Source organism: Actinoplanes sp. NPDC049316 (assembly GCF_040677315.1).
In the GTDB taxonomy this organism is placed as follows: domain Bacteria; phylum Actinomycetota; class Actinomycetes; order Mycobacteriales; family Micromonosporaceae; genus Actinoplanes.
Genome location: NZ_JBFAQM010000005.1, coordinates 230,552 through 288,222, shown reverse-complemented (window position 1 = coordinate 288,222; position 57,671 = coordinate 230,552). Strand labels below are relative to the sequence as shown.

Here is a 57,671-nt window from a genome sequence, read left to right as displayed (position 1 = left end):
TCCTGCCCGAACACCTCGTCGACGCCGGGAACCGTAGCGCGCAGCTCCCGCAGCGCCGCGGCCTCGCCGATGAGCACCGTGACCGGGTCGCCCATGCCGGCGCGCATCTGTTCGACCAGGGACTCGACGGCCTCGGTGCACCGGCCGCTGCCGTCGTCGGTGTGCTCGACGACCAGCACGCCGCCCTCGGCATCGCGCAGCGCCGCGCGGACCAGGCTGCGGGCCTGACCGGGCCAGTGCGGTGCGAGCTCGTGCCCGGTCGACACGCGGACCAGGTGCCCCACCGGCACGAGGTCCAGTTCGGACAGTCCGGCGGCGTACAGGCGGGCGAACTCGCTGCGGCCGCTGCCGGACGGGCCGCTGATCACCACGTTGCCGTTCTTGCCGTACCCACGACGGCGGTTGCGCAGCTCGCACAGCTGCAGCAGCGTCGAGCCGGCGGCGTCACGGACCGAGGCGGCGCCGACGAGCTCGCACATGCGGTGCCAGCTGCGCGCCGCGTTGATCGCCGCGGCGGGGTTCTTGGCGACGTCGGGCTGGGCGGACTGTTCGACCGGCAGGTCCTCGAGCAGCGCCAGTTCCGGGGCGAGGTCCTCCGCGGTGAGGCGGTTGAGCTCGGTGTCCTTGGCGGGCGGCGCGGTGGCCAGGCGGGAGGCCTGATTGTTGATCATCGCCTCGAACAGCTTGCGGGCGACGCGGCCGTTTCCGAAGGTCGAGTTCTTCGGGATTCGGGTGAAGTACGTGGCGAGCGCGTCCACCGCGTCGTCGGTCAGCTCGTAGTAGTGCTTGCTGCACAGGTTCGAGGTGATCGTGACCAGTTCCTCGACCGAGTAGTTCGGGAACTCGACCGTGCGCGTGAAGCGGGACGCGAGACCGGGGTTGGACTCGAGGAACTTCTCCATGAGCTCGGAGTAGCCGGCCACGATCACGACGAGCTCGTCGCGGTGGTCCTCCATCATCTTCATCAGCGCGTCGATGGCCTCCTGCCCGAAGTCCGGGCCGGAGCCGCCGGAGCCCGCCGACAGGGTGTACGCCTCGTCGATGAACAGCACGCCGCCGAGCGCCTTGGTGACCAGCTCGGTGGTCTTGATGGCGGTGGAGCCGATGTACTGCCCGACCAGGTCGGCGCGGGCCGCCTCGATCATGTGTCCCTTGGAGAGGATGCCCAGCTCGGCGAGGACCGAGCCGTAGAGGCGGGCGACCGTGGTCTTACCCGTACCGGGCGGGCCGGCGAAGACCAGGTGCCGGCTCATCGGCGGCATCGGCAGGCCCATCTGCTGGCGTACCTGGGACATCTTGATGAGGTTGATGAGCGCGGTGACCTCGTGCTTGACGCCGCGCAGGCCGATCAGCGAGTTGAGCTCGCGCAGCGGCGCGCTGAGCTCGGACTCCGCTTCCGGCGCCTCCTCCTCGGCGCGCTCCTCGTGGCGGGCGGGCGGCTCGGGCTCGTGCGCGACCGGCCGGCTGCCCGTGTCGAGCGCGTCGACGGTGACCTGGGCGTCGCCGCCGCGGCGGATGTCGTCGCCGCCGTTGTCCCGCACCGCACACCGGCTGATCGTGACCGGCTCCGCGGTGTCGACGCCGAAGCCGGCTGCGCCGCTGCCGAGCACCTCGCAGTCGGTGAAGGCGCCGCGGCCACCGCGGTCGAGGCGGATCCCGTCCTGGCGGGCGCCGCGGACCCGGACCTGCACCGCGGTGACCGAGCCGCCCGAACCGACGAGGACGCCGTCCGCCGACGCCTGGGCGATCTCGCTGTCGCGCAGCTGCACGGAGGCGTCCGCCACCCGCAGGCCCGCGCCGCGCAGCACGGCGGACCGCAGATCCAGGGTCGCGCCACCGGAGGCGGCCACGCAGGCGGAGCCCGTACCGTCGAACCGGGCTTCGCGGACCGTGGCCCGGGAGCCGCCCAGGACATCCAGGCCCGGCGCCCCGGCGGTGTCGAGCACCAGGTCCGAACCGTCCAGCGTGGCGCCGTCGCGCACGACGATCCCGTTCCCCTGGGTCGCTTCGGCGCGCAGCCGGCTGACGGTCAGTTCCGCCTTGGCCGCCGCGACCGCCAGCGATTCGGTGGTGCCGCGTACGGTCAGGCCCGCGAACCGTGGCGCCGCCTCGCTCTCGACGTTGATGCCGATCTTCGAATCGGTGATCGTGCAGTCGGTGAAGGCCGGCGCAGCCTTGGCGGAGATGTGCGCGGCGGTGTGCCCGGTGGACGCGAACGTGCAGCGTTCGAAGGTGGGCTTGGCACCGTCGGTGATGTGTACCGCCTGCAGCGCCGCGCCGGAGAAGGTGGAGTCGGTTACCACCGTGTCGACGTCGCCGCGCAGGAAGGCGTCGACGTTCGCGCTCCCGCGTACGGTCAATCGGTTGATGCGGGCCCAGCCCCGCTGCTCGACCACCAGGGCCGGTTTGCGGGAGTCGCTGATCTCGCAGTTCTCCGCGGTGAGCCGGGCGTCGGCGTTCACGCAGATGCTGTTCGCGACCGTGTCGCGGATCGTGCAGCGGCGCAGGGTCAGCGAGCCCTGGTCGGTGACGACCACGCCGGAGGTGCCGATGTCGCGCAGGACGGTGTCCTCGACCGTGCTCATGCCGGGCGCCGCCACGACGATGCCCGCCCCGCCCGGGTTGCGCACCTCGCAGCCGCGCAGCGCCACCGAACCCTGCAGACGCGCGAGCAGGGCGACCCAGGCCGCACCCACGACCGTGCAGTTGTCGAGCGCGACCTCACCGGAGTAGACGTCGACCGCCGCGAGCTTCGGGTCGGCGCTGGACAGCGTGATGCCGCGCAGTTGCGCCCCCTCGCCGTGGACGGAGAGCACACTGCCCTCCTCGACGTGCACCTCGACGGGGCCGCCGGCCTCCGCGCTGATGGTGATGGAGTTGCCGACGACGAGCTTCTCCGCGTACCGCCCGGGGTGCACGGTGATCGTCGCCCCCCGTTCGGCGCGCGCCAGCGCGGCGCCGATCGTCGGGAGGGCGCCGGGGGCGCCGCCGCCCACCACCAGGACCTGCCGGCTCATCATCGGCTCCTCTCCGCGGCCGCGGGCGGGACCAGGCCGGGCAGCACGCCGAACCGGCCGGTGGCACCGGTGCCGACCCGCCGGCGCGGCTCCGCGCCCGCCCAGCGTTCGATGCTGCGGCGCAGCGCGGCGACCGCCAGCTCGTCCAGCGAGACCCGGTTGGCGTCCACCCGGCCGCTGTCGTCGATCTCGTTCGTCCCGATCTCGCGCATCAGCACCGCGCCGCGCTGGTCGCCGGCGGGCTCGCGGAGCTCCAGGATCTTGAAGTTGGTGCCGGGCAGGAACAGCACCCGGTCCTCGGCCCGCTCGTCGCCCTCGGGCTCCAGCAGGCTGGTGCGCCGGGCCGTCATCGACCAGATCAGCACGTCGGTGTCCCCGTCCTGGGTGGAGCACGGCCCGGTCAGCGCGGTGACGAAGCCCCAGTCGGTGACGAGGCGGCGGTCGCGGTACAGCTCCCACTCGCGCGCCGACGGCGACGAGCGGAACACCGTCGTCCCCCGGTACGAGGGCAGCCGCGACAGACCGGAGGCCACACACCGGGCGAAGGGCACGTGCGGGCCGTTCGCGCCGGACCGCAGCCCCGCGTCCACGCCCGCGCCCCGCCGGGAGAGGTAGAACCGCACCGCGACGGAGTCGGCGAGCACGTCGTCGGCGGTCAGCGAGCCGCCGCCCTGCATGCCGGGGTGCTCGGACATGAGCCGCGACACCGAGCTCGCCATGGTGTCGAACTCGCGGCTGAGCGTGCGGCGCAGCCAGCCGCGCTCCTCGTCCAGCGGCCGCCGGGGCAGCAGGGCGGACGCCTCGGAGGCCGGGACCGCCTGCATCCGCGCGACGCCGTCGGCCGCGGCGGGTGGCACCGGGGCCGGCTGCGCCGCGGGGGCGGTCGGCGCCGGCGTGACGGGTGCGGGCGGGGTGGGGGCCGAGGGCTGGTCCGGGGCCAGGGTGTGCAGCTTGCTGGTGCCGATGTCGGCCGGATCCGGCAGGTCGACCTGCGGCACCTCCAACGCCGGCGACGGCGCTACCGGCGCCGGCGGGGCGACCGGCGGCGGGGCGACCGGCGGCGGGGCGACCGGCGGCGGGGCGACCGGCGGCGCAGGGGGCTCGATCGCCACCGGCGGCTCCGGTGCGGCGGGAGCCGGCCCGACGGGCCGGGCCCGTTCCGGCAGCGGCACGGCGACCTGCTGCGGCACCGCGACCTGCTGCGGCACGGCGATCTGTTGCGGCACCGCGACCTGCTGCGGCACCGCGACCTGCTGCGGCACCGCGACCTGCTGCGGCACCGGCACCGGGTCGGAGATCACGGGCGCGGCGACGGGCACGGGCTCGACGGGGGCCGGCGGCGCGATCTGCACCGGCTCCGCGACCGGCGCCGGCATGATCTCGGCGACCGGCTGCGGCGGCGGCGCGCTCTCCTGCACGGTCGCCGTGATGACCTGCACGGGGGCCTCGGTCTCCTCGCCGAGGACCGCGTGGGCCTGCCCGGCCCGGCGCATGCCGGGCACGAGAACGGACGCGGGGAACAGCGCGCTCGCGCCGGCCGCGTTGCTCTCCAGCCGGGCCGCCAGGTCCTCGGCGAGCTCGCGCATGCGGGCGGCCCGTTCCTCCACGGTGTCGTCGAAGATGAGGGTGCTGCCCGCGGGGTCGAGCGCCGCCGCCCGGACCCGCTCGGCGTTCGGCGGCTCCTCGGGCGAGCGGATCCAGAGGCCGGCCTGCACCACCTCGACCACCGCGTCGGGGGCGTACCAGTAGACCCGCTTGGCGATCTCCTCGGTCCACTTCAGCGGCGGCCGGTGGCTCACCACGAGCGGGCGGCGGGCCTTGGAGTTGGGGTGCGCCCGCGGCGCGTACCCGAGCTCCAGCGCGAACGGCGCCCAGCCCAGCACGCCGTCCGGGCGCACCGTGCGGATCTCGTACTTCTGCGGCGCGCCCACCGGCACCCCGGTGTAGCAGATGATGTTCGTGCCGAGCTGGTCCGCCAGGGTCTGGCCGAACGACTCGCCCTCCGGCAGGCGGACGTCGCCGTACTGCACGAAGCGGGTACGGGCGCGGCTGTCCTCGTCGAGCTCGCGCCAGAAGCGGACCACGTCGTCGAGGGAGAGCGGCGCGGTGCCGGGGCAGCCGAGCAGCACGGTCATGGTCTCCGGCTGGCAGGGCACGTCGGCCACCAGGCGGGCCCGGTGCTCGGCGACGGTCTCCGGGTCGCGGACGTCGTGGATCCACACGCCGCCGGGCAGCGGCTCGATCTCGCCGGTCGAGCTGGACGCCTTGCGGTCCACCACCGCCCGGTCCCAGGCCGGGGTCGGGTACCGCTTGGCGTCCCAGGTCGGCGGCTTGCCGGGGCGGAACCGGACCCAGCCGCTGCCCGGCGCCGAGTGCACGAAGAGCGCGCCGGCCGAGCCGCGGACGAGCTCACCGTCGGGGGCGATGACCGTACGGTTCAACCGCTCGGAAAGCCACTGCCCCGCCATCGCGGCCGCGTTGCGGTGCTGGCCGCAGGCCACCAGCCGGATCCCGCGCCGCCGCCGGGGCAGCACGCCGGCCATGGACTCCCAGGAGCTGATCGGCATGCCGGCGCCCAGGTCGAGCACGACCACGTCGTTCTCGGCGTCCTCCACGACGGACAGTGCGAGCGACTGCGCCTCGGAGCTGATCGCGTCCTCGGCGTGCAGCACGAGGGCGTTGCCCACGGTGTGCTGGACGACCCCGCCGGGGCCGCCCTTGCCACCGCGGAGCAGGCTGCGGATGCCGGTCGCCATGACGATCTACCTCCCTGCGCCGCCGGCGACGGCGGCTCGGCTCAGCAACGGTCCCTGCGGCAGTGCCGCCAGCAGGCTGCGGGGGAACGGGACGAGGCCCACCCTGTCCAGCTTCAGCGCCGAGACGGTCTGCTGGTCGGCGAGGGGGTACGTGACCCCCTCGTCGGAGATCAGCGAGGCCTCGACGCGGACCTGCGACGCCTGCGGCACGGGCGCCACCACCATGCCGGTGGCCGGCCGTACGTGCACGTAGGGCTTGCCCTGGTCGGTGACAGCGGCCTGGGCCCGGGTGGTCAGGACCGGGATGCTCGCGACGGCGTCCTTCGCGACGGGCAGCTGGCGCAGGCAGAGCACCCGGTCGCCGTGGTCCTGCCAGCGCAGGGCGGCGAGGTCGGGCAGCCGCTCGGTCAGCGACCGATCCGCCGACCGCGGGGCGTCCACGATGGCCGCCGCGTCCAGGTCGACCGGTTCGCCGCCGCGGTCGGCGTCGGCGAGGAGGAATTCCGTACGGCTCATCGGCGCGAGCCCGTCGCGGCGCAGCACGAACAACTGCTCGTCGCCCACGGCGGGACGCTGCCGGAACAGGGTGCCGACCGGGTAGCGCCGCCCGTCGACCTTCGGGCCGTCCGAGCCGGCACCCTCGATCTTCGCGGGGCCGAGAGCCGGGCCGTCGAGCAGCCAGTCGAGCCACATCTGCGGCGCGCGGGTGGGCCGTACGTTCGCCGCCCCCAGCGCCACCAGCACGGCGTCGTCGTTGACGAGGAACTTGCGGCCCAGCGCGATCAGGTACGTCTTGCCGCCACCGCGGACCACGCTGAACCGGTCGGCCGGCAGCGGCTCGGCGGCGGCGCCCGGGTCCAGGTTGACCCCGAGTCCGTCGACCGGCTCCTCGACCACCGACCCGGGCAGGCAGGTGAGCCAGGGGCCGGACACCACGTCCTTGGCCGTCGGCACGGTCTGCGGCGCGCCGGCGATGCCGATGGCCGGCCCGCGCGGGACGTCCTTCAGCGAGTTCTGCGAGATCAGCTTGACCTTGGCCGAGGCGCCCTGCACCAGCATCGCCGAGGTGAGGTTCGGGGTGGGGCGCAGCACGCCGTTGAGGTAGACGTACCGGTTGCCGCTCTCCTTCTCGACGAGGATCGCGCCGGCCTGCCGGAACGCCTTGCTGCCGCCCGGGACGATCCAGCCGTAGACGGCGAAGCCGCCCGACACCAGCACCACGACGAGGATGCCCAGCAGGACGCCGGTCAGCGCCCGGCGGCCCGGGATCTCGGCGCTGGTCGGGTCGCCCTCGACCAGGGCGGAGCTGAGCCGGCCCATCATGAAGGTGTGTGCGTGGACGTGGTCGCGCTGGGTCTGCATGCCGGCCTACCCGAACAGCCCGCGGGCCCACGCGTACGTGCCCATGACCTGAGCCAGCACCGGCAGGACCGCCACGCCCGTCGCGACGTCGAGGAACGTGGCCGAGTACTCCCAGAACGGCAGCAGCCGCCGCGGCCACGGGCGCAGCGCGGCCAGCACGAGCGGCACGATCGCCGCGAGCAGGCCGCTGAGCAGCGCGTATCGCCAGCCCGGCGTCCACAGATCGGAGAACTTCATGATGACCATGAGGTAGCCGACGGTACCGGCGACGACGAGCGCGATCCGTTGCCACAGACCGAAGAAGGTACGGGCGCGCAACAGGATTGCACTGGATACCACCAGCACCAGCGTCCAGCCCGACCACCCCGGCACCTGCATGGTGAAGAAGAACATGACGGGCAGCACGAACGCCGACGAGCACATCGCCACGGTCAGGTACGTGTCGGCGTGGTCGGCCCGTTCCCGGACCTGGTCGGAGGGGACCGGCTCGATGTCGTACGACATGTCCTCGCCGGTCTTGGGCAGTTGCGGGCCCCGCAGCCGGGACAGCTTCACCGCCACCCGTGGTGCGAGCACGATCACCGCGAAGATGAGCGCGACCGCGGTGGCGGCGGTGCGCTGCGTCGTCATCGCCGAGCCGGTACGCAGCAGCAGCACCCCGATGACCACGAGCCCGGTCACGCCCACCACCAGCAGCGGCGCGAAGGGCAGGCCGGGGATCACCGTCCGCTGCAGGAGCAGCAGCAGCGCCACCACCACGACGCAGGCCACCGCGCCGGCGAGCACGGCGGGTCCGGTCCAGGCGATGCCCTCGGGATCGCCGTCGACCGCGCTGGAGGCGGCGAGCGCCGCGAAGCCGCTCGCCGCCGAGCTGAACAGCAGCGCGAACGCACCGTCGGTCAGCTTGCGGCCCGCCACCAGCGCGGAGGTGAAGAAGACGGCGGCCAGCACCCCGGCGGCGACGACCTGCGGGAGCACCGGGCCGCGGTCGACCAGCACGGCCGCGATGGCGCCCATGGCCACGACCGAGAGGAGCAGGAACAGCACCCGGCGGTACTCGGGCTGCCACCGGTCGTCGCGCCGGTTCACCACCGTGGCGACGCCCTCGGCCAGGTCGTCGAAGTCGAGCTCCGGCAGCGGGTCCTCGGCCTGGCGCAGGTACAGTTCCTCGCCTTCCAGCCAGTCGAGGCTCTCCGGCGTACCGGTCAGTTCGAACGGCTGCTGCCCGAGCCGTTGCAGCACCCAGGCACCTTCCGGGGTGTCCGCGTCGGGCCGGCGGCCCGACGCGGTGTGGTGCAGCAGGACGGGTAGCAGCGCGGCGACCGTGGTGGTCGACGGGACCGCCAGGTCGACCTTGCGTTCCGGTCCGATGACGGTGATCCGGCAGAGCTCGCCGGTCGTTGCCGTGGTCACCCGCGGCCCCCTTCAGTGACGAAGCCCGTCTGCATCAGCTTGACGCCGCGACGGGTGACGAGCTGGGCGCGTCCCGCCGGCAGCCGGCGCGGGGGCGCCTCGCCGAGGAACTTGCCCTCTTCCTTCGGGTACGAGAACAGGGTCGCCGGGTTGCCCAGCTCCCAGACACGGCGCACGACCGGGTCCATCATGGCCCGCATCGCACTCGAGGTGCTGCGCGCGACGATCACGTGCAGTCCGATGGAGACACCCTGGGCCAGCAGCGGGAGCAGCGGTTCCAGGCTCGAGCCGACCCCGAGGCCCTTGGTCATCAGGTCGTAGTCGTCGACGACCACGAACAGCTCCGGGCCCTCCCACCAGTCGCGCCGGCGCATCCGCTCCGACGAGATCTCGGCGCCGGGCACCCGCCGGTTCATCGAGACGGAGGCCTGACCGGCGAGCTCGTACAGCGCATCGCCGGTGACACCGGATCCCACCTGGTACGCCGCCGGAATGGCGGTGTCGAGGTCGCGCCGGGAGTCACCGAGCACGACCTTCGCCTGCTCCGGCGAGTAGTGCCGCTGGATGGCGCGCAGCACCAGCCGCAGCATGTTCGTCTTGCCGGTCTCGCTGTCACCGAAGACGAGCATGTGCGGCGTGACCATGAAGTCGTGCCAGACCGGTTCGAGCCGCTGCTCGTCCTGGCCGATGCACACCTTGAACTCCGGCTGCGGGTCCGGGAGCTGGTCGGCGAGCAGGCGGGTCGGCAGCATCCGTACGGCCGGGGCCGGCGTTCCGGTCCAGAACGTGCCGATCTCCTCGACCACCGCCTTCGTGGCCTCGGCCAGGTCCCCGGTCTCCGAGCTGCCGTCGGTGCGCGGAAGCGCGCCGAGGAAGTGCAGCCCGTCGCCGGTGAGTCCGCGGCCCGCCTGGTTCGGCACGGTCGCGGCCTTGCGTGAGCCGACGTCGGACTCCATCGGGTCGCCGAGCCGCAGCTCCAGTTTGGTGCCCATGAGGTCGCGCAGCCAGGTCCGCATCTCCGACCAGCGGGTGGCGGTGACGATGACGTGGACGCCGAACGACAGGCCGCGCGAGGCGATCTCCTGGAACTTCGTGTCCAGGTCCATGAAGTCCTGCTTCATCGTGTACCAGCCGTCCACGACGAGGAACACGTGGCCGAACGGGTCGTCGATCTCGCCGCGGGCCCGCGCCGCCAGGTACGACGTCATGGAGTCCAGCCCGCGCCCGGCGAACTCGGCCTCCCGGCGCTCCATCACCTGGAGCACCTCCTCGAGGGTCCGCACCACCCGGTCGCGTTCCATGCGGGTGGCGATCGAGCCGACGTGCGGCAGGCCGGCGATCGAGGCCAGGCCGCCGCCGCCGAAGTCCAGCCCGTAGAACTGCACCTCCTGCGGGGTGTTCGTCAGCGCGAGCGACAGCACCAGGCTGCGCAGCAGGGTCGACTTGCCGCTCTGCGGGGCACCGGCGATGCCGACGTGGCCGTCCGCGCCGCCGAGGTCCACTGTGAGCAGTTCCCGGAGCTGCTCCTGCGGCCGGTCGACGATGCCGACGGGCACCCGCAGGCGGCCCTGGGAAGCCGGGTCCACGACGGTCATGCCGCGTACCGGGTCGGGGACCACGCTGGGCAGCAGCGAGTCGAGGCTCGGCGCGGACGACAGCGGCGGCAGCCACACCTGCCGGGCCGGCGGTCCGGACCCGGCGAGCCGGTTGAGCAGCACCTCGACGAGGCTGGGGCCGGACTGTGTCTCGGGCGCGGGCTCCTCCTCCGCCGGGGTCTCGGCGGGGCGCGCCCGGCCCGGGTCGTGCCGGACCGCGACCTGCCGGGTGGTGAAGGGGACGATCTCCTCGACCACGGCCGGCTCGTCGCCCTCCTCGGCGCCGCCGATGAGACCCTTGCCCGTGTACGGCCCGGAGACGTACGCCGACTTGAACCGGACCAGGTTCGTGGTGTCGACCTTGAGGTAGCCGTTGCCGGGCTCGGGCGGCAGCTCGTACGCCTTGCCCACGCCGATGACCGCCCGCGACTCCATGGAGGAGAACGTCCGCAGCGCCAGCCGGTACGACAGGTGCCCCTCGACCCGGTTGATCCGTCCCTCGTCCAGGCGCTGCGAGGCGAGCAGCAGGTGCACGCCGAGGCTGCGGCCCAGCCGGCCGATCGAGACGAACAGGTCCATGAACTCGCCCTTGCTGGACAGCAGCTCGCTGAACTCGTCGACGATGATCAGCAGCACCGGGAACGGCACCAGCTGCGCGCCGTTCGCGCGCGCCTTCTCGTAGTCGAACAGCGACGCGTACCCGCTGGCGCGCAGCATCTCCTGGCGGCGGGTCATCTCGCCGTTGAGCGCGTCCTGCATGCGGTCGACCAGCGGCAGCTCGTCGGCGAGGTTCGTGATGACCGCCGAGGTGTGCGGCAGCTTCTCCATGCCGATGAAGGTCGCGCCGCCCTTGAAGTCGACCAGGACCAGGTTGAGGATCTCGGAGCTGTGGGTGGCGGCGAGCGCGCAGACCAGCGTGCGCAGCAGCTCGCTCTTGCCGGAGCCGGTCGCGCCGATCAGCAGGCCGTGCGGTCCCATGCCGCCCTGCGCGGACTCCTTCAGGTCCAGCTCGATGACCTCGCCGTCCTCGGTGACGCCGATCGGCACCTGCAGCCGGTTGCGCTGCGGCAGCCGCGAGCGCCAGAGGTTCGCGACGTCGAAGGTGTTGGCGTCCCGGATCCCCAGCAGCGTGGTCAGGTCGAAGCTCGTCTCCAGCGGCTCCTCGACCACGTCGAGCGTGCCGCTGGTGCGCTTCGGCGCGATGAGCCGGGCCAGCGACTCGGCCGGCACCACGCCGAGGGCGTCGCGGACGGCGGAGCCCACCGTCTCGCCGGCCGGGAACTCGACGGCGTCGTCCTTCATGGTCAGACGCAGCACCTTGGGACCGCCGGGCATGGCACCGGTGAGGTCCAGCAGCACCACGTTGCGCAGGCCCGCGCCGAGCAGCCGCGAGCTGTCCGGCAGGTCGGCCAGGTGCGCGACGATCACCACGAACGGCTCCGTGGACGACGGCCGGGTGGACCGGTCGTGGTCACCGCGGTCGGTCACCTCCGGCCCGAGCAGGTCCATCAGCTCGTCGTGGGTGCCGGCGAAGAGGCGTACGGGTCCCGCGGCGTCGAAGGCGGTCGGATGGGCGTTGTGCGGCAGCCACTTGATCCAGTCCCAGTTGCCGCGGTGCACCTCGGGGGCGAGCACGGCCACCCGCAGGTCGTCGGGGGCGTGGAAGGTGACCAGCTGCGCCACCATCGCCCGGACCAGGTCCACCGCGGCGTCGGCGTCGCCCTCGAGCTCGATCGAGGTGAAGCTGCGTAGCCCCACCGAGACCGGGATGCCCGACACCGTCCGGTACGCCTCGGAGAACCGGCGCAGCGAGATGGAGGCCAGCGGCTCCAGGTCCTCGATCGGCTTGGTCTGCGGCGGCAGGAACCGCAGCATCGCGCTCTGCCGGCCCAGCCCGATGCGGACCCGGCCGAAGTCGTCGTGGCTGGGCCGCCGCTCCCACAGCCGGGAGCTCATCGCGACCGACCACAGCCACTCCGGCTGCGGGTTGTTCCAGAGCACGAACTGGCGCTGCTGGTCGGCGGCCGCCCGGGCCTGCTTGCGCAGCTGGGCGATGTACCGCAGGAAGTCCCGGCGCTCGCCGCGCATCTTGCGCTTGCGGTCGGAGGCCGCCTTGCCGATCTGCATGACACCCATGAGCAGCATGCCGACGGCCATCGCGCCGCCCATGACGTACATGATCGGGGCCCGGCTGTAGAGGCCGAACATCGCCATCATGGCGCCCATGCCGAGGCCCATCGGCACGATCATCGCGAACGAGCGGAAGTCGAGCGGCGCCTCCTCCGCCATCAGCGGCGGCTCCTGCAGCTCGATCTCGCCTTCGGGCGCCTCGGGTCCGGCCGCGCGGGGCGGTCGCTTGACGGTGACCGTACTCATCCGAGCATCCCGCTGTCCGCGCCGCCGCCACCCCAGACGGACTCGTCCTGGTGCAGCAGCTTCACCGAGTACCGGTCGTTGCGGTAACGCTCGGCGATCCGGTCCTCGTCCTCCTCCTCGCGCTCGTCGGACGCGCCCAGCGACGGGTGGCGTGCCGCGTGCCGCTCCTCGGTCTCCTCCCGTTCCCGGGCCTCGGCCTGCTCCTTCTCGCGCTTGTGCTGTTCCTCGCGCTCCTTGAGGTACGCCTCGGTCTCGGCCGTCGTCAGGTCCGGCCCGCCGCACTGCATCGGGAACTCGTTGTCGTCGACCAGCGGGGCGGTCGCGGAGCGGTTGCGCCGCCACACCGGCAGGCCCGGCGTCGCGCCGGGATCGTGGTCACGCATCGGTCAGCCTCTCGTCGCGCTCGTGTCCGTCGCCGTACAGCCACCAGGACCGGCCGGTGTCGTCCCACGCGGACCGGTCGCCGTCGCCGTCGTCGGCGCGCAGCACGGGCACCCGGTCGTCGGCGGCAGCTCCGTCGCCCGGTTCCGCCGGGCCCGCGGGCTCGCCGCCGGTCCACGTCGGCTCTTCCTCGGTCAGCAACTCGGCAGCGTCGGGGCGGTGCGTTTCCTCGCGCTCCTCGGCCCCGGGCACGCCGGGCATGCCGGGCAGCACCGCCGGGGTCTCCACCTCGGGCACCGTCACGCCCTCGTGCCAGCCGGTCGCCGGACCCACCGGTGGCGGCGGCAGCACGGCGCCGGCCAGACCGGCCCCGCCGGGTGCGGCGCCCTGCGGCGTACCGGGTTCGTCGCCGGTGCCGCCGGGCTCCCATTCCTGCGGGTCGCCGTCGACCAGCCCGGACGAGTCCGGACGCTCCGATTCCTTGTCCCGCGGGCCGGCACCGCCGGCCGCACCGGGAAAACCAGGCATGGGTACGCCCGGAGCAGGCGTCCCGGGAACGGCCGGGCTCTCCACCGGCGCGGACGGCCCACCGGCGAGGCCCATGCCACCGGGGGCGCTCCCGGCGGGCGCATCGGGCACGCCGCCTGCGTCGCCGGGCTGCCACTCCGCCGGATCGCCGTCGACCAGCCCGGACGAGTCCGGACGCTCCGGCAGCCCGGTCCCGGCGTTCGCGGGTCCACCGCCCGGCATCCCCGGCATCGGCGGAATCGCACCCAGCCCCGCACCGCCGGGTACGGCACCGCTCGGCGCATCCGGCACGCCGGCGGCCTGACCGGGCTGCCACTCCGCCGGGTCACCGTCGACGAGGCCGGAAGCGTCCGGGCGCTCCGGCAATCCACCGCCGGAACCACCCGCGGGACCGCCACCGGGCATGCCCGGTATCGGCGGAATACCCAGCCCCGCACCACCCGGCACCGCACCACCCGGCGCGTTCGGGACGTCCACACCGGACCCGGGCGACTCCCAATCGGACGGCTGGCCGTCGACCAGGCCGGAAGCATCCGGGCGCTCCGGCAGCCCACTGCCGGAACCACCCGCGGGACCGCCACCGGGCATGCCCGGCATCGGCGGAATACCCAGCCCCGCACCACCCGGCACCGCACCACCCGGCGCGTTCGGGACGTCCACACCGGACCCGGGCGACTCCCAGTCCGACGGCTCGCCGCCCACCAGGCCGGAGGCGTCCGGTCGCTCCGGGATGCCCGAGCCGCTGCCACCGCCGGCCGGACCGCCGCCCGGCATGCCCGGCATCGGCGGGATGCCGCCCAGCCCGGCACCACCCGGTACGGCGCCGCCCGGCGCGTCCGGTACGTCGACCGCGCCGGTGCCCGGGGTCCAGTCGGTGTCGTCACCACCGAGCAGGCCGGAGGCGTCCGGCCGCTCCGGGATCCCCGCACCGGAGCCGCCGCCCAGGCCGCCACCGCCCGGGCTGCCGCCACCGGGCATGAACGGCATGCCGCCGCCCGCACCCGGGGCGTTGACGCCGGGGCCGAACGCGTCGGACGCGCCCGGGGCGCTCGGGATCGTCGGCGGGTCCACGTCGCCGATCCCGCCGGCACCCGGTCCGCCCCCGCCGACGCCGCCGGCGCCCGGCAGGTTGTCCAGGCCCGGCGCCTTCGGCACCGAGGGCGCGTTGACGCCACCACCACCGCCGCCCGCACCGGGCGCCTTCGGCACGTCACCGAGGCCCGCTCCGGGACGGTCCCGGTCGTTGTTGCCCAGCGCGCCGGGGCCCGGCGGCACCACCGGCGGCACGAAGCCGGGGCCGTTGCCCGTACCGGGTGGGCCGTCCACCTGCGGAGCCTCGAAGTCGCCGAGTCCGTTGCCCGGGCCGCCGAGCCCGGGCGGGCCGTCCACTTCGGGCGCGGTGAGGTTCTCCGGGCCGCCGCCGAGGGCCGACATCTCCGGCGGGCCGTCGACCTCGGGCGGGTTCACCTTGTCCTGCGGGCCACCGTTCAGGTCCTCCAGGTCGGGCGGTCCCTGCACCGACGGCGGGTTGGGGTTGTCGCCCGGCGGCGTCAGGTTGTTCCCGGGCGGCGTCAGGTTGTTCCCCGGCGGGGTGGGCAGCGGCGGGGGCTGCAGCGTGGTCAGGTTCGGCGGCGTGATCGAGGTCAGGTTGAAGTTGTTCGTCGGCATCGGGCCGGTCGTGATCTTGGGATCGCCGTTGCCGGTCGGCGGCGTCACCGCGCTGTACGTCATCTGGTACTGCGTGGCGAGCTCGTCGACGACCTGGGCCATCTGCTCGGTCATCGGCTTGGCGAACCGGGTCTTGCTGATGGCGACCCCGTTGCTCCCGGTGGGCGCGCCGTCGGCGGACGCGATCTGCGCCCAGGCCACATCGATCTTGTTGATCGCATCCTGCGCCCAGGCGAGGTAGCGAGCGCTGTTCCACAGCTGGTTGGGCACCGACTGGGTGCCGTTGGTGCCGTCCGCGCCGGCGATGTGCTCGGCCTGGTTACCGAGGAACTCGGCGAAGTAGTCCATCTTGGCGAGGAAGGCGTCGGCCGCCGGCCCCTGCCACGCCTTGTCCTTGCCCGCGATGGCGTGGGAGTGGTCCCGGAGCATGTTCTCGAGCCAGCTCAGCGTCTGGTACGCCAGCTGGAACGCCCCGGACGCGTCGGCCAGCGACTGCGGATCCACCAGCGACTTGGCCAGCGCCCGGGCCTCGTCGTTGCCCAGCGCGGCGCCCCCGTACACCGACGCTTTGATCTTGCGCCAGCCGGGCGGGTCCTCGTGCACCCACTTCTTGTAGTCCTCGAGGTCGGTGACGTCGATCTGCGCCTGCATGAAGGTGGCGGCCGGGTCGACGTCCCGCTGCCAATTCTCCTTCTTCGGATCAGGAACATCGGCCATGGCGGGAGCTTTCTCCTCCAGATTGGACTACGTGCGTGGGGCGGGGACGGCGCCGGCCGTCAGGTGTTGAACTGGGGGTCCGGGGTGCCCTGAGGAAGGTCCGTGGAGCTGCCGGTGCCGTTGTTCTTCAGCTTCGCGATCTCGGCCCAGGCCGTCTCCATGGCCTCGGTCAGCTGGTCACCGGTCATCTTGTTGAGCTCTTCGCCGGTCTCGTATTCCTTGATCATGGCGGTGAGGTTCTTGCGCAGGTTGTAGATGGCCTGGTGCACCGTCATCAGCAGTTCCATCGTGTCGCCGCGCAGGCCGTCGTCGTTGCCGCCGGTGCCCTGGATCTTGCGGCGCAGCAGCTCCGCCTTCGCGAACCCGCCGGGCTTGAGGTTGACCTTCTCGATCTCGGCCCGGGCCTTCCAGGCGAGCCCGCCGGTGCCGTCCGGCTCGATCGCCTCGAGCTGCTTGACGAAGTGCTGCAGCGCCTGGGTGTTCACGGCCACGCCGTTGCCCTGCTTCTGCGAGTCGCTCCACTCGTGGACGACGGGCGGGGCGAAGCCGGAGTCGTTGTCGACGCCGTAGTTGTTGCCCTCGCCGGGCTTGTGCTCGTACTCGACGGAGTCCTTGTTCGCGGTGGTCTTCTGATAATCCGCGACGATCTTCTTCCAGTGCTCGGTCTCGATGACCTCGTTCTTGTAGTAGTTGTAGGCGTCCTTCTCCTCCTGCGTGTAGCCCTCGAAGTTGAACCGGTTGGGATAGTTCGGATTGCTGGGCTGGTTCCGTAGAATGTCGGCCTGGACCCGGTCGACGAGATTCTGGATCCAGTCGTCCGGCTTGTGGTGGTCCTTGTTCCACTTGTCGAGGATTCCGACGGCCTCGATCGACTCTTTGGTCGGGGTGTGGAAATCGATTGCCATGGCGCACGGCCTTTCTCGGGCGCTTACCGGGTGGACAGACGCCGACGGCCCGGGTCATGACTCCGGGCCGGCGGGACTGCCGGCCACCGCGCCGATCGGACACGGCAGCCGGCGGCGGAATCAGCCGCCGCGGACGTCGTTCCAGATGGCCGCGTGCCGCTGCTCGGTGGTCCCGTAGTTGTCCGAGATCTGCAGCAACGTCACCCGCGCCTGCTCCAGGTAGACGGTCATCTCGTTGGCGGCCTGGTTCCAGGCGGCCTTCGACACGGCGTACTGGGCCCGCGCGTCACCGGTCCAGTCCTGCAGCGACTTCTCGACGTAGCGCTCCATGTCGCCCAGCGCCGTCTTGATGTCGTTGTTGATCTTGTTCATGTCGAACAGCGTGGCGTCAGCCGTGCTGAAGTCGAAACGGTAGTTGGACACCGCGTTCCTTTCTGAGAGAGCGGGCGGGCAGCGGGATCGTCAGACGCCCGGCAGCGCCGAGGCGAAGGACTGAGCGGCCGACGCGGCGGTGTTCTCCGCCTCGCGGTAACCCTTGGTGGTCACGCCCATGACGTCGAGCATGGTGATGAGCTCGTTGATGACCTTCTGGAACGAGCGCTCCCAGCTGTCCATGGCGTTGTTGAAGCCCTTGGACGCGTCACCGGTCCAGGTGGCCTGCAGCGCCGCCATCTGCGAGTTGACGCTCTGCAGATTGCCGTTGAACTGGGTCACCCGGTTCGAGAATTCCTGGGCTGCCGCCTGCATGCCCTGTTCGGTTGTCTGCACCACTGGCATGGTCACAGCGACACTCCTTTCGTCGTGCTCGTCTTCAGGGACGACCCCGGACGCATCGCGCGGTCCGGCGTTCGCAGGAAAGAGTGTTGATGGATGTCGACGTCCCAGGGCAAGGCGGATCGCCGCGGATGTCCGAACGTCGTCCCCGATCTGCCTTCTTCGACCCACCCGCCCTCGGGACCGGCGGAGAGCTCGGGAAGAACGCCTGCACTTTCGTCCCCGTCTGGCGCCGAATCCTTGGTGGCCGCGCGGGCCGGGCTCTCTACTGGGACGGGCCGAGGCGGAGGGAGGACGGGCGGATGAACTTCAACGAGCGCATCGAGAACCTGTTCCAGGAGTACGAGCGACAGCGCTCCAGCCTGACCGAGATGCAGCAGAAGATGCGCGAGATATCGGTGTCGGCGACATCCCCGCGCCGCGAGGTCACCGTCACGGTGGGGCAGAACGGCGTCCTCACCGACGTCACGTTCCCGACCGGCGCGTACAAGCGGCTCACCCCGGCGGAACTGACCGCCGTGATCATGCAGACCTACGCCGACGCCAAGGAGCAGGCCCTGCAGCGGGCCGCCGAGCTGCTCGCGCCGGTCCTGCCCGAGGGCATGGACGCCCAGGCACTCGTCCGCGGAACCGCCGGCGCCGAGACGTTCCTGCCGGCCGAGCCCCGGATGGCCACGAGCGTACGGGAGTTCCTCGGCATGGCACGAGCCGACCGATGAGCGGTCAGCCGCGCGGCTACGTCTGGGTCGACCCGGAGGGCGTCATCCAGCTCGGTGACTCGTACGCCGAGCACGGCACCCTCTACGAGAGCTACGCCACCCAGCTGGAGCAGCTCCGCGTCCGCTACGGCAAGAGCTGGGGCGACGACGACATGGGCCAGCAGTTCTCCCAGAAATTCCTCGAGGGCCTCGACGCCCTCGACTCGATCGTCGGCAGCGTCAAGGGCACCCTGCACTACACCGCCAACGGGCTGCGGGAGAGCGGCAAGCTGTACCGCACGTCCGACGAGCAGGCGTACGACATGAGCAACCAGCTCGCCGGCGGCTTCGAGGACCTGCCGCAGGGCGCCTTCCTGAACCGCCGTCCGGTCGACGAGTCGCCACCCGCCACCGCGACGCCGCAGCTCCGGGCACAGCGGATGCTGCTGCCGGGCGAGACCCGCCGGCACGCGGTCGAGGGGCAGGAGGGGCTGGTCGAGGCCACGCCGCAGCTTCGGGGAGAGCGCATGCTGCGGCCCGGCGAGACCCCCCGGAACGTGGTCGAGGGGCGGAACGGGGTTGTCGTGGACGGCCCGCAGGTGTTCAGCAAGTCCGTCCGCCCCGGCGAACGGGTCGAAGCGGTCCAGGCCCGGCCGGCACGGACGCTGCGCCGGCTCACGCAGCCCGACGAGGTGGTCGCCTCCGACGAGACGGAGATGCGGCGCGGAGAAGTGCGGCCCGGCATCCTGCTGAGCAGGCGGCCGGTCGAACCGGGACTCGAACCCCTCGACGAGACGCCGCTGCTGCCCCGGGTCGAGGCCTCCCAGGTGTACGGGCCGGGACTCAGCCCGCTCATGTCGGCCTCCTACTTCACCGCCCAGTGGCACGACGTGCACATCGACGGCGTACCCCTCGCCCCGGGCTACCATCTGCAGGGCTTCATGCCGCTGGACGACGGCACGGTGCACCTCGACGCCAACCGGTTCGAGTCGATCTCACCGCTCACCCCCGACTTGCGGGTCACCGGCGCCGACGGCGGGCCGATCGACCTCGGCGACGGCCCCGTCTTCGTGGTCAAGGACAACCCGGCCGTCGACCCCGGCGCGCCCGGCTACGAGCCGCTGTACGTCAGCTTCGCCCCCGACGGCACGGCCGTGCCCATCGTCACGGACCTCTGAGCGGCAGCTCCCGGACCGTCCATGCCCGACTTCCACATCCCCAACGACCCCGAATGGCAGTGGGCGTACGACCTCATCCTGTACGGGGTCGGCGAGGAGTTCCCGGAGGCGGATCCGGCGGCGCTGCGCGCCATGGGCGACGAGCTGTACCAGTTCGCCGCGACGCTGGTCGACGGCATGTACCAGACCGCGAACCTCGGGCTGCAGCTCGGCGGCAGCCTCGAAGGTCCGGCGGCGATGGCGTTCGCCGGTTACCAGCCGACGATCACCCGGCACGTCCCCCAGGCCGGCAACGTCGCCAACCAGCTGGGCGCCTCCGCCTACCAGTACGCCCTCGACTCCGAGGCCGCCCAGTACAACATCATCATCGCGGCCTTCACCCAGGTCGTGGAGATCGCCATCGCCATGGCCACGGGCTTCGGCGCCGCGCTCGTGCCGAGCCTGATCAAAATCGGCCAGGAGATCGTCAACACGCTGATCGCCCAGCTGAAGAACCGGCTGCTGCAGGTCCTCGCCCGGCTCTCCATCGAGGGCCTGCAGGAGGGCTTCGAGGAGGTCTGGCAGGGCCTGGCCACGCAGGTCACCCAGATCCTCGAGGGGAACCGCAAAGACGGCATCGACACGATGGACCTGCTCAAGTCCTTCTTCGCCGGCATGCTGGTCGCCATCGGCGCCGCGTTCACGACGATCGTGGGCGGCAAGGTCATCCCGTGGATCAACAAGCACAGGCTCAGCCGCGAGACCCTCTCCGGCATCGGCGAAATGATCTTCGAAGGCCTGGCCGAACTCGCCCTCGGCGGCGATCCCAATTTCTTCAAGCCCGGCACCGTCACCTCCAGCGTGGGCGGCGCCTACCTGGACCATTACGCAACGAAGTTCGGCCAGTCGTTCGGCCCGCCGCCGGACGTGGCCAACTCGAACCTGCCGCCGAACCAGCTGCCGCCGGGCCCGGAGAAGCCGCCGCAGACCGATCAACCACAGGGTGGCGAAAAGCCGCCACCGCCTTACACGCCGAAGGCGGGAGACGGCCAGTCCACCCCGACACCCAAGGGTGCGGAAGCGCCACCGCCCTACACCCCCGAACCGAACCCCAATCAGAACCAGCAACAGCCGTACGGCGACGAGGCGCCGCCGCCCTACTCGCCGCCCGCGGGAGGCCAGAACGGGAACGGGCAACCGCAGCCGCAGCCGCAGGTCAAGGGGTCACCCACGCCGGACGGGAACAACGCCCCCAACGGCTCACCCGGCAACGGCACCGTGGGCAACGGCCAGGTCGGTACCGGGAACGGCCAGGTCGGCAACGGCCAGGTCGGTACCGGGAACGGCCAGGTCGGCAACGGCACCGTGGGCAACGGACAGACCGGCAACGGGCAGACCGGCAACGGGCAGACCGGTCAGCCCGGTGGCGATCCGGTCGCCGGTAATGGTCAGCAGTCCCCCGGCGGGCAGCCGCTGCCGGTCGGTCAGACGCCGCCGGCCGCACCCGCGACCACCCCCGGCGGCCTGCCGGGCTTCGACACGACACCGGGCGCCGCGGACCCGCTCCCGTCGGACTCGCCCCGAGGCGGCGGAGTAACCACCCCCGACACGGACACCGCCGGCCAGCAAGCCCCGGCCCCCCAGACCCCGGCTCCCCAGCCGGCTGCCCCGCCGGCCCCGGTATCGCAAGGCCCGGGCACCGGCGACCAGGCCGGTCAACCGTCGGTCGCATCCCCCGTTGCGCCCCCGGTGGCACCCCCCGTCGCGTCTTCGGTCGTGCCGGACGGAACCACTGTGGACACCGGACAGGCGGGTCCGGTCGATGCGGACACGACCGCGCCCGGCACCACGGCCGGGAACACCCCGCCCACGGCACCCGGCACCACGACCGGCAACACCCCGGCGACGGGGAACACAGCGACGCCCGGGACCGCTACGGGCAACCCCACGGCACAGCCCGGCGTCCGCCCCGCTCCGGAGCAGGCGTTCCAGCCCGGCCCGACCACCCAGCCAGGCCCGACCACCCAGTCCGGCCCGACCGACCAGACCGGCCCGACCGACCAGACCGGCCCGACCGACCAGACCGGTACGCCTGACCAGACGCGTACGACCGACCAGACCCGCACGGACGCGCCGGCGAGCATGGCACCGCCGACCGCCCCGGCGCAGCCCATCGGCGACGTCGAAGCCCCGCAGTCGTCACCCCAGCAGCCCGACCCGACCGCCACCACCACCACCGGACTCCAGCAGCCCGCCGCGGCTACAACGACCGGGTCCCAGCAGCCGGGGCCTGGCACGCAACAACCCGGACCGGCCTCTCAGGCGGCCCCCACCAGCACGGCGAACACAACTCAGCCCTCGCCGGACAGCCGCCCCGCCCGCCCCACGCTGCCGTCACTGAACACCGACGTCCCACCTGTGGCCGGCGAGGTCTCCCCCTTGTCCCCGGGCGACACCGCCACCTCCGACTCCCCCGTCTCCCCGCTGTCTCCTTCCAGCGAGGACCTGCCGCCCTGGGCGAATCCCGTCAAGGGCCCGCAGACCACCACCACAACGGAACCCGCCGGCAGCGAGACGACCGATCAGACCGTCACGCCGGTACGGACCGTGGCGGCGAAGTCGTACGACGTGGTGGAGTTGCCCCCGACCAGCAGCGGTGTGCCCGACCTCGTGGCCCGCTCGTACGAGCAGGCCGGCCTCGAGGTTCCGCAGACCGACCGGCCCATCCCACACCTCAACCGCCGCGAAGGCCTGATCCGCTACGACCACCAGATCATCCAGCCGCCCACCGGCCCACGCATCCAACACTTCACCGTCCGCCTGCACCTCAACCCCAAAGACGAAACAGCCCGGCAGCAGAAAACCCAAACCGAAACCCGCGCCAAAGCCGCCATCGAACAAACCCTCAACCGCGACTACCGACTCGGCACCGACCACATACAAGTCACCTTCGACTTCACCGACGACCCCCACCAGGCACACCTGAGCATCGACCTACACAGCACACCCATCGCACCCACCCAAACCACCTGGTCAACCACCACCTCCGACCTCGACATCGCCCACGAAGCCGCCCACCTACTCGGCCTACCCGACGAAGCCCGCGACACCGGACCCCACCCCCGCGTCCTCAACCGCCACGAACCCAGCGACACCTCCCTCATGTCGGGCACCTCACCCGACCTCCACAACCGCCACCTCGACCGCATAGCCGAAACCGCAGCCGCAGCACTGCCACCAGACCGCGGCGACCTGCCCCCAACACCCACCCTCGTCGACCACGACCTCGACCCCGACGCCCTCGGCAGCCGCCCCGCGCCGCCCCCACGGGTCGCCGGCGGCACGAACCCGGCGTTCGACGCGCTGGTGAGCCGGCAGCGGCGGGTGGACTCGGGGACGTACCGGGCGGTGCGCAACGAGCTGATCGACCGGAACGCGCCGATCGGCTTCGTGGTGAACACCATGGTGCCCGCGCACGAGGTGCACCGGCTGCCCGCCGTGATCGCGGCCATGACCCAGGGTCTGCAACCGGGCACGCGGGTCGCGTTCGTCGTCGGGGTCAACACCACGAGTGCGCAGCCCGACGCCGCATTGCAGACCGCCGTCAATCAGGCGGTGCAGCTGGCTCAGACGTTGCCGTACCCGGTCGCGATCGCGGGGCATGCGGTGGGCCGGTCGTCCGCGGGATTCCCGTTCGGCCGGGCCCGCAACGCCGTCCTGAATTCACGGGAAACGACCTCGGCGGTGGAGGCGCTCACCGCCCGTGGCGCGTACCCGTACGTGTCCTTTCAGGATTTCGACACTGGAGCGCGCACCACCGAATCGGGCGCGCACGTGTTCGACGCGTTCCAGCAGCGCACCACCGCCGACGACTCCAACCCGGATCCGCGCCCGGTGCGGCCGTTGATGATGACCGGTGGGTACCGGGTCGGGTCCTCGCAGGCATTGATCGCGGATACCCGGGCGCGACTGATGCAGGAGCTGGAAAACGAGAGCAACAGCGGCAAGCGCACCAAGCTGCGCGAAGCGATCGCCCGCCTCAACCACCCAGGCAATGCCACGGACTTCGTCAACCGGTTCCGCAACGCGGTGCGCGACGACATGCAGACCCGCGACCGGCAGGCGCAGATCCACCCCCTGCTTCCGTACGCGCCGGAGCCGAACCTGTTCGTCGACGGACTCCTGGCCCTGGGCGACAGCACCGTGCAGTTCGGCGACGGCGGCGCCGAGTTCGGACAGCTCGGCATCAACCTGCAGCGCGCCTACGCCCGCGAGCTCGCCCAGGACTACGGCTTCTCCGACCTGCGTCAACTACCCAGAGAGATCCTCGACGGACAACTGCAGGTCGACTCCCAGAACAACCGGCACGAGGTCCGCGGCCAAGCATTCCTCGTCGACTACGCGCAGGCGGCCGTCCCGACAGACCTGTCCCGGCTGGCCGCCGATGTCATCACGAAGATCCCGCCCTCCGACACCGACATGTCGCGTCGGGTACGGCAGTCGCACACCACCATGCAGACCGTCGCCGACCGGTTCTTCGGCTTCGACGCGAACAGCGACCAGCGCGGCGGACCCTCCAACGCCCGCGCCGCCAAACGCGGGATCAGCCTGTCGGCCTACCCCGACACGTACGGCGCCCAGCCCGATCCTTACAACCGGCCCACGTACCATCCCGCCGCGTCGTCGTACTACTACCCGGCGCCCTCAGCCCCCGCCGTGCCCGCCTCGTTCGCCCCCACACCGTCGTGGGCGTCGACGCTTACCCCGAGCCAGAGCAACAGCCTCGGCGGCCGCAAACACAACACCCTCAACCCCGCGTTGTCGCTCAACGTCCCGGGCACCGGCAGCAGCATGGGCTTGCCGCCCGACCAGAAGGTCTACGCCGCACGCCAGCTCACCCTGACGAACAACGCGAACACGATCCGGCAGGACTTCGCCAACGCCGCCGACACCGTCAACCAGGGCGGCGTGCACATCAGCCGCGCCTCCATCTACGCCGCCATCGCCGACCAGACCAACCTCACCGCATCCGACATCCGCAACCGCACCCTGCAAGCCGGCCTCAACGCCAGCCCCGACCTGCTCGAACAACTCGCCGAAAGCCGCCGGAACGAACCGTACGCCTACGGGCACTTCGTCATCGCCGCGATCGCGCCGCGCCGGGCCTCGTCGCCGGACGCGGAGACCTCCTCGACGGAACGCCGCCAGCAGCGCGCCGCCGACGATGTCGTGCTCCGCCTGATCGCCCAGGACCTCCGCGTCACCGTCGAGGTTCAGGACGGTCCGAACACGACCACCTTCCGGCCCTCCGACTCCACCGGGACCGTCCGCCTCCGCCGCTCCCGCGACGCCTACGGCCGGCTCACATACGCCAGGGTGGCCGCGCCGTCCGCCGCGACCGGCAGCTACGCGCCCGGCTTCGGCGCCACAGCCACCGACAGCGACGTCGACATGGCGGACGCGCCGGAGACGCCGTCCACCGGCGACGTGGAGATGGCCGACGATCCCGGCTCGCCCCTCAGCGACGACGTCGAGATGATCGACCGCCCCGATGGCCCCGCGCCGACGATGCACGGAGAGGAGATCGGCCTCGGCGCCCAACTGCGGCAGCTCGATGCGATGGCCGCCCAGCCGCACTGGGCCCCGGCCGAGCGCGCCGCCATCGAGCAGCACCGCGACCGCGTCCGCACCGAGCTGCTCGATCACATCGCCGCCACACCCGGCCCGGGCATGCCGCCGGTCATCGCCCGCAATTTCCACTCGGACCAGGCCTCCGCCAAGGACCTCGACGCCCTCGTGCGCCACCTGATCCCCGACATCGACCTGATCAATCCCGACAAGAGGAACTTCACCAACTGCCACATCACCTCGCAGATCCTCGACAGCCGGATGGCGGGCAATCCGGTGCAGAGCGCGCCCTTCGCGGGGCCCATCGCACGGCTCAGCGTCCTCGAGGACCGCATGGGCGGCAAGTTCCAGAAGCTGGGCCTTCCGCAGGCCCTGCTGTCGCACCTCGGGTCCCTGCCGCCGGGCTCGCGCGGTCTCGTCGCCTACGAGTTCTCGAAGAAGAACGGTCACGTCTTCAACGTGGTCAAGCTCGCATCGGGGCACGTCGTCTTCCTCGACGGCCAGAGCGGCAAGCTGGCCGGCGCACCCGACCAGGCCGAGAACCCGGTCTACCACTTCATGCCCACGCACGTACCCGGGCAGATGTCGATCAGCAAGCCGTACCGGCCGGACGTCGCGGCCACCGGAACCGCGCCGCCGACCGACCCCGACCCGGACGGGGACGTGGTGATGTTCGGCGGGCCCGGCCGGCCGGACCCGGTCGTCGCCCAGGCGCGGGTACGGCAGTTCCTCCAGGACCCGAACCAGCCCGACCTGGCGGTCTACATCGACAAGGCCACGAACTCCGGGCACGTCGCCGCCGGCATGATGCTGATCGACTCGCTGCGCCACCAGGGCTACCGGCGGCCGATCCGGGTCATCATGTCCGCGGGTACGCGTGACGCGCTCGCCCGGATGGCTCCCGGCGGGCTGGCGGCGTACGGAACCCGGCAGGGCCTGTCCTTCGACGTCCGGCCGGAGTTCGAGGCCGGCGAGGTCGAGCCGGGGCCCCGGCTGCTGGACTCGCGGGGCCGGCCCGCCACGGTGCTCGTCCCGGCCATCGACCACATCAGCGACAGCGACGCGCAGCGCGACTTCCTGTCCTACCTGGGCGCGGACAAGGCGCTGGTCATGCAGCCGTTCGCGTGGAAGCTCGGCCGGCGGATGCTGCTCGAGCGCGGCCCCGGCGACACCCTGCGCAGCACCGACCTCAGCTCGGCCATCGATCCCTTCGCCGTCTACAACTACCCGGTTCCGCCGCCGTCCGAGGCGCTCGCGGAGATCAACCGTTCGGTGCCCGACCCGGTCGTGGCGCGCACCCTGACCGCCCTGGTCAGCAGGGCGCAAAACGGCCGGACCGAGGTCATGCCGGTGCAGGTTCCCGCGGAGCCCGCCGAGGTCATGCCGGTCTACGGATTGCACCGCACGGGCTTCGCCACCGAGGTCTCCGCGGCCCGTCAGCTCGCGGCGGGCGTACGGGCGGCCAGGCTCGGCAAGCCGGCCGTCGTGCTGCTGCTGGGCAACCCGCGCCTGCCCGAGGCCAAAACCGTTCCGGGCATCCGGTACGCCCGCGCCGACGACCCCGGCGCCGCCGCCGCGGTCGAGTCGCTGGCGCCCGGCGAGGTCCTGATCCTGCGTACCGGCAACCTGCCGCAGTCCGTCTTCACCCAGCTCTACCAACAGGGCACCCTCCCCGCCGTGCTGGAGGGCGCCAACACCGCCAACCTCGCGCAGCTGATCCATCGGCCGTACCTGAACCTGCGCGAGTACCTGCCGCAGCTGAACCCGGATTCGGACATCACCCAGTTCCCCGGCACCGGCGACCCGCGCGCCGACGAGACCGCGATCGCCGAGCTGAACGCGGCCCAGCGGGCGATCACGAAGGACACGATGGAGGTCCTCGACGTCACCGAGGACCCGGCATACGCGGCGTACGAGACCGTGCACACCGCCCGCGAAGTGCTGCGGTCGTTGCAGGCGATCCCCGCCGGCGACCGCGTGCTCACCTTCGACGAGGTGGACCGGCTCCGCCGAGCGTTCGGCGACGACGCCGCGCTGAAGGCCGTGATCCGCGCGAATGGCGGTCCGGCCCGGCTCAGCCTCGACGACTACGGGATGTCGATCCCGCTGCCGCAGCCGCTCCTCGATGCGCTCAACGCGGAGCTGGACACGATCGGTGACCGGCATGTCGCCGCGCTCCGCGAGGCGCTGGAGGCCATCGAGCCGGACCCGCGGGCCACCCAGGTGATCGCCCGGACCATCGCCGCGCTGACCACGGATCCGGACAGCGCCCAGGCCGCGTACTTCAACCGGCTCTGGAGCCGGGTCACCGGCCCGCAGCGGGATCAGCTGACCCAGGCCCTCTACCAGCTCATCCCGGGCCCGGTCACGCTCGGCGGCGCCGAGTCCGGAGCCCCGCCGGTGGCCGCCGTCACCCGCGCCGCCGACGGCACCTGGCTCGCCGACGGCAACCCCCTGGTCATCCGTACGCTGCCGGGCGAGCGGCCCGGCATCGCCCTCGTCTCCGACCGCGAGTGGCAGACGATCGGCGACCGTCCTCCGCTGCCCCCGGGCGCGGCCACCGCGGTGGTGGTGCACGGCGCCGGCGAGGTCGTGTACGCCCCGGTGCGCCACCCGGACGGCAGCACCACCACGGTCGCGCTCAGCCCCGGCCAGCTCGCCCAGGTGGTCGGCTCCCCGGGAACGCCGTTGGCCCTGGCCGCCTGCAACACCGGCAGCCTCGCCGGCGGTTTCGCGCACCAGCTCGCCGGCGCCCACCGTAGCGACGTCCTGGCCCCGCAGACCAGCCTCACCGCCGATCCGAACCTGTCCTCCGGCGACCTCGTGACCGAGCGCGAGGAGTCCTGGCTGCTCTTCCCGCCGGATGCCGTGGACGACACGGGCTTCGACGTGCTCAACGACGTGCGGCCGTTCGACGGGATCAGCGCGGGCACGGACACCTTCGGCAACGATGTGGACGCCGTACCGCCGCTCACCCGGGCGCAGGACCCGGCCGCCTGCGTCACCTCGCTGCGCCGCTTCGCCGGCGCGCGGCACCCGGAGGGCCTGAAGACGACCCGGGCCCGCGACGACCTGGACGCCGGTACGCGAACGGTCCTCCCCGGGATCTCGGACCGGCAGTGGCAGCCGACCAGTACCTGGCAGCACATCGACGCGGCCCTGCGGGACAGCGTGCCCGGCACCACGGCGTACGTGCTCATCGGGAAGCCGGGCGACGTCGGGCATGCCGTGGTGGCGCATCGCGACGAGCACGGCATCCGCTACGCCGACCTCAACCGGCCACCGGGTTCCCGGGTCCGGCCCGCCTCGCAGCTGCCCCCGCCGGTCGACGCGCGGGTGCTCGTCGTCGCCCCGGACGGTCAGGTGCAGGACGCCGCCGTGGCACCGTCGGCGCCGACGACCGCGCAGGCCCTGGTCGACGCGCCCGCCGCCGACCGGGAGGGCACCCGCCTCGGCGCGATCGGCATCGAGGTGGAGGGCCGGCGCCACCAGTTCGTCGGCGCCGACGGCCTGGGCTACGGCGACGTCCTGGTCAGCCGCGACGACGGACTGGTCGAGATCAAGATCGACAACTACCAGCCGCGGGGCGCCGACGGCCGGCCGCTGCGCGAACCCAAGGCGTCGATCGGTGAGTCCGTCGGCGCGCCGAGCAAGGTGCTCGCCCGAGAGAACCGGGCGGCACGCCGCCGGGTCACCCGCCTCGTGGCGGAGAGCAACCGCCGGCTCGACGGGGTTCCGGAGGGCGAGGAGAAGTCCCTCGCCGAGCTGTTCCCCGCCGCCGAGGGCTGGAAGATCGCGCCCGAGGCCGCCGAGGTGCGGGTCCGCGGCCGGATCCTCAACCCCAAGAGCGAGCCGTACACCCAGTTCACGATCGGCGTGCCGCTCGCCCGGTCGGCGCAGTTCATACGTCACATCGCCGACGGGTCCGCCCGGCTGCCCATGACCGGGGCCCTGCGCAGCCGCCGCGCGATCATGGAGGACGGCCTGCAGCTCGCCGACGGGGTCCGCGACCGGTACCGGGCCTGGGCGGGCCCGCAGGCTGACGACCGGGACGCGGACGAGATCGCGGGACTCATGTCCATCGTGTACCCGCACGTCGCCGCGCTGCTCTTCACCGACATCCACAAGCTCCTCGACCAGCCCGCCCGGTTGATGAAGAGCTACCTGGGCGTCGCCTCCCGCGCGTCCCTCAACGGTCTGCACTCCACCCTGTCGCCGAAGGCCAAGGAGTTCCTGGAGGAGCACGCCGACGACATCCGTACCGCGGTGCAGCAGCAGTTCCTCGCGGCGGTCGCCGACCAGCCCGCCATCATGCAGGTCCTGCGGGACAACGACCGGATCGACGACGACGGCGACCCCGACCTGCTGTTCGCGACGGCCGGCAGCGACGGGACGGTGGACGTCGGGCAGTACCTCGACAACGCCCTGTACGAGTACGGCAAGTACGACATCCCGTACGTGGACCAGGAACTGTTCCTGTCGACCCACTTCGACGGCCCCGACTCCAACGACGGCGTCCTCGCCGACCGGCCGCTGGCTCAGCTCGAGGTACGGGCGTACAAGGCGCATCAGGACCTCGACGGAATGATCCGCACCATCGACGATCTCTCCCAGGTCGTCGTCGGCTACGACCGGGAGCTGGGACCGGTCGACGTGCCACGCGTGGCGACTCAGGCCGAGTCGCGGATGGCGGCCCTGGACGCGGCGGCCGACCGGATCAACCGCCTGACCGAGGGCATCAGCAGCGAATCCGTGCCGGGCTGGACCTCCGCGGCCGCGCAGGCGGACGAGATCGTCGCCTACGCCCGGCAGGTCCGCAGCGGTCTCACCCAGCAACGGTTGGAAGCGCAGAACGCCGTCAGCCCGTTCATCCAGCGGATCTCCTCCGCCCAGCACACCCAGTACGAGGTGGTCCGGCGGGTCGTGGCCGCCGCCCGTGCCACCGTGCCCGATCCCGCGGCCGTACGACAGCTCGAGGAGCTGGCCGACCGGTTCGCCGAGGTGTCCCACACCGCGGTGCAGAGCCGCCACCTGACCACGTCCGCCATGCATGACGCCATCTCGGTGTCTCACCGGCTCTACGACGAGACGGTGAACGCGAGCGACATGGCGGACACCGCCGCACGGCAGCTGCGCCGGCTGAGCGAACTCCGCGGCGAACTGGAAGCGCACGCCGCCCGCGCCGCCGACCTGAGGCGCGAGGCCGCCCCGGCCGTGGACCGGGCGCGAGCCGGCGTCACGCCGCAGGAGGCCGTCGCGGCGTTGCACCAGGTGAACACCCTGGTCGACCAGGCCCGCCGCCTCGACACCGAGGCGCAGGAACAGGTGGCCGACATGGCGGACGCCGCCGGGCGTCACGGCCGGATCCCGCTCTCCACGCTGGCCGCCGACGCCGTCGCCGAAGTGCACCGCCTGGACGGCCGCATCCGGGACATCACCGCGCGCATCGCAGCGGTGCACGAGGCGTACGCGACGACGACCGAGGCGATGCGCCGCACGGAGGGGTGGAACCGTGCTTCCCGCGAGGCGGCCGACCGGGTGCTGCGCACCGCGGAGGCGCTGGGGATCGACTCCGCCGCCCACCTGCAGGCGGTGAGGGCGGCCCGGAGGCCGCGGCGGATTCCGATCACGCGGCCGCCGGCCGGCTCGTCGTCCTCCCCGGCCGGTGGCACGGCGATGGCCGCCCCGGCCGCGGAACCAGAGCCGGGATCCAGGCGCTTCTACGACCTCGACGAGGTCGACGTCGTGGTGATGCGCAAGCCGGGGGATCACTCCGGGCGGCCCGGCCCGGTCATCGGCGTGGGCTTCCCGACGCGTAAGGGCGACCGCCGCCTCTTCGACACGATGACCGCACTCGACGACGCGCCGTCCGAGCACTACGTGCAGGAGCCGGCGGCCGGCACGCAGGACGGCCCGAAGACCGTCCCGGTGCCGTGGGGCGGCCGGGCCGGGCTCGGCGACCGCAGCATGTTCTTCGTCCAGGCGCACGCCACACCGGGCACGTTCGCCATCCGGCTCAAGGGCCGCGACGGTACGCCACCCCGCGTGGTCCACGTCGACGGTGAACAGCTCGAGCACCTGGTGCACCAGACCCGCGCGGTGGAGCAGAGCCGGTCCGGCAAGCAGTCCCCGCTGATGTTCCTGTCGTGCTCGGCGGCTCAGCTGCAGGAGCGCGGCGGCGCGGTGTTCGACTTCCTGCGCAGCGCGGCGACGAAGCGGGGGCACCTCGGCGAGGCGTACGGCGCCACCGAGACGCTGCACGCCGGGAACCCGATCCGGGTGGCGAACGGCGGCCGGATCGTCCAGTTCGCCAACCCGCACCCGGGCGCACCGGCCGTACCGGCGGTCGCGCCGGTTCCGCAGGACGCGGCCTCCACCGGGACGGCGACTGCGGAGCGGGACTCCGCCATGGGCCGGCAACCGCTGCCTGCCGCCCCGATCGCCGCCGGCCTGATGGTGGCCGATCCCGACGACGCGGACCTGATCCTCCAGGGCGAGCAGCATCCTGCGAACAACGACCGGTACGCCGTCTTCGGCCACGACACCACGTTCGGGCCGGGGCGGGGCCGGATGACCGCCCGGGAACTCGCCGGCCTGATCCGCCGGGACCGCCGCTGGAACAACCGGCCGATCGTCCTGATGGTCTGCGACTCCGGAGTGGACCCGGACCACGGTTTCGCCGCCGAGCTGGCACGGGAGCTGCCCGGCATCCCGATCTACGCCCCGCGGGGCACCGCCTGGGTCACCACGGACGGCCACTCCCTGGTGACGACCGATCGCGCGGACGATCGCGGCCGCCCCGTCCTCGGCGAGATCACGCAGGACACCCGCTTCCGGCGGTTCCTGGCACCCGCGACCGCGCCGGGGCAGCCGGCCGGGGCCGTCACGGTCACGGACATGCCGTACCTGCTCAGCGCCGACGCCGACCTGGGTGACGTCAACCACGCCTCCTATGCCCGGTCGATCGGCGCCATCGCGCAGAACGCGCGCGAGACGGCCGACACGATGTCCCGCGCGCTCGAACCGCAGATCCGGGCCATCGACCCGGTGCTGGCCATGACGGCCCGGGCGGAGCGGGTCGCCCGGGACGCCCAGGCCCTGGCCACCGGTCTGCGCGCCCTCACGGACGACCTCCAGGACAGCCACAGTGGACTCGGCGCGCGGGTGGCCGACATCTGGACCCAGGCCCGCTCCGCCGAGCGCGCCGCGGATCTCGCCGACGCCCGCCATCCGGACACGAGCGCCGCCCGTGATCTGCGCCGGCGCGCGGTCGCCCTGCGGGCCCAGGTCCGCGCCACCGACCGGCCGGTCCGGGAGTCGCTGGCCGAGGCGAACGCCCTGCTTCCGGCCGTCTCCGACGTCCAGCGCCGCGCCGAGCGCGCTGAGGCGCTCGCCGGCGACGCGTACGCGCTGCTGGAACGGCTGCGCGACTACCGTGCCGACTTCGCCGACCTCACCACCCGGAGCGCGGCCACGGCGGCCCGGGCGGAGGCGGCCCTGGCCGAGGCGCAGGCGCTGCGCAACGCGCCGCCCGCCACCGATCCGGACCACCTCCGGCTGGCGAGGGCGTACCTCGAGGGCCGCCTCGCGAACGAGGACATGATGGTGGACCGGCGCGTCTCGCCGGATGTCGAGTCGGCGTTCCTGCGCGAGATCGGCGACGTCGGCGCCCGGGCGGCCCAGCTCGAGCGGGCCCTGGACGAGGCCGAGGCGAGGCTGGACTCCGCGCAGCGCCGGGAGCAGCAGGCCGTCCAGGCACACGCCGAGGCCGTGAGCCACCTCGACGTGGCGCACGACCGGCTGACCGCCGTCGAGGTGGCCTCCACCGAGACCCTGGACCTCGCCGCCGACCTCGGCGTCGACGAGTCGCCGCAGGCCTCCGACGACGACCTCGATCCCCCGTCCGACCTTCTCGTCGAGGCCGGCGACGACGCCATGTCGGCCACGCCGGCACCCATCGAGCCGGCGCCGCGGACGTCCCGGTTCGTCGAGGAGTTCGAGCCGATCGGCACGGCGCTCACCACCGACGGCGACATCGCGCTGCCGTCACCGGAATGGGTCCGCGCGTCGCTGCCGGCGTACCTGAGGGAGAGCCGGACCCTCGGCATCGCCGAGCAGCTGCACCCGACCGTGGGGGCGAACCTGGTCGAGATGGTGCTGCGGACGTTCCCCGGCATCGACCCGGAGAGCCTGCGAGGGCTGACCGAGGCCACCCGGCAGGAAGTCGACCAGTTCCTCGGTGAGAACCGCCCATGGCCGGTGACGTTCAACGGCAAACCGGCCGAGCTCGACGTCAACGGCGTGTTCGATGTGGACGCCCTCACGGTGATCCCGCCGGAGGGCACCGACCCGGTGTCCGGGCGGACGACCACCGAGGGCACGACCCGGCACTCCCTACGCCACGCCCGCGCCGACCACATCGAACCGAAGGCGACCGTCACCGCCGTTCCCGGCGTGGTCGCCGGCATCGGCGCGCATCTGCCCACCCAGCCGGCCACCACCCGCTCCGCCGCCCAGGAGACCCGGTTCACCACCACAACCACGGTGGAGCTGACCGAACGCGTCGACATCCGGGTGCCGATCACTTTCCGGGCGAGGCTGCGGACCGCCGACGGCACGCCGGTGAGCGCGGACGGCGTCGACACCGCCGTCGCCGACGGGACGGTGGCGCTGCGCGTACCGATGGGTCTGAAGAAGCCGCAGCCGCTGCCCGAGCTGACGGCGGACACCCCGCCGCTCGACACCGCGCCGCCGAAGCGGTTCGCGGTGGAGAGCGTCGTGACCGAGCCGGCCGGCTCGTCGTACTTCGCGCAGGTCGAGGCGATCCTCGCCGAGCAAGGGCTGGCCGACATCACGCGGATCGGCGCGCCCGGCCGCGAGGTCCTCCAGGAGTTCCTCTCCTCGGGCACCTTCTCGGCGAACCTCGGCAAGATGGTCGTCCACGACCCGACCGACGAGAACCGGGGCTGGCTCACCTCCCCGCCGCTGCTGCGCTCGCCGGCCCGCGGCTGGCGGCGGCTGTTCCCCGGCCGGGACCGGCAGCTGCAGGTGCGCCTGGTCGCCCGGCAGGTGCAGGTCGTGGAGACGGTCGACGGCGCCACGCACGTCGACACCTCCGGTTTCGCCGGCGAGAACGTCGACCGCACCACCGCCGACCGGCCCGTCACTTTGTGGGGCCTGGCCGGCGCGGGCATCGACATCCCGCCGCTGAGCCTGATCGTCGCGCCGAAGGTGTCCGGCGGCCGCTCCGGCAACGCCGCGCAGCAGATCAAGGAGGAGACGAGCACCCGTCAGACGCTGACTGCCAAGGGCCCGGCGGTGCGTTACGAGACCGTGTACGAGTTGCAGGTCCGGCCGCTCGGGCAGAAGCCGCGGACGCTGGCCGGCACCGTGCGCACCCTGCAGTGGACGACCCGGGACCGGGTCAAGGACACCGCGCTCGACCCGGATCGGGACAACGCGACCTGGCACGGCCGGCGGGGCAGGGAACGTACGCACTACGCCCCCGCGCACATCGAGAGCGGCGAAAGCTTCGGCGGCGCGTACATCGAGGACGTCGGCGGCGCGGACCGGATCTACGAGGCGCTCGTGAACGCCCTGCAGTCCGTGCCCCACTCGTTCAGCTACACCCTGGACACCGACGCGTTCCTGCGTACCTTCGGCGACCGGAGCCTGGCCAAGGGCCTCACGGAGGCGGTGCAGGCCATCCTCGCCCGGGACTCCTCCGCCCGCGCCCACTTGTCCGGACGCCACCTGCGGTACCTCCTGGACCGCATCGTGGGTCCCGGGCTGGAGTTCCCCCTGGTCCGCAACGGCGCGCTGGAAACGAACACGGAACTGGTGACGATCAAGGGGACGCTCGCCGAACTCTCCGACGGCGAGCTGAGCGACCGGGGCTCGCTGACCACCGACCACAAGCGCAAGAACAAGACCACGACGACGACCGGGCGCGAGGGTACGCGCACCGCCGAGGTGTCCGTCGAACCGCGGATCCTGGGCCCCCTGGGCCGCGCCTTCGCCACCCTGCTCGGCGGCCCCCGGGCCACCTACGTGCGCAGCAAGGGCCAGGACATCGGGCTGGTCCAGGGCCACGTCGCCGACTCCCGGCACGGTCCGGCGCTGGCGGACGACGGTGAGTTCGCCGGTCGGCCGATGCGCGAGTTCGCCGCCACCCTGCACACCTCCGTGACGCTCACTTCCAGCGTACGGACCAGCGAGAACGCCCGCCGCCTCACGCCGGGCCGGCCCGGCCGGCACCTGCCCCGGCTGATCGGCCGAGCCGACTACCGGCCGAAGGCCTTCCCGCTCACCGTCCGCATGCTGATCCCCGAGGAGCGGGTGCAGCGGCAGCCGCCGGCCCCGCTGCGCAGCGCGGGCCCGGTGGACCGGGAACGGCTCACCGACCCGGGACCGGTCAACGAGCTGAAGGGCGGCTTGCCGCTCGTGCTCGACGGCGTCCGGGTGGAGGCCGTCCGCGGCGTGGCGCACATCCAGGACGCACTCAAGGAGTCACTGGTCGAGGCGTCCGGCGACGACATCTACGCGTTCCCCGACGGGCGGAACTCGACCGTCATCGCGAACACCGTCTCGCCGGAGATGCTCACGGCCGACCCGGAGGTCTTCAGCCGGCCGGTCACCCTCAGCAACCTGGGACACGACCGCCGGGCGGCGCTCGCCATCGCCGACGCGCGGATCTCGCTTCGGCCCACGAGGGCGCGCCCGGTGCGCGACCACGCGGAGTTCGAGCGGGTCAAGAACATCCTGTCGGGCGGCACCTCGGTCAGCGCCAAGCGCGGCCGCACCTTGGGTCTCGCCTTCAGCCTCACCGGCGTCGTGGCCGGCACCGGCCGGGGTATCGACCCGGGCGGCGCGACCGCCAGCCCGAGCGGGCTCCTCGTGGCCTCGCTGACGCCGTGGCAGCGCACCTGGGGCAGCATCAAGGAGCAGGCGCTGTCCGGGATGGCGAAGGTACGGCTCACCGGCCGGCCCGAGCGGCGGATCCTGGTCGTCGCCGACCTCGAGGCGCAGCTCGCCGTGGAGGCGAAGTCCCGCACCCACCTCGACCCGCTCGGGGTGTTCCCGCAGGCGCCGACGGGCCGGGCCGGGCAGCGCCTGACCATCCCCGACGGGGTGCTGATGTGGCTGACCCCCACCCAGCTGGCCGAGCTGAACCGCCACGACGAGGAGATCCGCCGGGACCGCGACACCGAGCGGCTGCGACAGCGGCACGAAGCCGAGATCACGCGGCAAGAGGCACGCTTCGCCGCGGACCAGGAAGCCCTTCGGGCGGACCACACCCGCCGGTCGGAAGGGCTGACCCGCCGCCAGCGCGCCGAGCTGCGCGACGCCCGGGACTTCGCCGACCGCGTACGCCGGGACAACCGGGTCGGCGAACGAGACCTCCGCCGTGCGCACGCCGAGGCGCTCCAGGCGGTACGGGCGGAGGTACGCGCCGCCGGCCTCGCCGCGGACGACTGGAGCGGCATCGCGCGGATCATGAACCTGCGCCTGGACCAGGCCCGCGAACTGCGGGACTACCGGGCGAGCGCGGCGCGGCGGGAGCAGGCGGTGGCCGAGGCCGTCGCCACCCGCCCGGAGCGCCAGCACGCCGATCGGCAGGCCGAGCAGGAGCGGCAGCGCGACGAGGCGGAGCGGCTGCGGCTGGTGCAGGAGGAGCAGGACGCCGCGCGCGTGCGCCGGCAGCAGCGCGAGACCGAACTGGTCCGCGCGGCGCAGGAGGAGCGCGCCCGGCAGCACGCACGCCCCGAACCCGGCCCGGCGCCGGAGCCCACCTCGGTCATCCCGGCGCCGGTACCGGACGGCCGGCCGCCGTCGCTCGGCCTGGGCGGGGTCCTGAGCCCGGTCGACCTCGGCGACCTCGTCGGCGACCTGCGCGAGGAGATCAGCCGCCGGGTCGCGGCCGCACACGGCGACCGGCGGGGCCGGGAGGTGGCGTACGCCCTCCTGCCCGAGTCGCCGCTGGACACGCCGCACGACAACGTGCGCCTGCTCCGCACGTTCCTCGGCAAAGCCGACCACCACCTCGGCAGCGCGCTCAACGGCGGGCGCCGGCAGCCGCTGCGCCTGGAGGGACGGGTCGGTGGGCACACGTACCACGTCACGCTGACCGCCGATCTCCTCGGGCAGCCGCGCTTCGCCGGCATCGAGCACGTGTCCGAGCTGTCGGTCACCGACAGCACCGAGATCCGGGATGCGGACAGCGGCATCCGGGGGCGTACACTCGCCTCCGTCTCGCTGACCGGCCGCGGCCAGGGCGTCGTCACCGCCGACGATCCGCCGGGCGAGCCGCGGACCACCGGGCACGGCAACGCGACCGGTTTCTTCGGCGGCGGGTACGCCGGCGCCGCGGACCTCGGCGCCCGGTCCACGACGGACACCCGGCACACCACCCCGGCGTTCGAGCAGACGCTGACCACCAAGGGCCCGGTCGCCCGGTACGGCGCCGACCTGCGGCTCACCGTCACGGTCACCGGCGACCAACTGCCCGGCCCCGGCGCCACCGTGACCGCGGAGCGCTCCGTCGACCTGCACACCCATCCCGGTGACACCCGCCCGCGGCCCGTGCCCGGCCGTCCCCTGGGCCACGCGGAGCTGTCCACGCCCGTACCCGTGGATCAGCTCGGCGAGGAGGCCAGGCGGCGGTGGCGCACCGCCGAGGGCGAGCACGAGACGCTGCCCGAGCGGGGCAGGGCCGCTGTCGAGCACGTCCTGTTGCGCATGGAGGACCTGCACGCGGTCGCCCGGCAGACGCTCACCGACTCCCGCGCCGACGTGGACGAGGCCACCGAGACCGCGCTGCGCGACGGCATCACGACGACCACCGTCAGGGCCGCGCTGGAGGGCGGGATGACCGGCGGCCGCTTCGTCCTGCCGCTCCGCAAGGCGGGGCGGGACCTCGTGGTCGACGTCCGGCTGCGGCCGGTCCCCCGGTTCGCGCACGCCGACGCCCGGATCGAGATCGACGGCGACCGGGGCGAGAAGCGCGGCCGCAAGATCGAGCGCAGCAGCGGCAACACGTACGCGGTGAAGATGCACGGACCGGTCGCCGGCGGCGGGGTCAACCACCCGTCCGGCGCGAAGGACCCGGGCGAGCGCAACCAGTTCGGCGCGGTCAACGCGGCGACCTACACCGAGCAGCCGCTCTACAAGTCGGATCCGGAACGCACCCTCAAGGTCGAGAACACCCTGCCCGGCCAGGACACCACCGCCCGCCCGGAGACCGCGCCCGACGACGACCCGGTCACCCGCAGCGTCGCGTACGAGCTGGAGTTCCGGGTCATCGCCCTGGACCGGACCACGGCGGCCACGCCCCTGGCCGGCCGGCAGGTACGCATCCACGACGCCGTCACCGTCCGGATGCCGGACGCGGAGGCGCGCGCCCGCACCGGCATGGACCTGCCCCCGGCGCTGCGGGAGGCGGCGCTCGACGTGAGCCGGCGCGGCGAGGAGTGGACCGCGGCCGTCGAACGCCTCGACGCCCTGCGGACCCGGGAAGCCGCACACTTCCTCGACGTCGAGAGCGCCCAGCGGGCCGTCGACGACGCGGAAACCGCCTGGTGGGCGGCGCATCACGAGCACCAGGCACAGGTGGAGGCGGCCCGCACCGCCGACGAGGTACGCCGGACCGGCGCCGAGCTGACCCTCGACGACGTCCGGACCGTCCCGCTGCGCGACGCCCGCGGCGAGACGATCGGCGTCGGCTTCCCCAGCCGGGCCGGCGACGAGACCACGATGTCCCGCTTCGCCGCCGCGCTCGACGACGAGCCCCGGACCTACCGGCGCTTCGAGAACGACACCGACGGGGCGTACACGGACGAGCCGGCACCCTGGCGCGGCCGTCCGGTCTATGTGGACGCCCACGGCGACGCCCAGGGCATCACGGTCGAGCTGAGGTCCGGCGGCACCGTACGCCTCAGCGGCGCCGACTTCGCGCGCTTGGCGGCCCAGGCATCGGCCCTGCGCCCGGAGCGGCCCGGCTCCGCGGCGCCCGTGGTGCTGCTCTCCTGCGACACCGGCCGGATCGCGGGTCGCGGCGGCGCGGCGTACGACTTCCACCAGAAGCTGCGGCAGATCCGCGACGGGCACCGGGAGACGTACGCGGCCACCGACCGGCTGCTGACCAACCCGGCTTCGCAGGGCCGGGCCCGGATCGGCGTGGCCGCCGGCGGCCGGATCGTCGGTTTCGGCGCCCCGGCTTCCCCGCCGGCGGACGTCCCACCGGTCCGGGGCGACCGCACTTCCACCGAGGACGCCACGGTGTCGCGTCCCGCGGAGGACGTCTGGTCCGCCCGGCCGCGGGGTTCGGCGCCGCCGATCGACACCACGGTCACCCTCCAGGACGTCTACTACCACCGGATCGTCAACCGGCAGGGCGCCGTCACGGGCCTGAACTTCCCGGTGGAGACCTGGGACGACACCGAGATGGCGTACGCGAACAACGCCGCCGTCGACGGCTACTACGCCGTGCCGTCATGGCAGAGCCGCATCGGTGTCGCCGACGTCGAGGCGCCGTGGCGTCGCTTCCCCCACCTGCCGATGACCATCAACGCGCGGACGCACGGCGAGAAGTACGCGGTGATCCTGCACCGCACGCGCGGCCCGATCCGGGTGGACGGAGCCACGCTCGCGCGCATCGCGGACGAGGCCGGCATGTTCGCCGGTCCCGACGCCAAGATGACGACGACGGTCTTCTTCGGGTCGAACTCCGGCCGGCTGCGTGCACCCGGCGGCCTCGCCCACGACTTCGCCGACACGGCGTACTACCGCTACCAGGTGCAGGCCCCCGTCTTCGCGCCGGACGCCGAGACGGATCTGCGGACCATCCGCGACCGCGTGTACCTGCCGTACGACGGCCGGTTCGTGGAGTTCCAGCCGATGGCGCACGACATCGAGATCGAGAGCATCGCGCCGACGGAGCCGGACCAGGCCCCGCCGCCGCAGGCGCCGCCGGCACAGGGCCCTTCGCCGCAGGCGCCGCCCGCGCAGGACCCGCCACGGCCGGGTGAACCCGTCGAACGCCCCCGCATCGTGCACGACCGCGACGGCCGGTCGTTCGGCTTCTCGCTGGTGGCGGACCGGCGGCTCGGCGCGGAGCTGACGGCGTACGCGGACGCCCTGCACTCCGGCGACACCGACCGCGTGTACTCGGAGAACGACCTCGGCGGCGGCATGGTCGACCTGCACTCGGGGCCGGGGCCGTGGGCCGCGGAAGCCGGCCGGCCCGCCAACGCCCCCATCTTCGTCTTCCTCGAACGGGCCGCGGACGGCACCGGCTTCCGGGTTCCCGGGCCGGACGGCGGCACCACGGTGGTGACCCACCGCGGCTTGGCGCAATACCTGCACGACCAGCCCGGGTTCCGGGACCTGGACGAGTCCTCGTTCAACCGGCCCCTGGTGCTGGTGGTGCTCGGGAACTCCGCCGGGCTCACCCAGCGGGAGGCCGACGAGGTCCTGGCCGGGCAGATCGCCGCGGGTGGCTACCGCCCGGTCTACTACCCGGCGGGCAAGCGCGCCCAGATCCGCACGACCGCCCGCTCGACCGGTGGCCGCATCACCATTCAGCACGGCGCCTATCAGCTGGTCCGCGAGCCGCGGCTGAGCGACATCACCGTACGCGAGCTGCCCGGCGACCGTGGTCTGGCGCTGCCGCTGCCGGGTGATCCCGCCGACGTGACGGAAGGCAGCGAGACCACGGGTCCGTCCCGGGGCACGGCCGACTTCAGCATCGCGGTCGCGGGTGACGGCGTACGCGTGTGGGTCCAGGCCCGCCGGGGCCGCAAGCTGGAGTGGACCGGCGCGGACCTGGCCCGGGTCCTCTCCGCCCACCCGCGCCTGGCGCAGGTGCTCGCCGACGGCACGACCGGCTTCCTGCTCGCGTCGCCGCGGGCCGGGGTGCCGGACGAGACCGGCCGGGTGGGTCACGACTTCGCCGTGGGCCTGCCGATCGACCCGGAAAGGCGCTCGGTACGGGTCACGACCGGCCGGGTGGCGTGGTCGCCGGACGGCACCCTCGACGGGGTGGCGGGCAACCCGGTCCGCGTCGGGGTGCCGCAGACGGTCGCACCGGAGCCCGAGGCGCCGCCCGCTGCGCCGCCGGTGCCACCGCCCGCACCGCAGGCGCCCCCGGCTCCGCCGCCTACCGACGCGGCGGGTTACGACTCGGACAGCACGGTCGGCCCTGCGACCCCCGATGACTCGGACGACTCGGACGACTCGGACGACGAGAACGACACCGTCGGCGGCGCCGTGCCGGACGAACCGGCGGACACCGAGGACGCCGGGCCCTCGGACGCGATCCGGCCACCGGTGCCGCTGCGCGACGCCGACGGGGTCGTCTTCGGCGTCAGCTACGCGGTCGACGAGGCGAACCGGCAGGCGATCACGCAGTGGGCCGCGTCCCGGTCCTGGCGGGATCACGGCGTCTTCCTCACCTACCCGGGTCCGGCCGGCACGAGACCGGCCGGGGCGATCGCGAACTGGTCGGCGGCGCGGGGGCGGCACCCGTTCGTCGTCCACTTCGACACCTCCGACGGGCGTACGGCCACCGTGCCGGCCGGCCGGGGTGACGGCCTGCGGACGCTGACCGCCGAGGAAGCCGTCCAGCACATCCACGACACCGGGTTCCACGATCTGCGTGGGGCGGGCACGGACGCCTCGTTGGTGGTGATCTCGCCGTACGCGGGCTATCACGACACCCCCGGCAACCTCGGGCGCGACATGTTCGACGCGGCCCGCCGGGTCTTCGGCTACGCCGGTGATCTGCACGCCGCACAGACCTCGCCGGTCATGGCCGCCGAAACCCTAGGCCTCGAGTACCACGGCGACTTCACGACGTTCGTGGCCGCACCCCCGGGCTGGGTCCCGCCACCGGCCCCGGCCGGCCCGCCACCGGCCCCGGCCGGCCCGGCGCCGGCCGCTGCGGACCCGAACGACTCCGACACCGATGACGACGTCGCCTCGGTGGTCTCCGACACGCTCTCCGACCTCGGCGACGACGAGCTCTCCGACGACGAGGACGAGCAGCCGGCGGTGCCGTCCCACGTCCGGCTGGCCGACGCGCTCAACGGCCGCTACGCCACGCCGGACAAGGCGGCGGCGCCTGCTCCCGCTGCCGCTCCAGCCCCTGCGCCACCGCGGCCCGCGCAGCCGTCACAGCCCGCCCAGCCGCCCCGCGCGCCACGGCCGCCGCAGCCTTCGCGTACCCCGGCCGCGAGCGGGTCCGCCGCCCCCGCCGGTGCGCCGGCCCCGGAGCGTGGTCCCTCCAGCGTCGACGCGATCACCCTGTTCGGGGGTACGCGCCCGGCCGGCGTCGCGTTCCCCACCGCGGACGGAGAGCGCGCGCTGCGCCAGGCCGAGATGAACCTGCTCGACGCGGACCCGTCGCCGTACTACTTCCAGCACACGCGTGACGGCGGCCGCGCCGTTCTCAAGCCGTGGCCGGCCGGCACCCGGTTCTACTTCGTCATGGCCGATGCGGGCACCCAGACCTTCAGGATCAGGCCCCCCGGCAGCAGCCGCGTGATCACCGTTTCCGGCGAGCACCTCGTCCGGCTGGCCACGCAGGCCGGCGCGCTCTCGTGGCTGCGGCACGGCAGCCGGACGCCGGTCCTCTTCGTGGGCGGCAGCGGCGGCCGCATCCCGGCGGTGGGCGGCGCCGCGTTCGACTTCATGTCGGCCCTGTGGCGCATGGGCCACCGCGGCGAGGGGTACGCGGCCACCCGCCCCATGACCGTACGGTGGGACTCCACGTTCCCGATGCACGTGGCGGACAACGGCGCCCTGGTCCGCATCGAGGAGCACCCGCTGCTGCGGCCGTCGCTGGCGCCCGTGACCGACAACCTGCGGGTGGCCGACGTGCACCATCGGGTCGTCCGCAACGCGGACGGGAGCGTGCTCGTCGCCTTCCCGGGTTATGCGACCGACGATCTGAGCGCGAAGGCGACCACCGCGCTGAACGCCCACTACGTCTTGCACTACCCCGGCAAGAGCACGGACGGCAATCACCGGTACGACAAGGCCCTCTGGCGAAGCGGTCAGCAGACCCCGTCGATCGGCGTCGCCGCCGAGAGCGCCGGCACCCGCGAGGTGTACGTGTACGCCCTGGGCCGCGGCCCGGTCCGGGTGGACGGCGCCACCCTGGCGCGCCTGGTGAGCGAACTCAACGTGATGGGTGCGGCCGGCCGGCCCGTACGCGGGGTCCTGCTCTCCTCGTTCGCCTCCGCACGGAAGAAGCAGGGCGGGCTCGCGTTCGACTTCGTCACCTGGCTGGGCGACCAGGGATTCGAAGGCGAGGTGTTCGCCCCGGAGACCCAGCTGAGCTACGGGCCGCACGGCGCCGTCGTGGAGGACGACGGGGAGTTCACCCATTTCGGGTTCACCCCCGCGACGCCCACGGACGCCGCTGCGCCGTCCGCGCCGCCGCAGGGCACGGCTTCGTCCGCACCGTCGCAGTCCGCCGCGTCGTCCGCCCCGCCTCCGCAGACCGCGCCGGCGTCGTCTCCCGCGCCCTCGGGTCCGGGACGGCCGGCCCATCCGCCGACCGGCAAGCCGCGCGTCCGGGCCGTGGTCGACCCGCGTGGGCGCGCCATCGGTTTCGTGGCCGCGGCGGATCAGCGGTACCTCGACGACATCCGCGGTTTCGCCCACCAGCTCGGCGACGAGGCGCTCGACATCATCGAGGTCTCCCGCAAGGACTCGACCGGCAAGCGGACCGAGACCACCGAGTACTCGCCGTGGGGCGGTCCCCGGCCCCGGCCGGGCGGCCGTCCGCTGATGCTCTTCCTCGAGCGCGAGCCGGGCAGCGACAACTTCCTCATCGCCTCGGACAGCGGCGGCACGATCGCGGTGGCGCCCCGGGACCTGCCCCGTCACCTGGCCGACAACCCGGACTTCCGCAAGGTGGACGACTCGGCCTTCAACCGGCCGCTGGCGTTGCTGGTCGCCGAGCCGCGCAAGAACGCCGCCGAGTACGCCGACTGGATCAAGCGCGCCGCCCGGGAATTCGTCGAGGGCCAGGTCGCGGTCGGCGGCTACCGCCCCGTCTACTTCATCCCCACCGGCGTGTCGATCCACCCCAAGGGGTGGAGCATCCTGGGCACCGAGGACGGTGGCTTCGAGCTCGTCCGCAAGCCTCGGCTCGACGACCTGGTGGTGGAGACGCTGACCGGGGACCGCGGCATCGCCCTGCCGCTGCCCGGCGACCCGGCCGACGTGGCCGGTCCGGTCATCGCGGCACGGGGCAGCCGGTCCCCGGGCGACGACCTGGTGGTCGTGGCCGCGGGCACGGGCACCGAGCTGTGGGTGCCGACTCGCAACGGCCGCAAGCTGGTGGTCGACGGTGTCACCTTCGGCGAGATCGCCGCCACCCACCCGGTGGTGCGCCAGGTGCTCGACCAGGAGTCCGGCACCGGCGTCCGGCTCGTCTCGCCGAAAGCCGGCGGGCGCAACGACACCGGCCGGACGGGTTACGACTTCGCCGTCGGCCTGGGCGTCGACACGTCCGAGCGCACGATTCGCGCCGTCCGGGGGGCGACCGCGAGCCCGGCCGCGCCCGCCGTACGGGTGGCGGCGGTCCAGTCCACCGGCGTGCGCTCACTGCCGCTGAAGGGCACGGGCTACTCCGCGGAGGACATCGGCGTGATGTTCCCGACGCCGGCGCAGTACAAGTACATCCTTCCGACCGGGGTGGACAAGTTCGTCGAGGACACCGACTCGTTCCGCATCCAGCACTACGGCTCGCACACCGACACGCTGCTGCTGAGCCCGGAGCCGCCGTGGACGAACGTACGCGAGATGCCGGTGCTCGTGGCGGTGGGCTCGGACGACGGCCGGACCTTCGCCATGCGCAGCGAGGACACCGACGATCCGGTGACGCTGCCGGTCAACGAACTCGCCCGGGTGCTCGCCGCGTCGCCCGCCTTCCGGCAGGCGGCCGGCCGGTACCCGGACAAGCCCCTCCTGGTCCTGCTGCCCGGCGGCTTCTCGGCGACCCGTGCCCGGCGCGCCGCGGAGAGCCTGCGCGCGGGCCTGATCCGGCGCGGCTACTTCCGGACCCTGTACGTGGTCGCCGGCTCCGAGATGCTGCCGACCGGCCGGTTGTCGGTGCCCACCTGGTCGGCGACGCTCGAGCCCGGACCGCTGCTGCCCAAGCACGTCGTCATGCGACCCGCGTACGACCGCGACGGGGTGCTGATGGGCGTCGAGTTCCCCAGCAAGCCGGACGACGTCGCCACCGACACCCAGTACCTCTACAACACGGACAAGGGCGGCCCGCAGCAGTACAAGAGCGTCGTCCGGACCACTTCCGAGACCACCTCGACGCTGCCGCTGCGCGACCCCAAGGAGCTGCCGGACGCGCTGATCTTCGCGCACGGCTCACCGAACAGCCTGGCCATCGTGATGCGCCGCGGCGGCGACAAGTTCTCCGTCAAGGGCGACACCGTCGTGGACCTTATGCACGCCGCCGGCTATCTCAAGGCGTTCTCCCCGGACAAGTACCGGGGCTTCACCGCCATCATCTGCCTGGTCGGTACGCACAAGTGGCCGGACGGTCCGATGGCGGCCTTCGCGCGCCGGCTGCACGCCCTCGGCGACCACCGCCGGATCAACGCCGCGAGCGGTTCGGTGCTGATCGGTGCGAGCGGCACGACCGGTGTGGACGGGCTGGGCACCTACTCGTCGTACCCGGCGGCGGGCGAGATCCTGCCGGAGGACCCGTCCCTGGGCACGGTTGCCGACGAGCCGGACTTCTTCGAGCCCGGCACCCGGGTGCCGCCGTCCGTCGCCCCGGCCGCCGGCCAGTCCGGCCAGCAGCAGTCGCCGCTTCCGGCCGCGCCGCCGGGGCTCAAGCTGTCGGACGTCCGCGTCCAGATCATCTCCGACGAATCCGGCCGGATCACCGCGTTCGGCTTCCCGCTGACCGCCAGGCAGGCGGACGCCATGACGGCTGCCGCGGTCGCGGCGCGTACCTACCGGTCGTACCCGGGCGCGGCCGGCGTCGGCAGCGCCACGACCCACGACGTGCCGTGGCCGGACGGGGTGCCGCCGTTCATGCTGATGCTGACCGAGGGTCCGGCGATCCAGCTGTACCAGAAGGACGTGGGGCCGGTCACCGTCGAGCCCGAGGCCTTCGTCGGGTTGCTGGTCGACGGCGGCCTGTTCGATCTGCCCGGCGTCGGCAAGCACACGCCGATCCCGTTGTGGCTCTCGTCGGCGGGCGCGGAGCGGCGTGGCTCCGAGCCGGCCGCGCGCGTCTGGCAGGCGCTGCAAGACGCCGGTCACCGCGGTCAGGTCTTCGCGCCGACCACCGCCCTGAGCACCGGCCGGAAGGGGGCGTCGGTGCACGACAACGGCGTCTTCCGGGCGTACGGCAGCCGACCGGACCTGGCCGCGGCGAGCGGTCCGAGCACCGCGACGGTCCCGGCCGTCGACCCCGTCACGCCGTCGCGGAATCCGGCCCCGTACGCGTGGCAGCCCGGCACCGCCCACGGACCCGCGCTGCCTCCCCCGGCCCCGGCAGCTCAGCGGCCACCAGCGCCCCAGCCGGCGGCTCAACCCGCGCCTCAACCCGCGCCCCAGTCCGCGCCGCAGCTGCCGGCCCAGCCCGTGCCGCCGGTCGACCTCGACCGGATCCGCCACGTCGTGGTACGCGACAGCCGCGACGCCACCATCGGCATGGGTTTCCCGACCGGCCGCTCGGCAAGCGCCGCCGTCGCCGATTTCATCCGAGCGATCGACCGCAACCACGACCGCTACACCCGTTACGACGAGGACGGCCTCGACCCCATTAGGTCGAACACGCCGTGGGGCGGCGAGTCCGGGCTGCGTCCCGTCCGGGTGTTCTGGATCGACCTGTCCGCGACCCGCACCACGTTCCGGCTGGAGGAGTCGTCCAGGGCCGCGCATCGCGTGACGCTCGACGGCACCGGTATGGCGGACCTCGTGATGGCCTCGCGCGCCCTGCACGACTCCCGGTCCGGGCTGGCGTCCGTGGTGGTGCTGCTCGGCAGCCGCACCGCCAAGGACCAGTCGGCCGGCCACTCGGGGTACGACTTCCTCGTCCGCCTGCGCCGCTGGGGCTTCACCGGTGAGATCTACGGCATGACCGGCTACTACCACCCTCGGTCGCCCGAGTCCCCGGCGAGCGAGCGCATCGGCGTGGACGACGGCCGCCTCGTCCGCCTCGATGCGCCCTGAGCGACGCCGGACGCGGGGGTACGAACGGGTGCGGCTGCGCCGACGTTGGGGCACGTCCCCTCCGCGGCCCGGGGATCCGGCGGGCCCTCGTGGTCGAATGCCAGAAGTCGCCCCCGGGGCGGCTGCGAGCCGAGCGCGGCCTGCCCCGACCCGCCGTGCCGGTAGCGTCGGTACTCACCGGGCCTGCCGTTCGGCCCGGCGTGCTGCCGCAGGCCGAGAGAAGGACCTGAGATGACCAGTCCCACGGACGAGACGGTGGAGACCACGGAGGAGAACTTCTTCCTCCTGATGGACCCCGAATGGATGCCGGAGGACGAGGAGGACGTGCCCCCGTTCGAGGCCGTGGTGGGGCTGTGGCCGCTGGCCGCGGACGGCACGGTGGGCCCGTTCCGCAGCAACCCGGAGTACCGGCCGGTCAACGAGAACTCGCCGTCGGACCCGGTCGACGCACTGCTCCGCCTGACGATGCGCGGGGACGCGGAGGTGGAGCAGTTGCAGCTCATCCTGCGCGACTGCCTCGTGGACCAGGCCATGAACGGCGACGGCCGCCCGCTGATCGGCAGGTCCCCGGACGACGTCCCGTGCGCCGTCGTAGCGACCAGCGCACCACACCAGGCCCGCATCGCGTCGCCGGACTGGCGGCGTGTGGATCTCCAGCAACTGGTCGCCGACCTGCCGGAGGGCGTGGATCTGCTGCTCAATCCGGGCGGCCCGGCGAGCACCCGGCTGACCGGCGATTTCCTCCGCTCCACCGCCGCCATGGACGAGGACGCGCTGGCGGCGGCGCGCACGACGTTCCGGCCGGAAGGCGGCCTCACGGTGGAGGTCACCGATCCGCGGAGCGGCGTCACCGCCGAGCAGAAGGACGGTTACGTCACCGTCGTACGCCCGGACGACGACATGAGAGGACGGTCCGATGCCGGCTGATGAAGGGCCCATGGAGAACTACTTCCTGCTGATGGACCCGGATTGGCGTCCCCGGCCGGAGGACGAGGTGCCGCCGATCGAGGCGGTGATCGGGTTGTGGCCGCTCACCGCGGACGGCTCGCTCGGGTCGTTCCGGAGCAATCCGGACTACGTGCCACGCGACGAGGACGCGGTGACCGACCCGCTGGACGCGATGCTGCGCCTGGCCATGGAGGGCCGGATGCAGGCGGACCAGCTGCAGCTGATGATGCGGGATTCCCTCTTCGAGGTGGCCCTGAACGGCGACGGGCGGCCGCTGATCGTCCGCTCCCCCGACGACGTGCGCTGCGTGGTGGTCGCGACCAGCGTCCCGCAGCTGCGCCGGATCAGCTCGCCGGACTGGCAGCGCACGGATCTGACCGGCGTGGTCTCGCTGTTGCCGGACGAGGTGGACGTGCTGTTCAACCCGGGCGGACCGGTGCCGTTCCGGCTGACCGGTGACTTCCTCCGGGAGACGATGATCATGAGCGACGAGGACGTGGCGGCCGCGTACGAGGCGTTCCGCGCCGAGCACGCCGACGATGGCGTCGAGGTGGTGCCGTGGCTGATCGGTGACAGCGCCGCCGAGGTCACCGTGGAGACGGCGCCCGCCGAGGGCCGGTGACATGACCTCGGCCACCTACTTCATCCCGGTCCCCCCGGACACGCTGAGCCACTACGGCGGATCCGTGCCGGCGCTCGTCGACGCGACCGGCGACCGCACCGCCGTCGACGGGTACGACTTGGCGCTGCTGTCCGCTTTGGATCTCGACCAAACGATCGGTGTCTGGCGCGGCTGGCGGGTGTCGCTGCACGGCGACAGCGCCTCGGCGGCCCGGATGTACGTGGTGGAGACGGAGGCGGACGCGCAGAGCGTGCCCGCCGTCGCGTCGGCGGCACGCGCGGCCCTCCTCGCCGAGGGCGACAGCTCCTCGCAGGTCGAGGTCTACGGTCCGGAGGTGCCGCTGTCCGAGCAGGCATGGGCCGCACGAGCGCAGTCCGCCCTGATCTGGGCCGCCGCCGCGCCGGAGGAGGTTCGCCTGGCCGAGGTCGACGGCGAGGCGACGGCCGTGGAGCTGGACGAGCACGAGCGCGCCGCGGTCCTGGACTACCTGCGGCTGGCCGTCGTCGTCGCCGCACCGCCGGGCGGCCCCGCCGTGCACACGGACGGCCGCTGGGTCTGGCCCGACACGATCGCCGACCGGCTCGAGCGGCACGGGACCGTGACCGATTCGGACCTGCTGGCACACGTCCGGGCGGGCGGGGTCACGCCCGACGCGGTCGACGCCGTGGCCGCGCACCGGGCGCTGGCGGCACTGCACCGTGCGACCGAGGCCTTGGTGGTCGACGACACCGCGGCTCCGGCACCTGCGGAGATCGCGGCCGGAGCCCAGGAGGGCATGACGATGGATGCCGGCGTGGCACGCGAACGGGCCGCCGAACACCTGGCCCGGGTGCAGGACCCGGCCACCCCGCTGCGCCTGTCGGACGAGGCGCCGGCCGAGTACCCGTGGTGCTGGGTGTTCGACTTCAACGCCGAGCAGTGGTTCCGGACGCGCGAGTTCACCGACGGTGTCGCCTCGGGCCCCGTGGTGGTGGACAAGGACGGCGGCGACGTGTGGATCGCGCCGTCCGCGCCGCCGCTGGAGGAGTGGCTCAACGTCCATGCCGCCCGGCGCGGGTTCGAAGCCGTGCCGGTGCCGCGAGCCGGGAGCCCGTGGTGACGATCTTCGTCTCGGTGGCGGCGTACCGCGACCCCGAGCTCGTGCCGACCGTGCTGGACTGCCTGGCGAAGGCGAAGCATCCCGACGATCTGCGCATCGTGGTGAACTGGCAGCACCTCGGCGACGAGGACGTCTCGGCCGTCCGGGACGATCCGCGGGTCGAGATCCTCGACGTCGACGCCCGGCAGAGCCAGGGCGCCTGCTGGGCGCGGGCCGAGGTGCTGCGCCACTACCGGCCGGCCGACTGGTTCCTGCAGGTGGACAGCCACACCCGCTTCGCGCCGGACTGGGACGTCCGCTGCATCGCCGCCGCGCGGGCCACCGGCGCCGCGAAGCCGATCCTCAGCGGATATCCCCCGATGTACGAGCCGGACACCGAGTTCACCGGGGCCGGCGAGCCGACGCGGATCATCATGAAGGACTGGACCGACGACGGCGTACCCACGTTCAACCAGACCGTCGTGCCGGACTGGCAGGCCCGGGACCGGCCGTTCCGCGCCCGCTTCCTCGCCGCCGGGTTCCTCTTCGCGCCGGGCACGTTCCCGCTCGAGGTGCCGTACGACCCGACCATCTACTTCCACGGCGAGGAGATCACCCTCTCCGTGCGCGCCTTCACGTGGGGGTACGACCTCTTCCACCCCGTCGAGGTGCTGGGCTGGCACTTCTACATCCGCCAGGACCGGCCGCGGCACTGGGACGACCACGGCGACTCGGAGACGGGGCGGCACTGGTTCGCCCGGGAGCGGGCGAGCCGGCGCCGGGTGGCGAACATGCTGCGCTACCCGGCGACGGGCCGGCTCGGCATGGGTCCGGTGCGGACGGTCGCCCAGTACAGCGAGTACGCGGGCGTCGACTTCCTCAACCGAACCGCCACGGTGGACGCCTTGGAGGGCGCCGAACCGCCGGCGCCGCGGGAAAGCGCACAAGCACACCAGCCGGAGCTTGTCCATTTGTGACCGGTAACAAGGTGTCGTATTGCGTCCTGAACGAACGCAACCACCTCGTGGAGCCGCCCCGACAACGCTCTGACCTGTGGTTTCTCGTGTGTGCGCACGCACGGACACGCATCGTCGCGTTCGTTTCTGATTGGTAATGACCGTGACCTTGACAGGAAAAGTTCGATAGTGCGTGAATGTGTTTCCGGATGGTAAACGGTCGATGCCACTCCCGTCGATGTCCCGTCCGCCGGTCCCGCAGTCACCACTAAGGAGCACATGCCATGAGCGCCATGTCCGGCCGCTGGAGGCCGGCAGTCATAACCCTCGGGGCAGCACTGCTGCTCGTCAGCGCCTGCGCCAAGTCCGAGGACAGCGACACCCCCGCGGCGGGCGGCGCGAACGCCTCCGCCGGCGCCCAGGTCGTCCAGTCGGCCACCCCCGGCGCCAAGACCTGCACGCTCGACCAGTTCGGCGGCAAGAAGATCGACCTCAAGACCGCGAAGATCGGCTTCTCCCAGTCGGAGAAGGAGGCGAACCCGTTCCGCATCGCCGAGACCAAGTCCATCAAGGACGAGGCGGCGAAGCTGGGCATCCCGAGCGGCAACCTGCAGACCACGAACGCGAACTCGCAGTTCAACAAGCAGATCAGTGACGTCGAGCAGATGATCGACTCGGGCGTCCAGCTGCTGATCATCGCTCCGCTCAACTCCGACGGCTGGGACTCGGTGTTCGCGAAGGCGTCGGCCAAGAAGGTCCCGATCATCACGATCGACCGCAAGATCAACGCCACGTCCTGCAAGGACTACCTGACGTTCATCGGGTCGGACTTCGAGGAGCAGGGCAAGCGGGCGGCCGACAAGATGGCCGCCGCCCTGGGGAACAAGGGTTCGGTGGCGATCCTGCTGGGCGCCCCGGGCAACAACGTCACCACGCTGCGGACCAAGGGCTTCAAGGATCAGATCGCCAAGGTCGCCCCGGACATCAAGATCGTTTTCGAGCAGACCGGGCAGTTCTCCCGCGAGGAGGGCCAGAAGGTCTCCGAGCAGCTGCTTCAGTCGAACTCGGACATCAACGGCATCTACGCCGAGAACGACGAGATGGCGCTGGGCGCCGAGGTGGCCCTCAAGAGCGCCGGCAAGAGCAAGGGCGATGTCAAGATCGTCTCGATCGACGGCACCAAGGGTGCGGTGCAGGGCATCGTCGACGGCTGGATCTACTCGGTCATCGAGTCGAACCCGCGCTTCGGCCCGCTCGCCTTCGAGACGGCCACCAAGTTCTTCAACGGTGAGCCGATCCCCGAGGACATCATCATCAGCGACCGCGAGTACGACCAGAGCAACGCCAAGAACGACCTGAACAGCGCGTACTGACGCGTACGAGCACTGCCACGGCGGCGTCGGGACCCCCTCCGGCGCCGCCGTGCGTCGTTTCCAGGGCATAGATGTATGTCTATAGCAATGTCCCCCACCAGCGCGCTCCTGCCCCGAAGGAGAACGAACGTGACTGAACATCGACCCCGATCGTGGCGACGCCTCCTCGCCGCGACCACCGTCGCGCTGACCGCCTCGGCCGGCGCCGGCCTCGCCGTGCAGTCCCCCGCGGCGGCCGCCCCGAAGCCGCCGCCGCTGAGCACGCCGTGGACCGGCCAGGTCTCCACCACCAACCCGCTCCCCGAGTACCCGCGGCCGCAGCTGACCCGCCCCGACTGGCAGAGCCTCAACGGGACCTGGCAGTTCGCCGGCGCCGCGAACATCAACACGCCGCCGGTCGGCACCAACCTCGGCGAGGAGGTGCTGGTGCCGTACCCGATCGAGAGCGCCCTCTCCGGGATCATGCGGCACGAGGACTTCATGTACTACCGGCGCACGTTCACCGTCCCCGCCGCCTGGGCCGGCCGCAACGTGCAGCTCAACTTCGGCGCGGTCGACTGGCAGTCCAAGGTCTGGATGAACGGCACCCTGCTCGGCACCCACGAGGGCGGCTACGACAAATTCTCGTACGACGTCACGAGCGCCCTTCGCGCCGGTTCGAACGAGATCATCGTCGGCGTCTGGGACCCGACCGACCGGCAGGACATCCCGGTCGGCAAGCAGCGCACCAACCGCGGCGGCATCTGGTACACCCCGTCGTCGGGCATCTGGCAGACGGTCTGGCTCGAGCCGACCACGCCCCAGCGCATCACCCGGCTGGACACGACGCCGAACGTCGCGGCCGGCGCGCTGGACCTGGTCGTGCAGGGCACCCAGCCCGGCGCAAGCGTGACCGCGCAGGTGCTCAACGGCGGCACGGTGGTGGGCACGGCGAGCGGGACCGTGGGCAGCAGCTTCCGGATCCCCGTACCGAACGCCCGGCTCTGGTCCCCCGGCGACCCGTTCCTCTACTCCCTCAAGGTGACCATGGCCGGCGGTGACGCCGTCGGCGGCTACTTCGGCATGCGCTCGCTCGGCAAGGCGATGCTCGGCGGCGTGCTGCGCCCGACGCTCAACGGCAAGTTCGTCTTCCAGCTCGGCACGCTCGACCAGGGTTACTGGCCGGACGGCATCTACACGGCGCCCACCGACGCGGCGCTCGCCTTCGACCTGGAGCAACAGAAGGCCCTGGGCTTCAACATGGTCCGTAAGCACATCAAGGTCGAGAGCGACCGCTGGTTCTACCACGCCGACCGCCTCGGGCTGATGGTCTGGCAGGACATGCCGGCGCTGGCCAGCGGCAAGGAGCCGTCGACGGCCGGGCGGCAGCGGTTCGAGAAGGAACTCAAGGAGATGATCGACGAGCACAAGGGCATCACGTCGATCGTGCAGTGGGTGCCGTTCAACGAGGGCTGGGGCGAGTACGATGCCGGCCGCATCGCCGACCTGGTCAAAGGCTGGGACCCCACCCGCCTGGTGAACCACAACTCCGGCTCCAACTGCTGCGACTCCGACCCGGACCCGGGCAACGGCGACGTGATCGACGACCACATGTACGTCGGCCCCGGCATCACCCGCGCCCCCTCCGCCACCCGCATCGCGGTCAACGGCGAGTACGGCGGCCTGGGCCTGCGCGTCTCCGGGCACGAGTGGCCGACCAGCGGCAAGTTCGCGTACGAGTGGCTGCCGGACTCCACGGCGCTGACCAGCCGCTACGTCCAGATCACGAGCAAGCTCGTCGACCTCATCAACGGCAACGGTCTCTCCGGCTCCGTCTACACCGAACCCACGGACGTGGAGGAGGAGCTCAACGGCTTCTTCACGTACGACCGGCAGATCCGCAAGATGGACTTCACCCGCGTCCGCGACGTCAACCTGCGCGTCCTCGGCGCGGCCGACGGCACCACGCTCTCCACGAACAAACCGGCATCCCTACGCGTCACCACCCCGGGCTACACCAACCGCTACCTCCGCCACCGAGACGGCGCAGCCCGCACCGACGTCATCACCACGACCAGCACGACCACAGACCGCCAGGACGCGACCTTCTACGTACGCCCCGGCCTCGCGAACAGTTCCTGCTACTCCTTCGAGTCCCGCAACTTCCCGGGCCGCTACCTCCGCCACCGCGCGTACCGCGTCTACAGCGAAGCCGACAGCGGCGGCACGTTCACCGCGGACGCGACATTCTGCGCCCGCCCAGGCCTGTCCGGCGGCGGGACCTCCCTCGAAGCCTCCAACATGCCCGGCTACTTCCTGCGTCACCGCAACGAGGAAGTCTGGATGGACCAGAACACCGGCGGCTCCTTCAACGACGACGCCACCTGGGCAGTCTCCACACCCCTCTGGCGCAGCGGCGCCGACCTCCCGGTCGGTCAGAAACGATCGTTCCGGGTCACCACGCCCGGCTACGACAACCGCTACCTGCGCCACTACGACGGACTGGCCCGCACCGACGTGATCAGCACGAGCAGTTCGGCCACCGACCGCGCCGACGCCACCTTCACCGTCCGCCCCGGCTTCGCCGACACCAGCTGCTACTCCTTCGAGTCGGTCAACTTCCCGGGCCAATACCTCCGCCACGCCAACTACCGCCTCCAGAAATCCCCCAACGACAACACCACCACCTTCCAACAGGACGCCACCTTCTGCGCCCAGCCACCCCTGAACGGCGGCACCGGCAACGTATCCCTGGAGTCGTTCAACTACCCCGGCTACTTCTGGCGCCACTACGCCGAAGCCGTCTACATCGCCACCACCCCCGGCGGCAACCCCTGGGACAACCCATCCAGCTACCCCGCCGACGCCACCTGGTCCAACACCACCCCGCTGGGCTGAAACCACCGCGGCCGGGCAGCCCTGAAGCTGCCCGGCCCACCCGGCGCCGACCGACGCAGAACGACCACGGCGGCTTCGAGGGCGGGGCGGCCCACGCAGGGATCAAGCCTGACCCCCCGGAGTGGGTCGTCCCCGCCCCCGAAGCCCCACCGCAACCCCACGCAGGGATCAAGCCTGACCCCCCGGAGTGGGCCATTCCCCCCGCCCTCGAAGCCCCACCGCAACCCCACGCAGGGATCAAGCTTGACCGCCCGGAGTGGGCCATCCCCGCCCTCGAAGCCCCCCGCTGCCACCTCCAAACCAAAGACAATGTTCGAACTCTTGACGGATTATGTTGAGAAGTGAGTGAATGCGTTCATGGCGTTGCTGGAAGTCGTCGGTGTCTCCAAAGTGTTCCCGGGCGTACGCGCCCTGGACGACGTGTCCTTCACCCTGCAACCGGGCGAGGTCCACGCGCTGGTCGGCGAGAACGGCGCCGGCAAGTCCACGTTGATCAAGGTGTTGACCGGGGTCTATCAGCCGGACGGCGGCCAGGTCCGCTATCGCGACGAGCCGGCCCGTTTCGACACCCCGATGGCCGCCCAGCACGCCGGGATCTCCACGATCTATCAGGAGGTCAACCTCATCCCGCTGATGAGCGTGGCGCACAACCTCTTCCTCGGCCGCGAGCCGCGCACCGCGTTCGGCCTGCTGGACGAGAAGCGCATGTATCGCGAGGCGCAGGAGATCCTGCTGCGGTACGGCGTCACCACCGACGTCCGCCGCCAGCTCGGCACGCTCGCGCTGGGCGCGCAGCAGATGGTCGCGCTCGCCCGGGCCGTCATGATCGACGCGAAGGTCGTGGTCATGGACGAGCCGACCTCCTCGCTGGAGCCGCGCGAGGTCGAGACCCTCTTCGGCGTCATCCGTGACCTGCACGCCCAGGGCATCGGCATCATCTACGTCAGCCACCGCCTGGACGAGCTCTACCAGATCTGCGACGCTGTCACGATTCTGCGCGACGGCAAGGTGGTGCACACCGGCAAGCTCGCCGACCTGGAACGGATCAAGCTGGTCTCGCTGATGCTGGGCCGCGACATGTCGGCCGTACGCCGCGAGGGCTTCACCGGTTTCGCCGGCGAGCACCCCGACGCCGTCGAGGCCGCCCCCGTCCTGAAGGTCACCGACCTCAACAGCCGACACAAGCTGCACGACATCAGCTTCGCCGTACGGCCCGGCGAGGTCGTCGGGCTGGGCGGGCTGCTCGGCGCGGGACGCAGCGAGACGATCAAGGCGATCGGCGGGGCGTACCCGGTGGACAGCGGCGACATCCAGGTGGACGGCAAGGACCTCAAGCGTCCCACCACGGTGCAGGCGGTCAAGGCGGGCATCGCGGTGCAGCCCGAGGACCGCAAGGCCGAGGGCATCGTCGCCGGTCTGTCCGTACGCGAGAACATCGCGCTGGCCGTCCTCCCGCGCATGTCGAAGCTCGGCCTGGTCTCCGACCGGAAGATCGACGAGATCGTCGCGTCGTACATGACCCGGCTGCGGATCAAGGCCTCCAGTCCCGACCAGCGGGTCGGCGACCTGTCCGGCGGCAACCAGCAGAAGGTGCTGCTGGCCCGCCTGCTCGCCACCCAGCCGAAGGTGCTGCTGCTCGACGAGCCGACCCGCGGAATCGACGTCGGCGCGAAGGCGGAGGTCCAGGCGCTCATCGACGAGCTGGCCGGCGAGGGGCTCGGCGTGGTGCTGGTCTCCTCCGACGCCGAGGAGCTCGTCGAGGGCTCGGACCGGGTCGTGGTGCTGCGCGACGGCGCCGTGGTCGGCGAGCTGCGCGGCGACGACGTCACCACCGAGGCGCTGCTCGAGACGATCGCCGCGGCGGCGGTCGAAGCGAAAGAGGTAGGCAATGACGACTGAGGCTGCGACCGCCCCGCGGCCCGCCCTCGACCTCGCCCGGGTCCGCGCGTGGCTGCCGAAGTACGGCGTGTACGTCGCGATCCTGGTCCTGGTCGGCTATAACGTGCTGTTCACCCCGAACTTCCTGACCTGGGGCAACCTGCGCATCCAGCTGATCCAGGTCGCCCCGATCGTCATCGTGGCGCTGGGCATGGCGCTGGTCATCGGCACCGAGGGCATCGACCTGTCGGTCGGCTCGGTGATGGCCCTGGCCGCCGCCCTCATCCCGCTCTACCTCGGGTACGGCGTGCTCGCCGCGCTGCTGGTGTCGCTGCTCGCCGGCGTGGTGGTCGGCCTGATCAACGGCACGCTGGTGGCCCGGGTGGGGTTGCAGCCCATCGTGGCCACGCTCGCCCTGTTCGTCGGCGGCCGGGGCCTGGCCCTGGTGATCTCCAACGGGCAGCTCAAGGACGTCCGCAACGAGGACCTGATCTTCCTCGGTTCCGGTGACCTCTTCGGGATCCCGATGCTGGTCTGGATTGCCGCGCTGCTGGTGCTGATCGTCGCGTTCGTGGTCCGGCGTACGGTCTTCGGCCGCCGGCTGCTGGCGGTCGGCGGCAACCGGCCGGCCACCGAGCTCGCCGGCGTACCGGTGAAGCGGGTCCTGATCACGGTCTACGTGATCTGTTCCGTGCTGGCCTCGATCGCGGGTCTGCTCGCGGTGGCCCGCATCCAGTCCAGCGACGCGT

General features: G+C 72.4%; 20 protein-coding genes and 1 pseudogene (2 of these 21 running past the window's edge). 11 read left to right on the top strand and 10 right to left on the bottom strand.

The features are described from left to right. The 10 genes from AB0K03_RS10555 to AB0K03_RS10510 all read right to left on the bottom strand — a co-directional run. A protein-coding gene (locus AB0K03_RS10555) for a right-handed parallel beta-helix repeat-containing protein (RefSeq protein WP_364682873.1) crosses the window boundary here: on the bottom strand, window positions 1-3,017 show its 5' portion. Its footprint begins 286 nt before the window's first position; 3,017 of the gene's 3,303 nt are visible here — the first part of the coding sequence; it begins with the start codon at window positions 3,015-3,017; its stop codon lies off the left edge, out of view. Then, on the bottom strand, window positions 3,017-5,773 hold the full coding sequence (locus AB0K03_RS10550; RefSeq protein ID WP_364682871.1) for a hypothetical protein: 2,757 nt from the start codon (window positions 5,771-5,773) through the stop codon (window positions 3,017-3,019). The genes AB0K03_RS10555 and AB0K03_RS10550 overlap by 1 nt, the downstream gene beginning before the upstream one ends. A gap of 6 nt (window positions 5,774-5,779) precedes the next feature. Continuing rightward, window positions 5,780-7,135 (bottom strand): type VII secretion protein EccB, encoded by a 1,356-nt coding sequence (gene eccB, locus AB0K03_RS10545; protein WP_364682869.1) that lies wholly within the window; start codon window positions 7,133-7,135, stop codon window positions 5,780-5,782. 6 nt (window positions 7,136-7,141) lie between these two features. Continuing rightward, on the bottom strand, window positions 7,142-8,548 hold the full coding sequence (gene eccD / locus AB0K03_RS10540; protein WP_364682867.1) for a type VII secretion integral membrane protein EccD: 1,407 nt from the start codon (window positions 8,546-8,548) through the stop codon (window positions 7,142-7,144). Further along, window positions 8,545-12,519, bottom strand: coding sequence for a type VII secretion protein EccCa (gene eccCa, locus AB0K03_RS10535; protein ID WP_364682865.1), 3,975 nt, complete (start codon window positions 12,517-12,519; stop codon window positions 8,545-8,547). Before eccCa ends, eccD begins: the two co-directional genes overlap by 4 nt. Beyond that, window positions 12,516-12,902, bottom strand: a complete 387-nt coding sequence (locus AB0K03_RS10530; RefSeq protein WP_364682863.1) for a hypothetical protein — start codon at window positions 12,900-12,902, stop codon at window positions 12,516-12,518. The genes eccCa and AB0K03_RS10530 overlap by 4 nt, the downstream gene beginning before the upstream one ends. Then, complete coding sequence (locus tag AB0K03_RS10525; protein ID WP_364682861.1) at window positions 12,895-15,813, bottom strand: hypothetical protein; 2,919 nt, start codon at window positions 15,811-15,813, stop codon at window positions 12,895-12,897. Before AB0K03_RS10525 ends, AB0K03_RS10530 begins: the two co-directional genes overlap by 8 nt. 59 nt (window positions 15,814-15,872) lie before the next feature. Next, a complete protein-coding gene (locus tag AB0K03_RS10520; RefSeq protein WP_364682859.1) occupies window positions 15,873-16,718 on the bottom strand; it encodes a hypothetical protein in 846 nt (281 codons plus the stop codon). 120 nt (window positions 16,719-16,838) lie between these two features. Next, a complete protein-coding gene (locus AB0K03_RS10515; RefSeq protein ID WP_364682857.1) occupies window positions 16,839-17,141 on the bottom strand; it encodes a WXG100 family type VII secretion target in 303 nt (100 codons plus the stop codon). Window positions 17,142-17,180: 39 nt separating this feature from the next. Beyond that, window positions 17,181-17,501, bottom strand: a complete 321-nt coding sequence (locus AB0K03_RS10510) for a WXG100 family type VII secretion target (RefSeq protein ID WP_346015959.1) — start codon at window positions 17,499-17,501, stop codon at window positions 17,181-17,183. A 293-nt stretch (window positions 17,502-17,794) separates the two neighbouring features. On the opposite strand from AB0K03_RS10510, the gene AB0K03_RS10505 reads away from it, so the two are divergent. The 11 genes and pseudogenes from AB0K03_RS10505 to AB0K03_RS10455 all read left to right on the top strand — a co-directional run. Further along, window positions 17,795-18,211, top strand: coding sequence for a YbaB/EbfC family nucleoid-associated protein (locus AB0K03_RS10505; RefSeq protein WP_364682855.1), 417 nt, complete (start codon window positions 17,795-17,797; stop codon window positions 18,209-18,211). Continuing rightward, on the top strand, window positions 18,208-19,368 hold the full coding sequence (locus AB0K03_RS10500) for a hypothetical protein (RefSeq protein ID WP_364682853.1): 1,161 nt from the start codon (window positions 18,208-18,210) through the stop codon (window positions 19,366-19,368). Before AB0K03_RS10505 ends, AB0K03_RS10500 begins: the two co-directional genes overlap by 4 nt. Window positions 19,369-19,389: 21 nt before the next feature. Beyond that, a complete protein-coding gene (locus AB0K03_RS10495) occupies window positions 19,390-47,190 on the top strand; it encodes a toxin glutamine deamidase domain-containing protein (RefSeq protein WP_364682851.1) in 27,801 nt (9,266 codons plus the stop codon). A gap of 231 nt (window positions 47,191-47,421) precedes the next feature. Beyond that, window positions 47,422-47,937, top strand: a pseudogene (locus AB0K03_RS10490) (type VII secretion system-associated protein); the annotation flags it as partial. Window positions 47,938-48,127: 190 nt separating this feature from the next. Then, a complete protein-coding gene (locus AB0K03_RS10485) occupies window positions 48,128-48,760 on the top strand; it encodes a type VII secretion system-associated protein (RefSeq protein ID WP_364682849.1) in 633 nt (210 codons plus the stop codon). Window position 48,761: 1 nt separating this feature from the next. Beyond that, window positions 48,762-49,859, top strand: coding sequence for a YrhB family protein (locus AB0K03_RS10480; RefSeq protein WP_364682847.1), 1,098 nt, complete (start codon window positions 48,762-48,764; stop codon window positions 49,857-49,859). Beyond that, window positions 49,856-50,815, top strand: a complete 960-nt coding sequence (locus tag AB0K03_RS10475) for a GlcNAc-transferase family protein (RefSeq protein ID WP_364682845.1) — start codon at window positions 49,856-49,858, stop codon at window positions 50,813-50,815. Before AB0K03_RS10480 ends, AB0K03_RS10475 begins: the two co-directional genes overlap by 4 nt. 263 nt (window positions 50,816-51,078) lie before the next feature. Continuing rightward, window positions 51,079-52,167: an ABC transporter substrate-binding protein gene (locus AB0K03_RS10470; RefSeq protein ID WP_364682843.1), complete on the top strand. Its 1,089-nt coding sequence runs from the start codon at window positions 51,079-51,081 to the stop codon at window positions 52,165-52,167. A 129-nt stretch (window positions 52,168-52,296) separates the two neighbouring features. Then, on the top strand, window positions 52,297-55,044 hold the full coding sequence (locus AB0K03_RS10465) for an AbfB domain-containing protein (RefSeq protein WP_364682841.1): 2,748 nt from the start codon (window positions 52,297-52,299) through the stop codon (window positions 55,042-55,044). Between the two features lie 357 nt (window positions 55,045-55,401). Next, window positions 55,402-56,943, top strand: a complete 1,542-nt coding sequence (locus AB0K03_RS10460) for a sugar ABC transporter ATP-binding protein (RefSeq protein WP_364682839.1) — start codon at window positions 55,402-55,404, stop codon at window positions 56,941-56,943. Further along, window positions 56,933-57,671, top strand: the 5' portion of a protein-coding gene (locus AB0K03_RS10455) for an ABC transporter permease (protein WP_364682838.1). The gene runs 233 nt beyond the window's last position; 739 of the gene's 972 nt are visible here — the first part of the coding sequence; the start codon lies at window positions 56,933-56,935; its stop codon lies beyond the right edge, outside the window. Before AB0K03_RS10460 ends, AB0K03_RS10455 begins: the two co-directional genes overlap by 11 nt.

Coding starts and splice junctions, on each gene's coding strand:
- AB0K03_RS10550 (WP_364682871.1), bottom strand. CDS start 5,773: ATGGCGACCGGCATCCGCAGCCTGCTCCGCGGTGGCAAGGGCGGCCCC.
- eccB (WP_364682869.1), bottom strand. CDS start 7,135: ATGCAGACCCAGCGCGACCACGTCCACGCACACACCTTCATGATGGGC.
- eccCa (WP_364682865.1), bottom strand. CDS start 12,519: ATGAGTACGGTCACCGTCAAGCGACCGCCCCGCGCGGCCGGACCCGAG.
- AB0K03_RS10530 (WP_364682863.1), bottom strand. CDS start 12,902: ATGCGTGACCACGATCCCGGCGCGACGCCGGGCCTGCCGGTGTGGCGG.
- AB0K03_RS10525 (WP_364682861.1), bottom strand. CDS start 15,813: ATGGCCGATGTTCCTGATCCGAAGAAGGAGAATTGGCAGCGGGACGTC.
- AB0K03_RS10520 (WP_364682859.1), bottom strand. CDS start 16,718: ATGGCAATCGATTTCCACACCCCGACCAAAGAGTCGATCGAGGCCGTC.
- AB0K03_RS10505 (WP_364682855.1), top strand. CDS start 17,795: ATGAACTTCAACGAGCGCATCGAGAACCTGTTCCAGGAGTACGAGCGA.
- AB0K03_RS10500 (WP_364682853.1), top strand. CDS start 18,208: ATGAGCGGTCAGCCGCGCGGCTACGTCTGGGTCGACCCGGAGGGCGTC.
- AB0K03_RS10495 (WP_364682851.1), top strand. CDS start 19,390: ATGCCCGACTTCCACATCCCCAACGACCCCGAATGGCAGTGGGCGTAC.
- AB0K03_RS10485 (WP_364682849.1), top strand. CDS start 48,128: ATGGAGAACTACTTCCTGCTGATGGACCCGGATTGGCGTCCCCGGCCG.
- AB0K03_RS10480 (WP_364682847.1), top strand. CDS start 48,762: ATGACCTCGGCCACCTACTTCATCCCGGTCCCCCCGGACACGCTGAGC.
- AB0K03_RS10470 (WP_364682843.1), top strand. CDS start 51,079: ATGAGCGCCATGTCCGGCCGCTGGAGGCCGGCAGTCATAACCCTCGGG.
- AB0K03_RS10460 (WP_364682839.1), top strand. CDS start 55,402: ATGGCGTTGCTGGAAGTCGTCGGTGTCTCCAAAGTGTTCCCGGGCGTA.